Origin of the sequence: Klebsiella sp. 10, assembly GCF_018223925.1 — a bacterium.
Taxonomy (GTDB): Bacteria; Pseudomonadota; Gammaproteobacteria; order Enterobacterales; family Enterobacteriaceae; genus Klebsiella; species Klebsiella pneumoniae.
The window spans coordinates 1-55,677 of sequence record NZ_JAGRRB010000014.1 but is presented as its reverse complement, the minus strand read 5'-3'; the positions used below and the strand labels follow the sequence as shown (position 1 = coordinate 55,677).

The 55,677-nt window shown below is 57.9% G+C and carries 59 protein-coding genes and 1 tRNA gene (1 of these 60 only partly in view); 33 read left to right on the top strand and 27 right to left on the bottom strand.

Annotation, left to right across the window (positions count from 1 at the left end; genetic code table 11):
• From mrkD to mrkA, 4 genes are all read right to left on the bottom strand, one after another.
• Positions 1–134, bottom strand: the 5' end (the start) of a protein-coding gene (mrkD, locus tag KHQ26_RS16080; RefSeq protein WP_002916123.1) for a type 3 fimbria adhesin subunit MrkD. It extends 862 nt beyond the left edge of the window; the window shows 134 of its 996 coding nt (coding positions 1–134); the start codon lies at positions 132–134; the stop codon falls past the left edge of the window.
• Positions 125–2,611, bottom strand: a complete 2,487-nt coding sequence (gene mrkC, locus KHQ26_RS16075) for a type 3 fimbria usher protein MrkC (protein WP_000813718.1) — start codon at positions 2,609–2,611, stop codon at positions 125–127. The genes mrkD and mrkC overlap by 10 nt, the downstream gene beginning before the upstream one ends.
• An 11-nt stretch (positions 2,612–2,622) precedes the next feature.
• Positions 2,623–3,324 carry a type 3 fimbria chaperone MrkB gene (mrkB, locus tag KHQ26_RS16070; RefSeq protein ID WP_004211921.1) on the bottom strand — a complete coding sequence of 234 codons (702 nt, stop codon included), beginning with the start codon at positions 3,322–3,324 and terminating at the stop codon, positions 2,623–2,625.
• 95 nt (positions 3,325–3,419) lie between these two features.
• Positions 3,420–4,028 (bottom strand): type 3 fimbria major subunit MrkA, encoded by a 609-nt coding sequence (gene mrkA / locus KHQ26_RS16065; protein ID WP_002916128.1) that lies wholly within the window; start codon positions 4,026–4,028, stop codon positions 3,420–3,422.
• Positions 4,029–4,733: 705 nt separating this feature from the next.
• Here mrkA and KHQ26_RS16060 point away from each other — a divergent pair.
• Entirely contained in the window at positions 4,734–4,943 is a 210-nt protein-coding gene (locus KHQ26_RS16060) for a DUF1471 domain-containing protein (protein WP_002916131.1), read from the top strand.
• Between the two features lie 95 nt (positions 4,944–5,038).
• Here KHQ26_RS16060 and KHQ26_RS16055 read toward each other — a convergent pair whose 3' ends face one another.
• Positions 5,039–5,935 carry an EamA family transporter gene (locus KHQ26_RS16055; protein ID WP_032410527.1) on the bottom strand — a complete coding sequence of 299 codons (897 nt, stop codon included), beginning with the start codon at positions 5,933–5,935 and terminating at the stop codon, positions 5,039–5,041.
• 81 nt (positions 5,936–6,016) lie between these two features.
• Here KHQ26_RS16055 and KHQ26_RS16050 point away from each other — a divergent pair, with 81 nt between their 5' ends.
• Positions 6,017–6,523 (top strand): MarR family winged helix-turn-helix transcriptional regulator, encoded by a 507-nt coding sequence (locus KHQ26_RS16050; RefSeq protein ID WP_020805182.1) that lies wholly within the window; start codon positions 6,017–6,019, stop codon positions 6,521–6,523.
• Here KHQ26_RS16050 and KHQ26_RS16045 read toward each other — a convergent pair.
• Complete coding sequence (locus KHQ26_RS16045) at positions 6,520–7,476, bottom strand: nickel/cobalt transporter (RefSeq protein WP_023301274.1); 957 nt, start codon at positions 7,474–7,476, stop codon at positions 6,520–6,522. The genes KHQ26_RS16050 and KHQ26_RS16045 overlap by 4 nt on opposite strands.
• A gap of 817 nt (positions 7,477–8,293) precedes the next feature.
• On the opposite strand from KHQ26_RS16045, the gene KHQ26_RS26230 reads away from it, so the two are divergent.
• The 11 genes from KHQ26_RS26230 (at position 8,294) to KHQ26_RS15995 (ending at position 18,838) form a co-directional block, all read left to right on the top strand.
• The gene (locus KHQ26_RS26230; protein WP_002916186.1) at positions 8,294–8,542 is read left to right on the top strand and encodes a hypothetical protein; all 249 of its coding nucleotides are present in this window, start codon (positions 8,294–8,296) and stop codon (positions 8,540–8,542) included.
• 150 nt (positions 8,543–8,692) lie between these two features.
• Complete coding sequence (fimB, locus tag KHQ26_RS16040; protein WP_004151951.1) at positions 8,693–9,298, top strand: type 1 fimbria switch DNA invertase FimB; 606 nt, start codon at positions 8,693–8,695, stop codon at positions 9,296–9,298.
• 465 nt (positions 9,299–9,763) lie between these two features.
• On the top strand, positions 9,764–10,372 hold the full coding sequence (gene fimE, locus KHQ26_RS16035) for a type 1 fimbria switch DNA invertase FimE (RefSeq protein ID WP_002916189.1): 609 nt from the start codon (positions 9,764–9,766) through the stop codon (positions 10,370–10,372).
• 479 nt (positions 10,373–10,851) lie between these two features.
• Positions 10,852–11,400 (top strand): type 1 fimbrial major subunit FimA, encoded by a 549-nt coding sequence (gene fimA / locus KHQ26_RS16030; RefSeq protein WP_002916190.1) that lies wholly within the window; start codon positions 10,852–10,854, stop codon positions 11,398–11,400.
• A gap of 70 nt (positions 11,401–11,470) precedes the next feature.
• Positions 11,471–12,007 carry a fimbrial protein gene (locus KHQ26_RS16025; RefSeq protein WP_004174507.1) on the top strand — a complete coding sequence of 179 codons (537 nt, stop codon included), beginning with the start codon at positions 11,471–11,473 and terminating at the stop codon, positions 12,005–12,007.
• A 67-nt stretch (positions 12,008–12,074) separates the two neighbouring features.
• A complete protein-coding gene (locus tag KHQ26_RS16020) occupies positions 12,075–12,761 on the top strand; it encodes a fimbria/pilus periplasmic chaperone (protein ID WP_004144024.1) in 687 nt (228 codons plus the stop codon).
• A gap of 81 nt (positions 12,762–12,842) precedes the next feature.
• Entirely contained in the window at positions 12,843–15,455 is a 2,613-nt protein-coding gene (locus KHQ26_RS16015; RefSeq protein ID WP_009308599.1) for a fimbrial biogenesis usher protein, read from the top strand.
• Between the two features lie 10 nt (positions 15,456–15,465).
• Positions 15,466–15,993 (top strand): fimbrial protein, encoded by a 528-nt coding sequence (locus KHQ26_RS16010; RefSeq protein WP_004185520.1) that lies wholly within the window; start codon positions 15,466–15,468, stop codon positions 15,991–15,993.
• Between the two features lie 27 nt (positions 15,994–16,020).
• Positions 16,021–16,506 carry a fimbrial protein gene (locus tag KHQ26_RS16005; RefSeq protein ID WP_004229447.1) on the top strand — a complete coding sequence of 162 codons (486 nt, stop codon included), beginning with the start codon at positions 16,021–16,023 and terminating at the stop codon, positions 16,504–16,506.
• Between the two features lie 17 nt (positions 16,507–16,523).
• A complete protein-coding gene (locus KHQ26_RS16000; protein ID WP_004151788.1) occupies positions 16,524–17,429 on the top strand; it encodes a fimbrial protein in 906 nt (301 codons plus the stop codon).
• Positions 17,426–18,838 (top strand): EAL domain-containing protein, encoded by a 1,413-nt coding sequence (locus tag KHQ26_RS15995; protein WP_211777924.1) that lies wholly within the window; start codon positions 17,426–17,428, stop codon positions 18,836–18,838. Before KHQ26_RS16000 ends, KHQ26_RS15995 begins: the two co-directional genes overlap by 4 nt.
• Before the next feature lie 42 nt (positions 18,839–18,880).
• On the opposite strand, the gene KHQ26_RS15990 is transcribed toward KHQ26_RS15995, so the two are convergent.
• Both KHQ26_RS15990 and yjdI read right to left on the bottom strand, forming a co-directional pair.
• The gene (locus tag KHQ26_RS15990) at positions 18,881–19,153 is read right to left on the bottom strand and encodes a GNAT family N-acetyltransferase (RefSeq protein WP_002916201.1); all 273 of its coding nucleotides are present in this window, start codon (positions 19,151–19,153) and stop codon (positions 18,881–18,883) included.
• A gap of 11 nt (positions 19,154–19,164) precedes the next feature.
• Entirely contained in the window at positions 19,165–19,395 is a 231-nt protein-coding gene (yjdI, locus tag KHQ26_RS15985; protein WP_002916202.1) for a 4Fe-4S mono-cluster protein YjdI, read from the bottom strand.
• Between the two features lie 205 nt (positions 19,396–19,600).
• Between yjdI and KHQ26_RS15980 the strand changes: the two genes are divergently transcribed.
• Genes KHQ26_RS15980 through KHQ26_RS15965 form a run of 4 tightly spaced genes read left to right on the top strand, consistent with a single transcriptional unit; the run spans position 19,601 to position 24,324 of the window.
• Positions 19,601–19,873 (top strand): YtcA family lipoprotein, encoded by a 273-nt coding sequence (locus KHQ26_RS15980; RefSeq protein ID WP_002916204.1) that lies wholly within the window; start codon positions 19,601–19,603, stop codon positions 19,871–19,873.
• Between the two features lie 6 nt (positions 19,874–19,879).
• The gene (gene mdtN / locus KHQ26_RS15975; RefSeq protein ID WP_004174502.1) at positions 19,880–20,905 is read left to right on the top strand and encodes a multidrug transporter subunit MdtN; all 1,026 of its coding nucleotides are present in this window, start codon (positions 19,880–19,882) and stop codon (positions 20,903–20,905) included.
• 12 nt (positions 20,906–20,917) lie between these two features.
• On the top strand, positions 20,918–22,879 hold the full coding sequence (gene mdtO, locus KHQ26_RS15970) for a multidrug efflux transporter permease subunit MdtO (RefSeq protein ID WP_211777923.1): 1,962 nt from the start codon (positions 20,918–20,920) through the stop codon (positions 22,877–22,879).
• Positions 22,876–24,324, top strand: coding sequence for an MdtP family multidrug efflux transporter outer membrane subunit (locus tag KHQ26_RS15965; protein WP_049125454.1), 1,449 nt, complete (start codon positions 22,876–22,878; stop codon positions 24,322–24,324). The genes mdtO and KHQ26_RS15965 overlap by 4 nt, the downstream gene beginning before the upstream one ends.
• A 446-nt stretch (positions 24,325–24,770) precedes the next feature.
• Here KHQ26_RS15965 and KHQ26_RS15960 read toward each other — a convergent pair whose 3' ends face one another.
• The 5 genes from KHQ26_RS15960 to KHQ26_RS15940 form a co-directional block, all read right to left on the bottom strand.
• Positions 24,771–25,070 (bottom strand): DUF1889 family protein, encoded by a 300-nt coding sequence (locus tag KHQ26_RS15960; protein ID WP_002916274.1) that lies wholly within the window; start codon positions 25,068–25,070, stop codon positions 24,771–24,773.
• Between the two features lie 184 nt (positions 25,071–25,254).
• Positions 25,255–26,808 carry a peptide MFS transporter gene (locus tag KHQ26_RS15955; RefSeq protein ID WP_002916277.1) on the bottom strand — a complete coding sequence of 518 codons (1,554 nt, stop codon included), beginning with the start codon at positions 26,806–26,808 and terminating at the stop codon, positions 25,255–25,257.
• Between the two features lie 472 nt (positions 26,809–27,280).
• Positions 27,281–27,703 (bottom strand): glutaredoxin-dependent arsenate reductase, encoded by a 423-nt coding sequence (arsC, locus tag KHQ26_RS15950; RefSeq protein WP_004185524.1) that lies wholly within the window; start codon positions 27,701–27,703, stop codon positions 27,281–27,283.
• A 9-nt stretch (positions 27,704–27,712) separates the two neighbouring features.
• Positions 27,713–29,005: an arsenic transporter gene (locus tag KHQ26_RS15945; RefSeq protein WP_016947387.1), complete on the bottom strand. Its 1,293-nt coding sequence runs from the start codon at positions 29,003–29,005 to the stop codon at positions 27,713–27,715.
• Positions 29,006–29,056: 51 nt separating this feature from the next.
• Positions 29,057–29,386 (bottom strand): metalloregulator ArsR/SmtB family transcription factor, encoded by a 330-nt coding sequence (locus KHQ26_RS15940; RefSeq protein WP_009308608.1) that lies wholly within the window; start codon positions 29,384–29,386, stop codon positions 29,057–29,059.
• A gap of 218 nt (positions 29,387–29,604) precedes the next feature.
• Here KHQ26_RS15940 and KHQ26_RS15935 point away from each other — a divergent pair, with 218 nt between their 5' ends.
• Both KHQ26_RS15935 and KHQ26_RS15930 read left to right on the top strand, forming a co-directional pair.
• Entirely contained in the window at positions 29,605–29,898 is a 294-nt protein-coding gene (locus KHQ26_RS15935; protein WP_002916282.1) for a YciI family protein, read from the top strand.
• Positions 29,899–29,928: 30 nt separating this feature from the next.
• Positions 29,929–30,507 carry a DUF1349 domain-containing protein gene (locus KHQ26_RS15930; RefSeq protein ID WP_211777922.1) on the top strand — a complete coding sequence of 193 codons (579 nt, stop codon included), beginning with the start codon at positions 29,929–29,931 and terminating at the stop codon, positions 30,505–30,507.
• Positions 30,508–30,510: 3 nt separating this feature from the next.
• On the opposite strand, the gene KHQ26_RS26225 is transcribed toward KHQ26_RS15930, so the two are convergent.
• Positions 30,511–30,786: a hypothetical protein gene (locus KHQ26_RS26225; protein ID WP_323129468.1), complete on the bottom strand. Its 276-nt coding sequence runs from the start codon at positions 30,784–30,786 to the stop codon at positions 30,511–30,513.
• A 171-nt stretch (positions 30,787–30,957) separates the two neighbouring features.
• The gene (locus KHQ26_RS15920; RefSeq protein WP_004174493.1) at positions 30,958–31,857 is read right to left on the bottom strand and encodes a LysR family transcriptional regulator; all 900 of its coding nucleotides are present in this window, start codon (positions 31,855–31,857) and stop codon (positions 30,958–30,960) included.
• Positions 31,858–31,995: 138 nt separating this feature from the next.
• Here KHQ26_RS15920 and KHQ26_RS15915 point away from each other — a divergent pair, with 138 nt between their 5' ends.
• From KHQ26_RS15915 to KHQ26_RS15900, 4 genes are read left to right on the top strand one after another with little or no spacing between them, the layout of a single operon-like run.
• Positions 31,996–32,304 (top strand): superoxide dismutase, encoded by a 309-nt coding sequence (locus tag KHQ26_RS15915; protein ID WP_004151785.1) that lies wholly within the window; start codon positions 31,996–31,998, stop codon positions 32,302–32,304.
• Positions 32,305–32,312: 8 nt separating this feature from the next.
• Positions 32,313–32,870: an NAD(P)H-dependent oxidoreductase gene (locus tag KHQ26_RS15910; RefSeq protein ID WP_004181226.1), complete on the top strand. Its 558-nt coding sequence runs from the start codon at positions 32,313–32,315 to the stop codon at positions 32,868–32,870.
• Between the two features lie 20 nt (positions 32,871–32,890).
• Entirely contained in the window at positions 32,891–33,910 is a 1,020-nt protein-coding gene (locus tag KHQ26_RS15905; RefSeq protein ID WP_009308611.1) for an aldo/keto reductase, read from the top strand.
• A gap of 33 nt (positions 33,911–33,943) precedes the next feature.
• Complete coding sequence (locus KHQ26_RS15900; RefSeq protein ID WP_009308612.1) at positions 33,944–34,747, top strand: carboxymuconolactone decarboxylase family protein; 804 nt, start codon at positions 33,944–33,946, stop codon at positions 34,745–34,747.
• A 363-nt stretch (positions 34,748–35,110) separates the two neighbouring features.
• Here the strand turns inward: KHQ26_RS15900 and KHQ26_RS15895 are convergent, their stop codons facing one another.
• Positions 35,111–36,040 (bottom strand): LysR family transcriptional regulator, encoded by a 930-nt coding sequence (locus tag KHQ26_RS15895; RefSeq protein ID WP_002916293.1) that lies wholly within the window; start codon positions 36,038–36,040, stop codon positions 35,111–35,113.
• 129 nt (positions 36,041–36,169) lie between these two features.
• On the opposite strand from KHQ26_RS15895, the gene KHQ26_RS15890 reads away from it, so the two are divergent.
• A complete protein-coding gene (locus KHQ26_RS15890) occupies positions 36,170–37,558 on the top strand; it encodes an MFS transporter (RefSeq protein ID WP_020804155.1) in 1,389 nt (462 codons plus the stop codon).
• 167 nt (positions 37,559–37,725) lie between these two features.
• Here KHQ26_RS15890 and KHQ26_RS15885 read toward each other — a convergent pair.
• Together KHQ26_RS15885 and actS are read right to left on the bottom strand one after the other, a co-directional pair.
• Positions 37,726–37,799: transfer RNA gene (locus KHQ26_RS15885), tRNA-Gly, on the bottom strand.
• 80 nt (positions 37,800–37,879) lie between these two features.
• Complete coding sequence (gene actS, locus KHQ26_RS15880; RefSeq protein WP_004157874.1) at positions 37,880–38,593, bottom strand: amidase activator ActS; 714 nt, start codon at positions 38,591–38,593, stop codon at positions 37,880–37,882.
• 316 nt (positions 38,594–38,909) lie between these two features.
• Here actS and idi point away from each other — a divergent pair, with 316 nt between their 5' ends.
• Positions 38,910–39,464, top strand: a complete 555-nt coding sequence (gene idi / locus KHQ26_RS15875) for an isopentenyl-diphosphate Delta-isomerase (RefSeq protein WP_002916298.1) — start codon at positions 38,910–38,912, stop codon at positions 39,462–39,464.
• 234 nt (positions 39,465–39,698) lie between these two features.
• Here idi and lysS read toward each other — a convergent pair whose 3' ends face one another.
• The 5 genes from lysS to xerD form a co-directional block, all read right to left on the bottom strand.
• Positions 39,699–41,216 (bottom strand): lysine--tRNA ligase, encoded by a 1,518-nt coding sequence (gene lysS / locus KHQ26_RS15870; protein ID WP_020804156.1) that lies wholly within the window; start codon positions 41,214–41,216, stop codon positions 39,699–39,701.
• A 9-nt stretch (positions 41,217–41,225) separates the two neighbouring features.
• Positions 41,226–42,324 (bottom strand): peptide chain release factor 2 gene (prfB, locus tag KHQ26_RS15865; RefSeq protein WP_095858446.1). Its coding sequence is split into 2 segments (ribosomal slippage): positions 41,226–42,248 and positions 42,250–42,324, totalling 1,098 coding nucleotides; the frame shifts between segments, so codons are not numbered across the junction.
• Positions 42,325–42,409: 85 nt separating this feature from the next.
• The gene (recJ, locus tag KHQ26_RS15860) at positions 42,410–44,143 is read right to left on the bottom strand and encodes a single-stranded-DNA-specific exonuclease RecJ (protein WP_004149758.1); all 1,734 of its coding nucleotides are present in this window, start codon (positions 44,141–44,143) and stop codon (positions 42,410–42,412) included.
• Positions 44,144–44,148: 5 nt separating this feature from the next.
• Positions 44,149–44,862 carry a bifunctional protein-disulfide isomerase/oxidoreductase DsbC gene (gene dsbC / locus KHQ26_RS15855; protein ID WP_002916301.1) on the bottom strand — a complete coding sequence of 238 codons (714 nt, stop codon included), beginning with the start codon at positions 44,860–44,862 and terminating at the stop codon, positions 44,149–44,151.
• Between the two features lie 22 nt (positions 44,863–44,884).
• Complete coding sequence (xerD, locus tag KHQ26_RS15850; RefSeq protein WP_004144729.1) at positions 44,885–45,781, bottom strand: site-specific tyrosine recombinase XerD; 897 nt, start codon at positions 45,779–45,781, stop codon at positions 44,885–44,887.
• 100 nt (positions 45,782–45,881) lie between these two features.
• On the opposite strand from xerD, the gene fldB reads away from it, so the two are divergent.
• Positions 45,882–46,403, top strand: coding sequence for a flavodoxin FldB (fldB, locus tag KHQ26_RS15845; RefSeq protein ID WP_002916308.1), 522 nt, complete (start codon positions 45,882–45,884; stop codon positions 46,401–46,403).
• 6 nt (positions 46,404–46,409) lie between these two features.
• Here fldB and KHQ26_RS15840 read toward each other — a convergent pair whose 3' ends face one another.
• Together KHQ26_RS15840 and sdhE are read right to left on the bottom strand one after the other, a co-directional pair.
• Positions 46,410–46,820 (bottom strand): protein YgfX, encoded by a 411-nt coding sequence (locus KHQ26_RS15840; RefSeq protein WP_002916310.1) that lies wholly within the window; start codon positions 46,818–46,820, stop codon positions 46,410–46,412.
• Positions 46,801–47,067 carry an FAD assembly factor SdhE gene (gene sdhE, locus KHQ26_RS15835; RefSeq protein ID WP_002916312.1) on the bottom strand — a complete coding sequence of 89 codons (267 nt, stop codon included), beginning with the start codon at positions 47,065–47,067 and terminating at the stop codon, positions 46,801–46,803. Before sdhE ends, KHQ26_RS15840 begins: the two co-directional genes overlap by 20 nt.
• Before the next feature lie 245 nt (positions 47,068–47,312).
• Between sdhE and ygfZ the strand changes: the two genes are divergently transcribed.
• The gene (gene ygfZ / locus KHQ26_RS15830) at positions 47,313–48,296 is read left to right on the top strand and encodes a tRNA-modifying protein YgfZ (protein WP_002916313.1); all 984 of its coding nucleotides are present in this window, start codon (positions 47,313–47,315) and stop codon (positions 48,294–48,296) included.
• A gap of 150 nt (positions 48,297–48,446) precedes the next feature.
• Here ygfZ and trhA read toward each other — a convergent pair whose 3' ends face one another.
• Entirely contained in the window at positions 48,447–49,106 is a 660-nt protein-coding gene (trhA, locus tag KHQ26_RS15825; protein ID WP_002916317.1) for a PAQR family membrane homeostasis protein TrhA, read from the bottom strand.
• A gap of 163 nt (positions 49,107–49,269) precedes the next feature.
• On the bottom strand, positions 49,270–49,581 hold the full coding sequence (gene yqfB, locus KHQ26_RS15820) for a N(4)-acetylcytidine aminohydrolase (RefSeq protein WP_004144734.1): 312 nt from the start codon (positions 49,579–49,581) through the stop codon (positions 49,270–49,272).
• A gap of 49 nt (positions 49,582–49,630) precedes the next feature.
• Here yqfB and KHQ26_RS15815 point away from each other — a divergent pair, with 49 nt between their 5' ends.
• The 6 genes from KHQ26_RS15815 (at position 49,631) to KHQ26_RS15790 (ending at position 55,560) form a co-directional block, all read left to right on the top strand.
• Positions 49,631–50,359, top strand: a complete 729-nt coding sequence (locus KHQ26_RS15815) for a MurR/RpiR family transcriptional regulator (protein ID WP_002916321.1) — start codon at positions 49,631–49,633, stop codon at positions 50,357–50,359.
• Positions 50,360–50,477: 118 nt separating this feature from the next.
• Positions 50,478–51,911: a 6-phospho-beta-glucosidase BglA gene (bglA, locus tag KHQ26_RS15810; protein WP_002916322.1), complete on the top strand. Its 1,434-nt coding sequence runs from the start codon at positions 50,478–50,480 to the stop codon at positions 51,909–51,911.
• A 124-nt stretch (positions 51,912–52,035) separates the two neighbouring features.
• Positions 52,036–52,395 (top strand): hypothetical protein, encoded by a 360-nt coding sequence (locus KHQ26_RS15805; RefSeq protein ID WP_004185561.1) that lies wholly within the window; start codon positions 52,036–52,038, stop codon positions 52,393–52,395.
• 49 nt (positions 52,396–52,444) lie between these two features.
• Entirely contained in the window at positions 52,445–54,454 is a 2,010-nt protein-coding gene (locus KHQ26_RS15800; RefSeq protein ID WP_020804152.1) for a protein-disulfide reductase DsbD family protein, read from the top strand.
• Between the two features lies 1 nt (position 54,455).
• Positions 54,456–55,067 (top strand): DsbA family protein, encoded by a 612-nt coding sequence (locus tag KHQ26_RS15795; protein WP_020804153.1) that lies wholly within the window; start codon positions 54,456–54,458, stop codon positions 55,065–55,067.
• Complete coding sequence (locus KHQ26_RS15790; protein ID WP_020804157.1) at positions 55,057–55,560, top strand: protein disulfide oxidoreductase; 504 nt, start codon at positions 55,057–55,059, stop codon at positions 55,558–55,560. The genes KHQ26_RS15795 and KHQ26_RS15790 overlap by 11 nt, the downstream gene beginning before the upstream one ends.
• Positions 55,561–55,677 lie beyond the last annotated feature (117 nt).

Below are 55,677 nucleotides of genomic sequence, written 5' to 3'. Positions count from 1 at the left end.
GGCACCACCACCCTGCCCACCACCATGTCCAGCATCACCGTTGGCGATGAGAGACGCGTACAGGAGGCCCAGGACGAGGTGGTTCCCAGCGCCATTAAGACGATAAAAAGCGTTAGTAATTTCCTCAGCGACATACGCTATCCTTTGTTGTTTGCTGTCCCAGATCCACCGAACACTGCCCGCCGCTCCACTTCACAATCGCGCGTTTGGCGTTCGCATCGCTGATAAACATCATGCTGCCCTGGCCGACAACGCCGATCTCCTTGCCGTCGGGGGAGAAAATACTTGCCGCAAACGGCAACGGCTCGTGGTTCGCCTGGCGCGCCTGCAGGGTGAGGTTGTTCTGCACCTTAGTGCCGAACGCGACCTTAACCACGCTGCCTTCCCACGGCACAACCTGCGCCACGGTGCGATCGAAGGCCACGTCGTCATGGCTGCCTTTCGGGTCGATTTCCACGGCGTTAATCCGGTACGGGCGCAGATACGGCAGGATGGCGTAACCATTGCTGTCCACACGGGTGCCCGGCGATCCCGGAAGCATCGCCCCGGCCGCGTCTTTGGCTTCAATCAGGGCCATCGTCGAGCCGCTTTCCGGTGAGAGCACCACGCCGCCGCTGTGGGCGATCATCGTCCCGCTGGCGCCAATGCCGCTCTGACGATAGCCTTCGCCCTGGCTGTAGCTGCCGTTGAGGGTGGTCCATGGCGTACGGTAGCTGCCGTTGAGCGCCACATCATGCTGACCGCCGGTGGCGGTGGTGGTCGACACGCCGTAGTTAAGGTTGTTTTCACTGTCCAGCGAACCGTTGATACCAATCTGCGAGCTGGCAAAGCGCGAGTTATTGAACGAGGTGTTCGACGTCAGGTTGGCGGTGCGGTTATCGCCAAACCACAGCGGGTAGCTGAAGTTGAGTGAAATACGATCGTCGCGACGATGACCGGAGCTGTCTGGCGTATAGACGCGCTGCGCGCTCGCCGACCAGGAGAGACGACCAAATGAATTGTTGTAGCTGACCTGATACTGCTTCTCGGTCCCGGAGCGGTTCCAGTAATCGGAGATACGGCCGCTGAGATAAAACCCGCCCCAGCCGTCCGGCAGGTTCTGGTTCACCGTGAAGGTCATGCCGTTTTTTTGCCGCCACAGGGTGTAGTTGCTGCGACTATTTTTTTCCTGATCGACGGCGTACAGCGCGTCGTTGAGGTTGTAATAACCTTTCGTCGAGTAGCGATACGCCGCCAACACGATGCTGGTCTGGGTATCGGTAAACATGCGGTTAAAGGTTGCGCGATAGCTCTGACCCGAGTCATCATGGGCATCGCTCTTCAACCGCGAATGGGTGACGTCAAAAGAGAGCGCGCCGATGCCGGTGTTCATCCCGGTCCCCACCAGGAAGGCTTGATAGTCGTCAAAACCGGTGACCCCGGTGTAGCCGGTCAACAGGTTGTTGATCCCGTGCTGCCAGGTCGCCTGATAGAGCATCGGCTTGTTGCGCAGCGCGCTGTCGTCCACTTTACCGGCGGAGAGCGCGTAGCGGGTCATGCCCGGGCGCAGCAGCTGAGCAACGGAGGCGTAAGGCACGCTAAACACTTCTACCGAGCCATCCGCTTCTTTCACCGAGACCTCAAGATCGCTGCCATAGCCGGAAGGATAGACATCCTGCAGGGTAAACGGTCCGGGCGGAACGGTGGTCTGATAGATAATATTGCTGCCCTGACGCACGGTGACGAGGGCGTTGCTCTGCGCCACGCCGCGAATTTCCGGAGCATACGAGCGCATGCCGTCCGGGAACATATTGTCATCGGTGGAAAGATTAACCCCGCGCAGACCGATGGTGTCGAAAAATTCACCATTGGTGAAAATCTGCCCGCCGCTGACGATGGAGTTGAGCTGTGGGATAGGGCGCTGGAGATAGGTCTGGTTGCTGTTCCAGTGCGCTTTACCCTGCTGCTGCTGCCAGTTCAGGTTGCCGATGTGCTTCAGCAGCCAGCCGTCCCACGACAGTCCGGCGTTGACGCCCAGATAGGCGCTGCTGTTATCCGACCCGCCCACCGAAGAGGTATGGCTGTTCCAGGCGTTCGCCATCCAGCCAAGATTGAGCGCGGTAATACCTTTGTCCCAGAACTCCGGGCTGACATAGTTTTTCAGGCGTTGATCTTCATAGATCTGCGGTACCGAAATGTTCAACCGCAGGGAGGACTGGACCAGGTTGTCTTTGACGTTTTCTTCGTTGCGCCAGGATTTGAGGCTACCGCAGTAGCCCTCCTGCTCGCTCAGCTGCGGATTGAGCTTTTCCGCCGCGATGCCATATTGGGCCAGCATCGCTTTGGTGTAGCAGACGCCCAGCCGACCATCTTTATCGCGCGCGATGCGTAAATCGTAGCGCCCTTTCCACTCGTCGTTGGTGTAGACGTCAAGGGAGTAAGTGCCTTCGGTAATCGCGCTGGTCGAAAAACGCGACAGATCGACCTTTTCGCGACTGCCGACAATAAAGCCGTCGTTAAACTGATATACCGTTCCCGGGTTTTCCTGTCCGCTGGAAAATGGCGGAAAGCAGCACAGCGCGATGGCGATCGCGGTGCTTAATCTTCCCGGGCAGAATGACCTCTGCTTCATTAGCTTTTCCCTTATTTAACGGCCACTTTCACTGCGACATCGGCGCCATAGTCATTAATGTTGTTAACGGTCAGGGTTTCGCCGCGGTTGACGGCGGAGGAGAGCGCCACCGTCTGGCTGGACTGCGGCGCCAGCATCACGGTTTTACTGTTCAGGGCTTTACCGCCGTCGCGGGAAATACGGCTGACGGTAATGTAGAACGGCGTCGGGTTGTTGATGGCGAGACCACTGCCGCTGGCGGTCAGGGTCAGCTTCTCGGCCGCCGCATCGCGGTTGCCCAGTCCGGCAGGACGATAAATAAATTTAAAGCGCGAACGGATCGCCAGCTGCAGCACGTTCTGGCCTTCATTTTTCTGATTGGCCACCACCGGCGGAATTTCCAGCAGATTCAGCCACCACAGCGTCTCTTTATCTTTCGCCAGACCGGCGCTGCTGCCGAGCTTAATACGCAGCGTCTGGCCGCTCTTGGCGTCAACGCGCGAAATCGGCGGGGTGATAATAAACGGGGTGGTAATGGTATCCGGTGTGGCATCGGCATCGCCGTTATCCAGCCAGGCCTGCGCCAGCGCCGGACGGTCGGCGTTATTTGAAAGCTGTACCGTTATTTCTTTTTCATTTCCTGGATAAATAAAGCGGGTACCGTTAACAATAATATTGTTGGCATGGGCCGCAAAACTAAAAATGAAACAGAAAAAAAGGGCAATACGCTTCATGCTGACCTCAGAATAAAAATACAAGCGGCGGACATTGCCGCTTTATTATTGTTATTAACTGCCCCATCGCGGGGCAGTTTTATTTTCTGACGGAATTACTGGTAAGTAATTTCGTAAGTCGCGTAGCTGTTAACCACACCGGTGGTTACCGTGGTCGGCGCGCTGGTGGCGTAGCCTACGTAGTAGGTGAAACGCGCGCCATCAGCTACAGCGGAAGCGTCGCCTTTCGCTTTCGGCTGAGTGCTGTCACCCGGGATGATTTTGTTGGTCAGCGCGGTAGCGTTGTCAGTAGACAGCACCAGCTGGATGTTCTGAGCACCGGAAGCTTCGGTGTTCGCCAGGTAGCCCTGTTGTTTGCTGGTTGCGCCAGCCAGCAGGTTACCGCCGGTCCAGTTCACGCCCAGTTTGCTTACGTCATCCTGTTTAGTGCCATCAGCAGCCTGGCAGTTAGAGACGTCAATGGTGAAAGATTTCGGTTTCAGGTAAGTATCCGCTGCTGCCGCTTTAACTTCAGTCAGGGTTACCGGAGACAGGTAAACGTTCGCATCGCTGCCCTGGCCGTTAACGGAAACAGTACAGGATACATCGGTAACTTTACCGAAGAAATTAACCTGGCCGCCGCCAACAGTGGTATCAGCTGCATGGGCAGCAGTCATGCCAAAAAACGCGGTTGCCATTGCTGCAGAGAGAAGAACCTTTTTCATTGCCATTTCCTTGTCAGAGTGAATTACGAATCAATGAGCACACTGTGAATTCGCATAGAACCAGAAACATCAGGCGATGCTGATTTATGCCACTGCTAATAGAATCTTCGACTGACCGGGAGCCGCAATATTTAAGGCGTCAGGTAACGAACCTAAAAATATAAGTTCGCTGGTGCTATCGGCGTCAAAGAATGCTATTTATTCGCCGACAAATATACATTTGTTCACGTTTCATTAAGTTATATAACAGATAACCATCGACTATTAATAAACAGTCATTGATAGATGAAAACGCGAGGGTGGTTGTTTACAGCGCAGCAAGCCTAACGCCAGAGCGAGAGAAAGTGACCGCAACAGCATGCAGAAAAAGCCCTCGGAAGGCCATCGCGATAAGTCTGAATCTGCCTTTGCGGTGGTGAAAACAGCACCAAACCATTCACACAACGAATGGTGAAAGCATGAATGAGGCGCATTCCTCTCCCTGAACAAGGGCAGCCCATGTGATCCCCCCTTTCAGAAGTAAATCATTAATTCATTGTTTTTAAATTAAAAAATAGATAAACGATCATGTTTACGCCATCAAACCGCCATAAAAATGTGATCTAAATCGCACTTTTTGCCACGCGCGTTATAGTTAGCAGACTTATTATAAGTCCATCGAAAGCAAACATGCTTTCCACCATAAAAGTTAAAAGGACAAACACCATGAAAAACGTAAAATTACTCGCCGCTGCCGGTATGCTCTCCCTGGTCTCTTTCGCTAGCTTCGCTCATCCGGTGAGCGTGACAGCAGACACCCTGGACAGCGCAGAAGCGAAAATCGCAACCATTGCGAAAGAACAAGGCGCTTCCTACCACATCACCGAAGCCTATACCGGCAACCAGGTCCATATGACCGCCGAGCTGTCTAAATAAGCGAATGGTTGCAGAGGGAGCTGCCGGACAGGCCGCCTGCGGGTGGCTGGTCTGGCTCCCGCCGCTCACCCCGCACGCAGCAATGTCGAGCCCCGTTACGGGGCTTTTTTCGTTTTTGCTCCCGCCGCCTGACGCGCCAGCGCGCGCTGGATAGACATCACGCTCGCCAGCACCACGATCAATCCCATCAGCGCCATCCCCTGGATCTTTTGTCCGAGGAATATCCATCCCAGTACCACGGCGGTCACCGGGCTCAGCAGACTCATCGCCGACACGGCCACCGGTGAGAGGCGGCCAATCCCCCGAAACCACAGGCCATAGGCCAGCATGGCGCCCGCCAGGCACAGCCACAGATAGCCGGCCGCCTGCAGCACTGTTACCTGATGCAAAGGAGGGTCAACGATCAGCGCCACCGGGGCCAGCACCACTCCACCGATCGTCAGCTGCCAGCCGGTCAGCGCGACGATCGGCAGGGAGAGCGCCCAGCGCCGGGAGAGCCAGGTGCCCAGCGCCATACTGATCGCCCCGAGAAACGCCGCGCCGATGCCCAGCGGGTCGAGGACGGTGTGCGGCGACAGCAGCAGCATGGCGATACCGAGTATGCCGGCGATGGCGGAGAACACCGCCAGCCAGGGCGAGCGCTGCCGGTCGACGCACCAGGCGAGGAGCATCACCAGCAGCGGCTGGATCGCGCCGATCACCGCCGCCAGCCCGCCGGGTAAGCGATAGGCGGCGATAAACAACAGCGCCTGAAACGCGCCGATATTTAAGATGCCGGTAACGATCAGCTTTGCCCATTCGCCGCGCTGCGGAAAACGACGGCTCCAGATCAGCAGGGCGATACCTGCCGGCAGCACCCTCAGCAGCGCAGCAATAAATGGGCGGTCAGGAGGAAGAAGCTGGGAGGTGACGATGTAGGTCGTCCCCCAGATAGCGGGCGCCAGCGCGGTGAGCAGCAGGTCGAGAATCAGATTACGTGAGAGAAAAGCCATGATTTTATCTTCACTTCAAGGTAAATTAGTGAGTGAAGTATGTACCGCCAAGTATCTTGATATCAAGACAAGTGAGCACTAATGGACAAATCACCGCCGATCGACGCCGTGGATCGCATCCTCGCCCAGTGGCAGCGGGAGCGGCCAGACCTCGACTGCAGCCCCATGGGGCCGATAGGTCGCCTGAAACGATGCGCTATGCTGCTGGAGCCGCAGGTGGAAGTGGCCTTTACGCGCCACGATCTGGTGCGCTGGGAGTTTGACATGCTGGCGACGCTGCGGCGCGCCGGGGCGCCTTTCGTACTTTCGCCCACCCAGCTCTTCTCCACGCTGATGATTACCTCCGGCACCATGACCCATCGTCTGAAGGCGCTGGAGAAACGCGGGTTTATTACCCGCCTGCCCAATCCGGAGGATGCCCGCAGTATGCTGGTCGCCCTGACCCCTGCCGGACGCGAACGGATCGATGCCGCAGTGGAAACCCACGTCGACAACGAACGGCAACTGCTGGCAGGACTCAGTGACGGTGAACGCCAGCAGTTGGATCAGGCGCTGCGGGTGTTGATGCGACTGCTGGAAACGGGCTAACAGCCAGCGGCGATAAAGTCGCCGTTGGCGCTGATCGGCACCACGCTGAAAAACAATCCCACGGCAAAGAGGATCAGCGCCAGACCGCCGAGGATCTTCATCAGCGGAACCAGCCAGGGCCGCGGGCGGTGATTCGTGGCCAATCGTTTGACCGTCCGATGGCGCGCATAGTGAACCAGTAGCGACAGACCGAGGATCGAGAGCGCGGTGCCCAGCGCCATGCTCATCACCGCGGCGATGCCCCAGCTAACAATCCCCAACGCGTTGGCGAATAATAAAATCATGATCGCCCCGCTACAGGGCCGAACGCCGATAGCCAGCACCACGCCAAGGCGCGTCTTCCAGTCAGCGCCCTGCAGATCCTGCCCCACGCCGTGATGGCCGCAGCCGCACGAGGCGTCATGCTGATGCGCTGGCGTCAGACGGCGAATCACCTGTTTTGCCGGCCACAGGCTTTGCAGAGCGCGAAAGATAACATAAGCCCCAAAGACGCCGATGGTCAGGGCGCTGATCTTCTCGACGTACCAGCGGCTGGCGCTAAGATCGCCGGCGGCCAGATTCAGCCCCACCGCAAGAATAAAGACGAAGAGTATCGCAGTGACGCCCTGCAACAGGCTGCCGAGAAAGGGCACCACCCGCGCCGCCGTCAGGCTCTCCTGATTGGTGCTCAGGTAGGTCGTCACGATAAATTTACCGTGTCCCGGTCCGACGGCGTGCAGCACGCCATAGAGAAAGGCCCCCACCAGCAGCCAGATACCGCCGCTGTACTGATGGTTATTCAGCAACAGAAGGTACATCACCAGATAGCGATGCAGGGTAATTTGGGTGGCGAGACACCACTGGAGAAAGTCACCCCAGTGGCTGTGCAAGGTGATAGCGGCGGCCAGCAGTAGAAGGCCGCCGCACCCGGCCGCCAGCAGGCGCCAGTCGCGGAGCGCAATCGGAGTCGTCATCGTTATACCATTGTAGTAAACGTAAACCGCCTGACAGCAACTTTACGACAGGCGAGCGAAGGTGTCAGCGCTGAAGGGTGAGGAATTTGTCGAAGCTGTTCACGGGATTGTACGTAGTCACCAGGCTCCGCATTATCTACCGATCGCTATCTTCCCGACACCGTATTAGCGCAGAATGCCTCAATATCTTGAGCATACCACAGCTATATCTTTTTATGCGTTATTGGTTACCAATACCTTTTAACAGGAATAATTACTCAAAAAATCACAGATAAAAATAAATAAGTTATTTCTTGGCGAGCATTTTTTGTCAGTTATTATGCTGCGCTTCCGGCAAGAATATTCTTTAACTGCTATTTATTGTACTCTTCAGCAGGATCACTTCCATGAAAAGAGGCTTACTTACCCTGGTTACTGCTGCCATCGCTTTCCGTACAGGCCACCTGGCGCAGCGACAAGCGCCAGGAGGCACGTGACGAAAAGTGGTGAACCGGCAGGCTTCGGCGTATCCTGGATGTGAGTCCTTCCCGCGCCGAAGCGAGCATTCCAACCCGCCGCCAGACCGTGTCGCAATACTTACCTGTCCTCTATACCTCCCATTGATATCTTCCTGTATACGTTGACCGTGACGAGTTTTCATCTCATTCAACCGCATGTACCAGATTAAGCTTACCCGTTGAAATACGGCGTAATGTGCTCTATTACAGACAATGCTATTATCACCAGGCTTTTTGCAGTATGGTTTAATCACTGTTGTAGTTTTGCAGTGAATGCTATCCAGACGACTTAAGGTTGTATTTTGTCTGAGAAATTTCTCATGCCATTCCCGAAGGTTGTCGGCGAGGGAGGCTGGTTTACTGGGGTGACATTGCCCAGTAAACAGGCAATCAATCATGACGGCATTGATAGCCGCCTTGCCGTGGCCGGAAGCCCAAGCCTTCATCATCATGCGGGTATCATCAAGAGGATCAGGGATGTACAGGACGTGGAAACCCCCAGGAAAGATTCATCAGTTCAGCCAGCTCACCCTTTCTTTACCCTTCAGATCGCGGCCTCTTATCGTTAGCAATGGAGCTAGCCCATGATACCGCTCGCGCTCGTAGCAAATTAAAACGTTATCACCACGCTGTTTCAAAATAAAAAGGCAGTCAAATTTAACAATGACCTGACGCAGGCTCGGAAAACCAAAAATATGCCTGCAATAAAAGGGAAAACCATGACGAATAACGCCGACATAAAAAAAAGGAACTTCCTGACTCAGAATGAAATTGAGTCTTTACTTAAAGCGGCCGATACCGGTCCTTATGCTGCACGTAATTATTGCCTGACGTTACTGTGCTTCATCCATGGTCTGCGCGCCAGCGAGATCTGTCGTCTACGAATATCGGATATCGACCTTGCTGCCCGATGTGTTTACATCCATCGGCTTAAAAAAGGGTTTTCGACTACCCACCCGTTGCTGGATAAAGAGATCTACGCCCTAAAGCGCTGGCTGGCCATTCGCAGCAGCTGGCCGCAGGCCGCCAGCGAATGGCTGTTTCTCTCCCGCAAAGGTAATCCCCTTTCCCGCCAACAGTTTTATCAGATTATCGCGTCCTCAGGGGGACTGGCGGGGCTGCCACTGGAGATCCACCCGCACATGCTGCGGCACTCCTGTGGCTTTGCGTTGGCGAATATGGGGATCGATACCCGCTTGATTCAGGATTATCTCGGGCATCGCAATATCCGCCACACCGTCTGGTATACCGCCAGCAATGCGGGACGCTTCTATGGCATCTGGGACAATCCCCGTGACAAACAGCGATCGTCGCTGATCCAATAGCCTTGACGCCATGGATGGCGTTGTATCGCGAGCGGTCGACAAATTAAAATATTCATGATTATTAACCCTGCGTTAATTAGGATTACTGTTCCCACAAGTTCTTATTTAATCCTTATGACTGAGAGTTAATATAACCCTGCGTTTACTCAGGAATAAGACTGGGTATTTATTGGTGGGAAAAAATTTCCGCGGCTGTGTTTTTAATAACGGCTGGTAGTGAAAAATATCCTTTCATTTTATATACCTGGCGGCAACCCGCACAGATACTATTGAGCCGATGATTAAAATCTTTAAAATTAAGAATTATCACCCGACGATATTTTTAGTGTCTGGCAATGTAATATGTTATCAATTCATGATTAATCATCTTCACCCTGTACCGTTTTAGCATTACAGAACCTATTTCGTCATGGCGTATGGTTTCGCTGTGACGGTCATTCATACCTATTTTCAGGAGCAACTATTGTGAACCGACGTCGTTTTCTAACCGCCAAAGAAGTTCAGGCCATGATGCAGGCTGCTCGTCAGGGCCCTACCGGCGAACGGGACTACTGCCTCATTCTGCTGGCCTTTCGCCATGGCATGCGCATTAGCGAACTGCTGGATCTGCATTATCACGATCTGGATCTCCATGAAGGGCGGGTTAATGTGCGGCGATTAAAGAATGGTTTTTCGACGATTCATCCACTGCGTTTTGATGAGCGCGAGGCGATTGAGCGCTGGAGCCTGGTCCGTGCCGGCTGGAAAGCGGCGGACAAAACGGACGCACTGTTTATCTCCCGCCGCGGCACCGCGCTCTCCCGCCAGCAGGCGTATCGTATTATTCGCTCCGCCGGGGAAAATGCGGGTACCGTCACGCACACTCACCCCCATATGCTGCGTCACGCCTGCGGCTATGAACTGGCGGAAAGAGGGACAGATACGCGTTTGATACAGGATTATCTAGGACATCGCAATATTCGTCATACAGTACGTTACACCGCCAGTAATGCGGCACGTTTCGCTGGCATCTGGGAAAGAAATAATCTTTTAGAGGAAAAAGACCAGAAGACGAAAAATGAAATAACTGATTGATTTTAAATAATTAAAAAAATAACGAACAGGTCAATTGGGGCCAAACTGTTTATATCATAAAAATGTTTTGACATATTTTGCAACTCACTGCGCCATATTTCCGCAAAAAAAATCATATCTAATTGATTATTATCTATTTTTAAACCTGCAATTACTCAATTTTCTCTAACCATATCTCTGCTGCACCGGCGATCCGTCGCCAACGCCATCGCTTTTCCTTTCGCACCCCCTCCCACCACACCAGATTATATTACCATAAAAACCAAATTTGGCAGAATTTAAAACCACAGAATACCCAATTGACACAAAATACAGATCATTTATCCCAACGAGTCAAAATGGCCCCAATTGTCTCATCGGTTGGGCGAAAACTGTGCAGAGCCGGCAGCCGGACCACTCGGCTGAAATCTGAAATGCCTGGAAGGCACAACGGCTGCCAATCCGGTTCGTTATTTCGACATCGTTCAAAGGAAAACAGTATGAAAATCAAAACACTGGCAATGATTGTTGTGTCAGCCCTGTCACTGAGCTCCACGGCAGCTCTGGCCGATACCACCACGGTCAACGGCGGGACCGTGCATTTTAAAGGAGAAGTCGTTAATGCGGCCTGTGCGGTGGATGCCGGCTCTATCGATCAAACCGTTCAGTTAGGCCAGGTGCGTTCCGCGAAACTGGCCACGGCGGGGAGCACCAGTTCGGCCGTCGGTTTCAACATCCAGCTGGATGATTGCGACACTACGGTAGCCACCAAAGCGTCCGTCGCCTTCGCCGGTACGGCCATCGACAGCAGCAATACCACCGTTCTGGCCCTGCAAAACTCTGCCGCTGGCAGCGCAACCAACGTCGGCGTGCAGATCCTCGACAATACCGGTACGCCACTGGCACTGGACGGCGCCACCTTCAGTGCTGCGACCACGCTGAATGACGGCCCCAACATCATCCCGTTCCAGGCACGTTACTACGCGACCGGCGCAGCGACGGCTGGTATAGCGAACGCGGATGCCACGTTCAAAGTGCAGTACGAGTAAGACCCGAGTCAGGCAGGGAAGCTATTCGGGCCAGGAGGGCCCGCTCTCTATTTTCAACCGGAGTGAAACGATGCAGGGAATGAAATCTGGTCTGCTGCTGCTACTGCCTCCGCTGGCGCTGGCCGGTAATCATTGGAACGTCACGCTGCCGGGGGGCAGCATGCGTTTTCAGGGCCTGATAATGGCGAGCTCCTGCCGCGTCGAAGCCGGCGATCGGCAGATGACGGTCAATCTGGGGCAGATCAGCAGTAATCGATTTCATGCTGTCGGCGAAGACAGCAACCCAATCCCTTTCGCGATTCATTTACAGGATTGCAGTACGGCGGTCAGCCAGCATGTGGGTGTGACCTTTCACGGCGTGGCTGATGGAAAAAACCCCGACGTGCTGTCGGTGGGTGAAGGTCCGGGGATCGCCAGTGGGATCGGTATTGCGCTATTCGACAGCCAGGGCCAGCAGCTCCCGCTCAATCGTCCAGCGGATCGCTGGATATCACTCTACCGCGGACCGACGACGCTAAATTTCGTCGCCAAATATCGGGCGACCGGACGCCAGGTCACCGGCGGTGCAGCCAATGCCCAGGCCTGGTTCTCATTGACCTATCAGTAATTAATCCGCAGACAAACAGGACAACACGGTGAGCAGACAAGGAGATAATGTGAGAAAAACGGCAACGATGGCGCATGGCTTACTGGCAGGATGTGTGCTTTTCGCCGCCAGTATCTTTAGCGCCAGCGCGCAGGCGGGCGTTGCGCTTGGCGCGACCCGGGTTATCTACCCGGCGGGACAGAAGCAGGTCCAGCTCGCGGTGACCAATAATGATGACAACAGTACCTGGCTTATTCAGTCATGGGTGGAAAATGCCGATGGTCAGCGAGACGGCCGGTTTGTCATCACTCCTCCGTTGTTTGCCATGCAGGGTAAAAAAGAGAACACCCTGCGCATTATCGACGCCACCAATAACCAGCTGCCGCAGGATCGGGAAAGTCTGTTCTGGATGAACGTGAAGGCGATCCCTTCGATGGATAAATCAAAGCTCAGCGACAATACCCTGCAGCTGGCGATTATCAGCCGCATCAAGCTCTACTACCGTCCGGGAAAACTGGCCCTGCCTCCGGATCAAGCGGCGGAAAAGCTGACCTTTAGCCGTAGCGGATCGTCGCTGACGCTGACGAACCCCACCCCCTATTACCTGACGGTGACCGAACTGAACGCCGGGACACGCATTCTGGAGAACGCCCTCGTACCGCCGATGGGCAAAACCAGCGTCAAGCTACCCGCGGATGCCGGGAACACCATCACCTATCGCACGATTAATGATTACGGCGCGCTGACGCCGAAAATGAATGGCGTGCTGCGCTAACCCAGAAGCGCCCCGCCGCGCGGGACACGCTGCGCATGACCAGAAGCAATGACAGCCGGGCAACGTCGGACCGGAGGGATAATGTCACATCGGAAATATGGACTGGATCATTTAGGTTGCCGAACTGCCCGGCGCCTGGTATCTCCGGCGCTGGCGCTGTGGCTCTGCTCACAGCCGTTTGCCGCGCGGGCGGACCTCTATTTTAACCCCCGCTTTTTAGCTGACGATCCGGCGGCGGTGGCTGACCTGTCGGGATTTGAAAAAGGCCAGGAGGTTCCGCCAGGCACCTATCGCGTCGATATTTATCTCAACAATGGTTTTATGACCACCCGGGACGTCACTTTCCAGGCCGATGCCCAGGGTCACGGTCTGTCACCCTGCCTGACGCGCGGCCAGCTGGCGAGCATGGGTGTGGATACTGGTCGGGTGCCGGGCATGGCGACGCTGGACAGCACGGCCTGCGTGCCGCTGACCACGCTTATCAGCGAAGCTACCACACGCTTCGACGTCGGACAGCAGCGCCTGTACCTCACCGTCCCCCAGGCATTTATGGGTAACCATGCGCGCGGCTATATTCCGCCGGAGCTGTGGGATAACGGTATCACCGCCGGGCTGATAAACTATAACTTCACGGGCAATAACGCCCATAACACCACAGGTGGCAGCAGCCGTTACGCCTATCTGAATCTACAGAGCGGCCTGAACATTGGCGCCTGGCGTCTGCGCGATAACAGCACCTGGAGCTACAGCAGCGGCGGTAGCACCTCATCCAACGAGAATCGCTGGCAGCACGTTAACAGCTGGCTTGAGCGGGACATCACGCCTCTGCGTTCGCGACTCACCCTAGGGGACAGCTACACCAACGGCGATGTCTTCGACGGGATCAACTTCCGCGGCGCCCAGCTGGCCTCCGACGACAATATGCTACCGGACAGCCAGAAAGGCTTTGCGCCGGTGATCCACGGGATCGCCCGCGGCACGGCGCAGGTGTCAATCAGGCAAAACGGCTACGAAATCTACCAGAGCACAGTGCCGCCGGGACCATTTACCATCGACGATCTCTACGCCGCGGGCAATGGCGGCGATCTGCAGGTCACGATCAAAGAAGCGGATGGCTCCCGCCAGGTCTTCAGCGTGCCCTGGTCAACGGTGCCGGTTCTCCAGCGTGAAGGCCATACCCGCTTCGCCCTCACCGCCGGGGAGTACCGCAGCGGCAACAGTCAGCAGGAAACGCCCGATTTTTTCCAGGGCACGGCCATGCATGGCCTGCCGGCAGGCTGGACGCTCTACGGCGGCACCCAGCTGGCAGACCGCTATCGCGCCTTTAACCTTGGGGTGGGGAAAAACATGGGCTATTTCGGCGCCCTGTCGCTGGATATCACTCAGGCCAACGCCACCCTGGCTGACGACAGCGAACATCAGGGGCAGTCGGTGCGTTTTCTCTATAACAAATCCCTGGATGAGACCGGCACCAACCTGCAGCTGGTGGGCTACCGCTACTCTACCCGCGGCTATTATAACTTTGCCGATACCACTTACCGCCGGATGAGCGGCTACAGTGTGGAAACCCAGGACGGCGTTATCCAGGTAAAACCGAAATTTACCGACTACTACAATCTGGCTTACAGCAAGCGCGGCAAGGTGCAGCTGAGCGTGACTCAGCAGTTGGGGCGCACCGCCACCCTCTATCTCAGCGGTAGCCACCAGACCTACTGGGGCACCGACGATGCCGATGAGCAGCTGCAGGCCGGCCTCAACGCCGCCGTGGACGATATCAACTGGTCGCTAAGCTACAGCCTGACAAAAAACGCCTGGCAGCAGGGGCGCGATCAAATGCTGGCGATCAATATCAATATCCCCTTCAGCCACTGGCTGCGTTCCGACAGCCGCTCGGTCTGGCGGCACGCCAGCGCCAGCTACAGCCTGTCGCACGATCTCAATGGCCGCATGACCAATCTGGCGGGCCTGTACGGCACCCTGCTGGAAGACAACAACCTCAGCTATAGCGTGCAGACCGGCTATGCCGGCGGCGGCAACGGCGACAACGGGAGCACAGGCTACACCGCCCTCAACTACCGCGGCGGCTACGGCAACGCCAACGTCGGCTACAGCCGCAGCGATGGCTTTAAACAGCTCTACTACGGGGTCAGCGGCGGCGTGCTGGCGCACGCTAACGGCATCACCCTGAGCCAACCGTTAAACGATACCGTGGTGCTGGTGAAAGCCCCCGGCGCCGGCGGCGTGAAAGTGGAAAACCAGACCGGGGTACGCACCGACTGGCGCGGGTATGCCGTCCTGCCTTATGCCACTGAGTATCGCGAAAACCGGATCGCGCTGGATACCAACACCCTGGCGGACAATGTCGACCTTGACGATGCGGTGGTCAGCGTGGTGCCCACCCATGGGGCGATTGTCCGCGCCAACTTTAACGCCCAGGTAGGGATGAAGATCCTGATGACGCTGACCCATCGCGGCAAACCGGTGCCGTTTGGCGCCCTCGCCACCGGCGACAGCAACCAGAGCGGCAGCATCGTCGCGGACAACGGCCAGGTCTACCTGAGCGGGATGCCGCTGGCGGGCAAAGTGCGGGTGAAATGGGGCGATGGCCCGGACGCTCAGTGCGTGGCCGATTACCGTCTGCCGCCGGAGAGCCAGCAGCAGGCGCTCAGTCAGCTTTCGGTCGCGTGCCGCTAAGGAGATCATGATGAGAACACTGCAGTATCTGCTGGGCGCCCTGTTTACCCTGGGCGCGCCGGCTGCGCTTGCCGCCGATAGCACGATCGCCATCAGCGGCTATGTCCGCGATAACGCCTGCGCGGTAGCCGGCGAATCGAAGGATTTTACTGTCGATTTACAGGATAACGCCGCGAAGCAGTTTTATGCCGTTGGGGCGACGACGCCGCCGGTGCCGTTCCGCATCGTGCTGTCGCCCTGCGGCACTTCCGTCACCGCGGTGAAAGTCGGTTTCACCGGCGTGGCGGACAGCGTCAACACCAGCCTGTTAAAACTCGATGCCGGGACCTCGGCGGCGGCAGGAATGGGGGTGGAAATTCTCGATCAGCAGCAGTCCCGGCTGCCGGTCAATGCGCCGTCATCCACCATGACCTGGACCACGCTGACCCCGGGCCAGACCAATATTCTCAACTTTTACGCCCGGCTGATGGCCACTCAGGTGCCCGTCACCGCCGGGCATGTCAATGCGACAGCAACATTCACCCTGGAATTTCAGTAAGCGGAGGCTGAAATGAAATGGACTCATGTGGGCTGGCTGCTGGCCGGCCTGTTAACCGCGAGCGCTTCCCTGCGGGCGGCCGACGTCACTCTCACCGTCAACGGCAAGGTGGTGGCCAGACCCTGCACGGTTTCCACCGTCAATGCCACCGTCGAGCTGGGCGATCTCTATACCTTTAGCCTGATCGGTGCGGGCTCGGCATCGGCCTGGCACAGCGTGGCGCTGGATCTGAGCAACTGTCCCGTGGGTACTTCACGGGTGAAAGCCACCTTCAGCGGAACGGCGGACAGCACCGGCTATTACAAAAACCAGGGAACGGCGGGCAATATTCAGCTCGAACTGCAGAACGAGGACGGCACCACGCTGAACAATGGCAGCAGCCAGTCGGTACAGGTGGATGAGGCCAGCCAGTCCGCTCGCTTCCCGCTGCAGGTCAGGGCGCTGTCCGTCAACGGCGGCGCCACGCAAGGCACCATTCAGGCGGTGATTAACGTCACCTATACCTACGCCTGAGCCAGGAGAGCATCATGATGAAAAAAATAATCCCCCTGTTCACCACCCTGCTGCTGCTGGGCTGGTCGATGAACGCCTGGTCCTTTGCCTGCAAAACGGCCACCGGGGCGACGATTCCCATCGGCGGCGGGTCAGCCAACGTCTACGTTAACCTGACCCCGGCGGTGAACGTCGGGCAAAACCTGGTGGTCGACCTCTCCACGCAGATTTTTTGCCATAACGACTATCCGGAAACTATCACCGACTACGTGACCCTGCAGCGCGGATCCGCCTATGGCGGTGTGCTGTCGAGTTTTTCAGGCACCGTGAAATATAACGGCACCTCTTACCCGTTCCCGACCACCACGGAAACCGCGCGGGTGATTTATGATTCACGGACCGATAAACCCTGGCCGGCCGTCCTGTATCTGACGCCGGTGAGCACTGCCGGTGGAGTGGCCATCACCGCAGGATCGTTAATCGCGGTGCTGATCCTGCATCAGACCAACAACTACAATAGCGACTCCTTCCAGTTCATCTGGAACATTTACGCCAACAACGACGTGGTGGTCCCCACCGGCGGCTGCGACGTCTCCGCCCGCGATGTCACCGTCACCCTCCCCGACTACCCGGGATCGATGGCCGTGCCGCTCACCGTCCACTGCGCGCAAAGCCAGCAGCTGGGGTATTACCTCTCCGGCACCACCGCGGACAGCGCCAACGCGATCTTCACCAATACCGCCTCCGCCTCGCCGGCGCAGGGGATAGGCGTTCAGCTGACGCGCAACGGCAGCGCCGTCCCGGCGAACAGCACGGTCTCGCTGGGCACCGTCGGCACCTCGCCGGTCAACCTCGGCCTGACGGCCACCTATGCCCGGACCACAGGCCAGGTTACCGCCGGCAACGTGCAGTCGATCATCGGCATCACCTTTGTCTATCAATGATGACCGATTATATCCTCTCGCCCTGCTCGCTGGCCGCCCGCGGGTTGAGCCAGCTGATGCTGAACGCCGCGAAGCGGCCCGTTGAGCTGCCGGTCGAGGGCGTGTCCCTGCGCGAGCTGGCCGCCGTGAAGCGGATCGTGGTGTATCTCCCTGACGATCCCCTGTGGATGCTCACCACGCTGCGCCAGGCGGCAAGGCTACTCGACGAGGCCTTGCCGCCGTTACCGATGTTGATTCTGAGCCGCAGCCCGGCCATCTGGCTGTGGCAAACGCTGCTCTATCAGGTGAGTCATCCGGATCGTCTGCGCAACGTCCATACTGCCCCCGCCGATCTGTCCTGCGCGGAGCTGGCCCATCGGCTGGAGAATGCGCCGCGGCTTGAGCGGCTTGCCAGCGAAGCCGCCCTGATCCACGGAAAACGGGTCGTCGGGTTGACCCACGCCGAGCTCAAGGTGATCCTCGCCCTGCTGCAAGGGCAGACGATAGGCGAGCAGGCCCAACGTCTCGGATTGAGCCAGAAAACGCTCTACACCCAGCGGCTGGCTGGGGTGAAAAAGCTGGTGGAATGTCATCCGCATCTGGCCCCCCGCTTTCCGCGCACGCTGCTGCCGCGCTCACCCGCAAACGCACTGACGGCGTTTGAACAGGAATGGGTACAAGCGATTCACGATCGCCAGGTCTTCCCGGTTTTTCAACCTATCGTCGATAGTCGCTCACAGCTACAGGGGGTGGAGATCCTGATCCGCTGGCGCCACCGCGGCCAGGTACTTCACCCCCAGACCTTTCTGCCGCACTTCCGCGCCGACTACACCTGGCTGCTGCTTACGGCCTTTGTTCTGCAGGAGGCCGTGCAGAATATTAATGAGTATCCAGGCACCTTCTATTTTTCGGTCAACATACCCTCCTCGCTCGCCGACAGTGACAGCCTGCTGCGGATGGTGGAAGCCGCTCGCCAGCAGCTTCGGCAGCCAGAGGGCGTGACAAGGCTGGTGCTGGAATATGCTGAAACTATCGATTTTAGCCATCAGAGCCGCTCCGCCGCCCACGTGGCGCAGCTGCAACGTGCTGGCGTGCGCGTGATGCTGGACGACTGCTTTTCTCAGGGGAGCGTTATCTTTCCGGCGCGTCGACTGCACTTCAATGCGTATAAACTGGATATGAGCGTCGTCAACGACGCCCAGCACGATCCAAAGGCGCTTGCGCTAATAAAAAGCCTGGCCTACTACTGCCAGTTAAGCGGCAGCCGCTGTGTGGCGGAAGGGGTGGATTCACTGGCGAAATTTACGCAGTTAAAATCGCTGGGGATTGATCGCTTCCAGGGCTATCTGTTTTCACCACCGATGCGGCGCGAACATCTCCCGGATCTGATCCGCCGCTTTTCCCACCAGCGCGATCCGGCGAAACGTTGAGGGTGCGAGAAAAGCGCACCGGTTAGCACCGGTGCCGGTACGTCATGCGCGAATATCGTCGTATTCGCGGGTGTTATCGAATTCATGTTTGGCAAACGGGCAGAGAGGGATAATCTTCCGCTGCTCCTGGCGCATTTTTTCCACTACCTTCGCCACCAGCTGTTTCCCCACGCCCTGGCCTTTCAGGCTGGGATCAACATCGGTATGTTCGATAATGCTGAGGTGTTCGCCGGTGGGAACAAAAACAATCTCCGCCACCTGGTTTCCCTGCGCGTCGTTAACATAAAATTTGTTATGCCCTTCCAGTATTTCCATCTTCTCCTCGCTTATTTATGACGATATTGCAGAGCGCCGCTCGGGCAGGTATCAATCACGTTTACCACCGTCGCGACATCCACTTCATCCGGGATAATCCACGGCTTACGCTTCAGGTTGAAGAGCTTCGCGCTGCCGCGCACGCAGTTCCCGGAATGCTGACAGATCGCCGTATTAAAGTAGACGTCGATTTTCTCCCCGGTGTAGGCCCGGTAGCCGGCTTCCAGTAATTCCTTATCCATGACATTGCCTCGGTCGTTTTTATCTTTCAGGCTAAGCATAGCCCTCGCCGTGGCGGCTGACTATGCGCAAGCGCGGGAATTGACGCCTCACATCATGCTCTCCCATCGCGCAAGGATCCCGCAGTCAACGATCGGTTGACTTTCATTCCCGCAACGAGGCGATTACACTCATGACACACTGGTATGATCACTCAGGGATGTTCCATTGAATCATATTGCCACCATCGCCCGCCCGGCGCGGTTACTGCTCGTCTTGCCGCTTTCCGGCTGCTCACTTTCGCCAGAGATCCCGGTATTGGGCGCTGCTTTTCCCGGCTGGTTTTTCTGCTTACTGGGCGGTGCGTTTTTACTGATCCCCTGCCATATCCTGATTACCCGTAAAGGCTGGCAGCCGCGCTTTTCTCCCCTGGTCTTCAGCTACGTCGCGCTGATGTTCCTGTTCGCCACGTTGCTGTGGTTTCTGTTTTTTGTTCACTGATCGCTTATGACAACTTCCCGCACTTCCCTGTTACGCAAAAAGTGGCCTCTGCTGGCGCTGGTCCTTGCCGCCATCCTGGCGCTGATCCTCGTTATCTGGCAGTTGCAAACCTCGCCGGAGACCAATGACGCCTATGTCTATGCTGATACCATCGATGTAGTGCCCGAGGTCAGCGGACGCATCGTGGAGATGCCCATTCGCGATAACCAGCGGGTGAAAAAAGGCGATCTGTTGTTCCGCATCGACCCCCGCCCCTATCAGGCAATGCTCGATGACGCGAAAGCCCGGCTGACGACCCTCGACGCGCAGATCATGCTGACCCAGCGCACCATCAAAGCGCAAGAGTATAACGCCCAGTCGGTGGCGGCCGCCGTCGAGCGCGCCAGAGCGCTGGTTAAGCAGACCACCTCCACGCGTATCCGCCTTGAGCCGCTGGTGCCGCAGGGGTTCGCTTCCCAGGAAGATCTCGATCAGGCGCGCACCGCTGAGAAAGCGGCGCGGGCGGAGCTGGAGGCCACGCTGCTGCAGGCCAAACAGGCTTCGGCGGCCGTGACCGGCGTGGATGCCATGGTGGCGCAACGCGCCGGGGTCCTGGCGCAAATCGCCCTCGCTGAACTGCATCTGGAATTTACCGAAGTGCGCGCGCCGTTCAACGGCGTGGTGGTGGCGCTGAAAACCACCGTCGGCCAGTACGCCTCGGCGCTGAAGCCGGTCTTCACCCTGCTGGATGACGACCGCTGGTATGTGATCGCGAACTTCCGCGAAACCGACCTGAACAACGTGCGCCCCGGCGTGGCGGCGCGGATCACCGTGATGACCAACCACAACCGGACCTTTAACGGGGTGGTGGATTCGGTCGGCTCCGGGGTCCTGCCCGAAGGTGGGAGCGTCATCGAAGGGCTGCCGCTGATCCAGAAAAGCATTAACTGGGTCCACGTCTCGCAGCGCTTCCCGGTGAAAATCGCCGTCAGCGATCCCGACCCGGAACTGTTCCGCATGGGCGCCTCGGCCAGCGCCGTGCTGCAGCCGTAGCCGGGCGACGCTATGTTTCCTCTCGCCCATTTTTTACGCCAGGAACTGCGCGACGCGCCGGGACGCGCCAGCTACACGCTGCGCCTGACGCTAAGCTGCGCGGTGCTCATCACCCTGTTTATGACCCTGCAGATCCCTTTCCTGGCCGTTGCGCTGATCGTCGTGTTCTACGTCAGCCAGCCTAACGTGTTGATGATTAAGCTGGTCAGCGTGGTCTTTTTTGTCACCGTCACCGTGGCGCTCGGCGGCGTGCTGCTGATCATCAAGTGGACCTATGACTACCCGCTGATCCGCCTGGCGGCCTCCGTGGCGCTCTTTTTCTGCGCCCTCTATCTGATGCGGGTGCTGGGCAAGCTGGGACTGGCCTTTTTCGTGGTGGCGCTGGCGGTGATTTACGCTCAGACCTTCCCGTCGATGACCAGCCAGAGCGAGATCCTGGTGCGGCTGCTGCTTTGGCTGTGGGTGGCGATTAACACCGCGATCCTCGTCACCCTGCTGGTCAACGCCTGCTTTCAGCAGGCCTTTCCCGGTAACCAGTTTAAGGCGCGTCTGGCCGGGATGCTGCACGAGGTCGCCCGGCGGCTGGCGGCCCCGGACGCTGAAGCGCCACCGACCTTCGGCGAGACCGCCGCGCAGTTCAATCAGCTGCAGTCGCTATTCGCCCAGGCCAGCCGGGCGACACCGGAGATCGCCGCCGATCCCCAGGCCTGGCGCTCGCGGCTGGCCGCCACTTTGCGCTGCTACCAGCTGACGGCCCTGCTGCAAGCAGACGAGGCGGATAGTGACGATCGCCAGCAGCTGTCGCAGGCGGTACTTCAGCTGAAGAACGCCCTTAGCGAGGGGCCGTTTGACGGCGCTATTCCTCCCCTGACGCTCAGCGGTCGCGGCGTCAATCGCGCTGTTCTGCAGGAGATGGCTACCACTCTGCAGCGGCTGGCGCAGGGTGAGCCGGTTGCCCTGCCGCAGGGTGAGCCGGTTGCCCTGCCGCAGGGTGAGGTGGAGAAGGCGCCCCTGCTGGCGCCGGACGCCTGGCGCAACCCGGCATATCTCCATTTTGCGCTCAAGACCCTGCTGGCGACCCTAATCTGCTATGTCTTCTATACCGCTGCCGACTGGCAGGGTCTACATACCATTATGCTGAGCTGCGTGATCGTCGCCCAGCCCGGGCTGGGCGCCACGATGCAAAAGACATGGCTGCGCATCGGCGGGGCGCTGCTCGCCTCCCTGCTGGCACTGCTGTTAATCGTCTTTGTCCAGCCCTGGACCGATTCGCTGACGGGCCTGCTGGCGATGTCCCTGCCGGTGCTGGCGCTGGCGGCGTGGATTGCCGCCGGCTCGGAGCGTATCGCCTACGCCGGGATCCAGATTGGTTTCACCTTTGCGCTGGCCTTTCTCAGCTGGTTTGCTCCGCTGACGAACCTCACCGAGCTGCGGGATCGGGTGCTGGGCATCCTGCTCGGGGTGCTGGTCTCCTCCATTGTTCATTTGTATCTCTGGCCGGACAGCGAAGCGCCGCAGCTGAAAACCCGCCTTGCGGCACTTTATCGCCGGCTGGCGGACTGCCTCGCCGCCCCGAAGGAGGCGGTTCCGCTGGCTCCCCTGCTTGTCGCCTTCACCGACAGCGAAGCGCTGCTCCACCGGGTTCGCGCCGAACCGCTGGGCACGTATGCTCACCCCTGGCCCCAGGCGAAAGGCTGGCCGATGCGCGCCACCCTCGCCCAGGCCGAGGAGATCGCCCGCCTCAGCGAAGGCTACCGACTCAACGCCGCGCCGGGAGACCCGACCCTGGCCCGCTGCGCCGAACAGCTGCGGCGCTACGCTGAACGTATCGAACAGGAGGCGACGGCGCCTGGCGAACAGCTGTCCGTCGACCTCCGCAATCCCTTTGGCCCGGCGCTGGCCGCCGCGCTGGCCGCCCTGCCCGACTGGGGCCAGACACCGATCGCGACTGAGCAACAGGCTAAAACGTCATGATGATCCTTCCTTTCTCCGCGCGGCTGCGCGGCACTCTTTTTACCCTGACGCTGACGCTGCTCAGCGGCTGCGCGTTGATCCAGGATGAGCCTGCCCAGGTCGCCATCGTCAATCCGCAGCAGGCCCAGCTGGCGCAGGTGATCCACCTGGCGAACAGCGACTGGCCGGCAGCCCGCTGGTGGGAGGCCTATGATGATCCTCAGCTCAATATGCTGATCAACCGGGCGCTGCAGAACTCGCCGACCATGCAGGCCGCTCGGCTGCGCATCTCCCAGTCGCAGTCCACGGTGGAGCTCGCCCGGTCGGCGATGGGCCTGCAGGCCACCGCCGTCGCGGCGCAAAACCGCCTGCGGATCACCGACAAATCCTTTAGCTGGCCCTACTCCTACTCCCTGCCGGTGGATAAAAACGGCCCCTGGTATACGCTGAATACCGTTGGCGTCGGGGCGCAGCTGAATATCGATCTCTGGGGGGCCGATGGCGCCCGGGTCGCCGCGGCAATTGGCGAGAAAAACGCCCGGCTGGCGGAGACCGCCGGCATTGAGCTCGACATCGCCAGCAGCGTGGCACAGCTCTATTTCGCCATGCAGGCGACGTTCCAGAAAATCGCGCTGCTGCAGGAGCTGGAGGGCATTGCCCGCTTCTCGGTGGAAGCCCACGAGCACCGGACCCGGCGCGGCCTGGAAGACAGTGTGGATGTGGCCAACGCCCAGGCCGAACAGCTCGCCGCTCGCCAGCAGATCATTAGCGCCGAGGGGATGCTGACCCAGTATCGTGAAACCCTGCGGGCGCTGATCGGCGCCGATGCGCAGAGCATGCCGGCCATCCATCCGGTGGCGCTACCGGCACTCCAGGAGACGCTGCCGCCGTCGCTCTCTTTCGAGCTGCTGGCCCGTCGTCCGGATTTGCAGGCGCTGCGGGGCTACGTCACCGCCTCCCTGAGCCAGGTCGATGCGGCGAAAGCGGCCTTCTATCCCCATTTTGATATCAAAGCGTTCTGGGGCTATAACGCCCTGAGCGTCGGGGATCTGTTTAAGTCCTCTTTCCAGCAGATCAACCTGCTGCCCGGGCTGTATCTGCCGATCTTCGACGGCGGTCGTCTGAACGCTAATCTGCAGTCGGTACGCACCGCCAGCAACATCCTGATCAAACAGTACAACCAGGCGGTGCTGGACGCGGTTCGCGATGTCGCCATCAGCTCCAGCCAGCTTAACGACCTGAATCAGCAGCGCGCGCTGCAGCAGCTGAAAGTCACCGCGGCGCAAACCACCACCGATAGCGCTCGCGCCCATTATCAGCGCGGCCTGCTCAGCCGCTACGCCGCCGAAGAAGCCCGCCGGGTGGTCCTCGCCCAGCAGCTGTTGCTGCTGGACATTGAGGCCCAGCGGCTGAGCACCGACATTACCCTGATCAAAGCCCTGGGCGGCGGCTACCGCGGCCAGTAACAAAAATGCCTTCCCCGAGGGGAAGGCATTCAGACTGCAGACAAAGTGCAATCTTCAGCGCTTGCCCGGCGGCGCTGCGCTTGCGCGGGCCTACAGCTAACTGCATAACTGTCTGATATTGGAGTTTTTTGTAGGCCGGGTAAGGCGAAAGCCGCCACCCGGCAGAAAGGCGGGCACAATAACGAAACGGGCTTGTTATCCGCCAGAATGCCTTCCCAATAGGGGAAGGCAATCAGACTGCAGACAAAGTGCAATCTTCAGCGCTTGCGCGGGCCTACAGCTAACTGCATAACTGTTTGATATTGGAGTTTTGTAGGCCGGGTAAGGCGAAAGCCGCCACCCGGCAGAAAGGCGAACACAATAACGAAACGGGTTTGTCATCCGCCAGAATGCCTTCCCAATAGGGGAAGGCATTAAGCTGAAGAGGCGGGGTGGATGCGCGGCGATTACACCAGGGCGCGCAGCTCTTCCCGCATATAGGTGGAAAAGAATTCCGGATGCTTAATCACCAGCCGTTCGCCGGCGGCGACCCGTTCAGCCCACTCCGCCACTTTGTCGGTAAACCCAGCGCTCCAGCCCTGCTGTTGGCCGCGCGCAGCGACGTCGGCCGGGGTGGCTGGTACGCCCAGTTCTTTTAAATATTTGAGAATTCCCTTCGCGGTACTTTCATCCATAGACTGTGGTACTGGCTCAGACGTATTCATACCACCGATGAAATCCAATGCTTTATCAATGACTGCTGGCATAGGTGTGTCCTTATATTAACCACATAGTAAACCTGACTACACTATGGACCGGAAAGCGACGTGATTTCAAAGAACACGCTCACGTTATGGGACATCGCGCATTGTGAAAAGGGGATTTTGTTCTGCTGGGTCGGGGATTGGACAAAAAACAAGCCGGCCCCACCGGGCCGGCCTGAGGCTTGCGTCAGGCGTTGCTGAGGGATTTTTGCGCGGCGCTGGACCGACTGTTCTCCAGCATCCGGCGGACCGGGACAATCAGCACGGCCAGCACGGCGGCGCAGATCAGCAATGCGATGGAGCAGCGGGCGAAGAGGTCCGGCAGCAGCGACAGCTGATCGGCCTTCACATGACCGCCGATCAGGCCCGCCGCCAGGTTACCCAGCGCGCTGGCGCAGAACCACAGCCCCATCATCTGGCCGCGCATTCTCTCCGGCGCCAGCAGAGTCATGGTCGCCAGCCCAATCGGGCTGAGGCACAGTTCACCGAGCGTCAGCATCAGGATGCTGCCCACCAGCCACAGCGGCGACACACCGGCCCCGCCGTTGCTCAGAACGTTCTGCGCCGCCAGCATCATCAGGCCAAAGCCCGCCGCTGCGCACAGGATGCCAATGACGAATTTGGTCATACTGCCCGGACGAACGTTTTTACGCGCCAGCGCAGGCCACGCCCAGCTGAATACCGGCGCGAGGAGAATGATAAACAAGGCGTTAATCGACTGGAACCAGACCGCGGGGATCTCAAAATCGCCGATCATCCGGTTGGTGTAGTCGTTAGCAAACAGGTTGAAGGAGGTCGGTTTCTGTTCAAACGCGGACCAGAAAAAGGCCGCCGAGACCAGCAAAATAAAGCATACCAGCAGGCGCGCCCGCTCTTTACGGTTGAGTCCGGCGAAAACGAACAGCCAGATGAAATAGAGCGCCACGGAGGCGGCAATCACATAGACCAGCACGCTGGCCACCGCCACCGGGTTAATCACGATCGTGCCCAGGCTGATAAGCGTGACCAGCACCGCCACTCCCAGAGCCAGCGCCAGCAGCCACGCTCCAACGCCATTCTTTTTCGCCACCGGGCTGTTCCAGGTGGAATCGAGGCCAACCTCCGCGTCATAGCGCTTCATCGACGGTACGGCAAAGACACGGAAAATGATCAGCGCCACCAGCATCCCGATCCCCCCGATGCCGAAGCCCCAGTGCCAGCCATGCGATTTGATAAGCCAGCCAGAGATCAATGGCGCGATAAACGAGCCGATGTTGATCCCCATGTAAAACAGCGAAAAACCACCGTCGCGGCGCGCGTCGCCCTTTTTATACAGGGTGCCGACCATCACCGAGATACAGGTTTTAAACAACCCGGAACCCAGGACGATAAACATCAGACCGATAAAGAACAGATCGTTGCCCAGCCATGCTGACAGAGCGATCGACAGGTGCCCCAGGGCGATCAGGATAGAGCCGTACCAGACGGCGCGTTGTTGGCCAAGCCAGTTATCCGCCAGCCAGCCGCCAGGCAGCGCGGCCAGATACATACTGCCGGCAAAAATCCCAACGATCGCCGAGGCGTTCTCTCGCGCCAGGCCCATGCCGCCGTCGTACACTGTCGCCGCCATAAACAGGATCAGTAAAGGACGGATGCCGTAAAACGAGAAGCGCTCCCACATTTCAGTGAAGAACAGGGAGCCCAGCGGATAAGGATGGCCGAAAAAGGTACGGCTTTCGTTTTTATTAACAGAGGAATGCATAAATTCTCCAGGTAAGGTGCGCCGCAGCGCAAGTTAACCGTATAAAGCAGGCTGACGATTTATAATTTGTTTGTATTAACATCAAACACGAGCATTTTTAACCATTTGATAACCACGCAATGGTTTTGTCCAGCCCCTTACCTTCCCTTTTTAGATGAAAAGTCGACAAACATCTAGTTTTACAGATTTAATGTTCGCAATAATGCAAACGACGTTGACTTTATATCATTACGCACAAAACGAAATTTTACCCATTAAAAACAAACAGTTAATAATTTATCGAGAGACATAAACCACCGGCGCAGAGGCGGTGTATAACGGCAGGAAAAGTAAGGGAAACAGACTGGATAGTGGAGAAATAGCGCTAAGCGAGAATATTGTCAGCAATCCAGGCGCTACATACCTGGAGAGCCTACCATACAGCAGGATTAACACGGCATGCCGGCTGCTACAGCCGGCGCCATTCTGCGCGCTATTTCACACGCTGCCCTGCGGCATCAATGACTGGCTCACCGTCCTCCTTCACGAATGCGCCTTGTTGCGGCGCCGTCAGGATCTCCAGCACCACCTCTGACGGGCGGCAGAGTCGGGTGCCCTGCGGCGTCGTTACGATCGGACGGTTAATCAGGATCGGATGCTGAAGCATAAAGTCGATTATCTGGTCGTCAGTAAACCGGTCTTCCGCCAGGCCCAGCGCGTCGTAGGGTTCGACGTTTTTCCGCAGCAGGGCGCGCACCGGGATCCCCATCGCGGCGAGCAGCTGGCGCAGCTCATCACCCGACGGCGGCGTCTCCAGATAATAGATAACGGTGGGCTCGGCGCCGCTGTTACGGATCAGCGCCAGCGTATTACGCGAGGTGCCGCAGTCAGGGTTATGGTAAATGGTGATGCTCATAGTACGTTCTCATGGCTGGTTGAAGGAGAGACGCAGCGCCAGCGCGGCCAGCGTCACAAGCAGCACCGGCAGGGTCATGGTGATGCCGCAGCGGAAATAATACCCCCAACCGATGGTGATGTGCTTCTGCGCCAGCACATGCAGCCACAGCAGCGTGGCCAGGCTACCAATTGGCGTGATCTTGGGCCCCAGATCGCAGCCGATGACGTTGGCATAAATCATGGCCTCTTTGATCGTCCCTGTTGCCGCGCTGCCATCAATCGACAGGGCGCCGACCAGTACGCTGGGCATATTATTCATTATTGAAGAGAGGAAGGCCGACAGGATACCGGTGCCCAGCGTCGCGGCCCAGAGCCCGCGCTCCGCCAGCATGTTCAGCACCGTGGTCAGATAATCCGTTAACCCGGCGTTTCGCAGACCATACACCACCAGATACATTCCCAGCGAGAAGATCACTATCTGCCACGGGGCGCCGCGCAGCACCTTGCCGGTGTTAATTACCCGCCCGCGCTTCGCGACAGCAAACAGGATCCCGGCGCCGAGCGCCGCGATGGCGCTGACCGGGATCCCCAGCGGTTCAAGGGCGAAAAAGCCAGCCAGCAACAGCAGCAGCACGCCCCAGCCGGTGCGGAACGTCGCTGGATCTTTTATCGCCGTGGCCGGCGCTTTTAGTAACGCCATATCCCAGGCCGGCGGGATATCCTTGCGAAAGAACAGGTGCAGCATCGCCAGGGTGGTGAGGATCGCCGCGAGATCGACCGGCACCATCACCGAAGCGTACTCCCTGAAGCCGATGGCAAAGAAATCTGCCGAAACGATATTCACCAGATTCGACACCACCAGCGGCAGGCTGGCGGTATCGGCAATAAATCCGGCGGCCATGACAAAGGCCAGCATCGTTCCCTTGCTGAACCCCAGCGCTCGCAGCATGGCAATCACGATTGGCGTGAGGATCAGCGCCGCCCCATCGTTGGCAAACAGCGCCGCCACAGCCGCGCCGAGCAGGATAATCCAGGTAAACAGCAGACGACCCCGGCCTCTTCCCCAGCGGGAAACGTGCAGCGCGGCCCATTCGAAAAAGCCAGACTCATCAAGCAGCAGGCTGATAATGATAACGGCGATAAAGGTGGCGGTCGCATTCCAGACGATATGCCATACCACCGGGATATCGGCTACCTGTACGCCACCGGTGGCCAGCGCCAGCGCCGCGCCAAATGCCGCGCTCCAGCCGATCCCTAACCCCCGCGGCTGCCAGATCACCAGCACCAGGGTCAGGATAAAAATCGTACCTGCCAGCAACATCGTTCCTCCGCCAATCACATTCGAAAAATCATATATGTTAAGATAAATTTTTTACCGGCAACCCGCCCCGCCAGCCAGTCTGCTGATCATCAGCCGCACATCCTCCTGCTGACTGAGCCAGGCCTGCTCAATCACCTGCGCCGCCCAGGCCGGCATCTGCGGAGAGAGGCGGTAATGGACCCACTTACCCTGTTTACGATCCAGCAGCAATCCGCTCTCACGGAGCATCGCCAGATGGCGGGAGATCTTGGGCTGGGACTGGGCGAGCGCCGTACAGAGATCGCACACGCACAGCTCTCCACGCGCCTTGAGCAGCAATACGATCCCCAGCCGAGTTTCATCGGCGAGGTTTTTGAACAGTTGCAGGGGCAATAAAGACATGATTTCTCCTCAAGCGTGACGGACAGCATACGGGGCCACAAAGAAAGATCAATATACATGCGAAAAAACATATATATTAATTCACGTCTGCGATGAGCATCCGGGATGTTGCGCCCCGCCATCCCTGCTAAATAGCACGGAAAAATGCCGCGTTTTCTTTTATCCATCATCGAAATATGTCAGGCTGGAGATCCCATTGGATTGCCAGGGCTTTCAGGATGAGTACGATTTATGTGGTTGTTTTAACGTATATAAAACCGCTCGAAGAGGTTGACCGTGCGATCCCCGCCCACATCGAATGGCTCAAAAAAGGCTATGCCGACGGCCTCTTTCTCGCCTCCGGCCGCCGTATTCCCCGCACCGGCGGCGTCATTCTGGCAAAATGCGATAGCCGGGAAACTCTGCAAGCGCGTCTGAGCCAGGATCCCTTCCAGCAGCTGGGTCTCGCCCGTACAGAGATTATTCCCTTTGAGGCCAGCATGGCGTCACCCGCGCTGCAGTCGCTGTTATAACCCTGTCTGAAAGCATATCCCGGAGGAAAAATGCAGCCGTACTTTCACTGGATCAATGAACCTGCCGAGTGGCGCCGCGATGCCGACGGCCTGACGGTGGTCACTAATAAGCATACCGACTTCTGGCGCCATACCTGGTATGGCTTCGAGCGCTTCTCTGGCCATCTCTATGCCGCAGAAGTGGCGGGCGATTTTACCCTGCAGGCAAAAATCTGTGCGGATTTCACCACGCTTTACGACCAGGCCGGGCTGATGATGATGGCCGACGAGCAGACCTGGCTGAAGGCGGGAATTGAATTCAATGACGATGCCCCGGCCATCGGCAGCGTACTGACGCTAACCCACTCCGACTGGGCCACCGGGCTTTTCCCCGGCGACCCGCGCACCTTCTGGCTGCGGCTGACCCGCAAGGGCGACGCGTTAAGGCTGCAGTATTCAACCGACGGCGAGCACTGGCCGCTGCTGCGGCTCGGCTACTTTCCGCCAGGCCCGGTGAAAGCGGGCGTCATGTGCTGCTCACCGGAGCGTGGCGGACTGGCGGTTGCGTTTCAGGATATTCAGCTTTCCCCNNCCCCGCCGCTGGACAAAGCGCTGCACGATCTGAGCTGAACGCTAGCGGGAAGACCCGACTTTCTCTGCATCCTGGGGCCCAGGATTGCAGGGTTCGCTGGTGCCAGGGAGATAAAAATGAGCGTGCTTATCGGGATCGGTGCCGCCAGGGCACCCTGCCCGACCCGAGGAATTATCGATATCGCCGCCGTTCGAACCGTTGCCGCCGTCGGCGCCAGCGCTCACCGACTGCCCGTTATGGCCACCGTGAACACCATGCGCAGCACTGGCCGAAAACGCCACCAGCGCGAATATACAGACTATGAAGCGTCTGCCCATTGATACCTCTCCCTTATTGATATTCCCAGCCTATGACGTTGGTGATGGGTTAAGCCGTTGAGCGGCAAAAATCATCGCGATAAAAACCGCTTTATCCGCAAGGAGTATAGGGTTAAGGCTGAGGGAAAGACAGGATCTATGCCTTCAGATATTTCGCACGCAAAATAGCCTTTATTCCGCGGCATGCATTATCAGGAAATCAATCAGGGCTTTCACCCTTTTCGTTCTGCCTGCGTTTTTTGGGTAATAGAGATAAACCGGCGGATAGGTTTTCCAGTAGTCCTCCATCACGGGAATAAACTGCTCACGATCGGGCTGTAATTGCAGGATTGGTTCAAATAAACGGCCAATCCCCAGTCCGTGGCGAATACCGTCGGCCATGACGTCAATATCATTGCTGATTAACTGTCCGGGCATCTCGACGGTGAGCTGCTCGCCGTGGTCATTGAGGATCAGCGGCAGGATGCGGTTGTTGGTAATAAAGCGATAGCCAATCAGCCGGTGATGATGGAGATCGGCAGGCATCGCGGGCACGCCATATTCGGCAAGATAGGCAGAGGAGGCGTATAGCCCTTCACGAAACGGCTTCATTAACGGGCGGGCGACCACGCCGCCTTCGAGAATATCGCCAAAGCGGATCCCAAGGTCGAAACGTTCTTCAATAATATTGACGGTACCGTCATAGACCGATATTTCCAGCTGGATCCCCGGATATTGCTGACAAAATGCCGCCATCGCCGGTTTGAGAATAAGCAGGTAGGCAAAGCGCGAGAGGGTTATTCTCACTGCCCCGGAGGGCTCCTGATTCTGGTCGCGGATGATTTCCAGCGACTTTTCCAGTGTCTCCACCGCCGCGGCGGTCTGCTCCAGCAGCTGTTGCCCGGTTTCCGTCAGCTCGATACGCCGGGTAGTGCGCACAAAAAGGGGGTGGCCAATATGCTCCTCCAGCAGCCTGAGCGCATTGCTGACCGACGGCGGCGTGATTTCGAGCTTGCGCGCGGCGGCCGAGATATTGCCCTCGCGCGCAATGCTCTGAAAGATGCGTATCTGATTATAAAGCGCGTTATTCATAGCATCTCCTTAAGACACCCTCGCCTGATTATTAAGTACAGGCTAAATATTCTTAAGTCAATGACCGCCTAATCTTCCCCCCCTGCGGCTCGTATACTTTTGTCTCTTCCCGCTGATAACGACTTTCCGGAGACAACTATGCGAATTTTATGTCTGGATATCCCTGCCCCCGGCGCGACGCTGGAACACTATGCGCCGCACCTTACCGCAGAAGCCCTGCACGCCTGGGGACTGTACAAGTCAGGCTTTATTCGCGACATCTATTTCCGTCAGGATCGACCCGGCGTCGCTATTTTCCTCGAGTGCGACACCGTGGAAGAGGCGAATAATGTCATGGCCGAATTTCCGCTGGCAAAAGCGGGTCTATTAACCTTCGAGTGTATTCCACTCGGCTCGTTTATTAGCTGGGAAAATCTCTTCTCTGCTGAATTTAAACATCAGGAGTAACGTTGGGAATGGCTCATATTCTTGTCGTTTCCGGGCATCCGGATCTTAACCATTCCATCGCCAACGCCACCATCCTCGATGAGCTGGCGACCGCCCTGCCTGATGCGGAAATCCGTCGTCTGGACTGGCTCTATCCGGACGGCAAATTCAACATCGCCGCTGAGCAGGAAAGCCTGCTGCAGGCGGATGTGATTGTCTGGCAGTTTCCCTTTAGCTGGTATGGGCTGCCCGGGTTAATGAAACAGTGGCTGGACGAGGTATTTGTCCACGGCTTCGCCCATGGCTCAACGGCGAAACTGGGTGGTAAAAAGCTGATCCTCTCCTTCACCACGGGAGCGCCACAGGCGCTCTATACCGCTGACGGTTTCTTTGGCCATGCCATTGAGGAGTATCTCCTTCCCTTCGAGACCACGGCCAGGCTGTGCAATCTTGAGCTGCTGGCGCCGGTTTATACCTGCGGTATTAGCTACGCCGACCGGGATGCCGACAAAATCGCTCAGCAAAAAACGCTTGCCCGGGAACACGCGGCCAGACTGATCGCGCGGCTTAATACTCTGGTGGAATAACCCAAAGGGAGAAAATAACGATGCAGTATACCCGGCTCGGGAAGAGTGACTTACTGGTCTCCCGTATCTGCATGGGATGTATGGGGTTTGGCGATCCGTCAACGGGTCAGCATCGCTGGACGCTGGACGAAACAGCCAGCCGGGACATCATCCGCCACGCTCTGGAACAGGGCATCAATTTTTACGATACCGCCATCGCCTATCAGAACGGCTCCAGCGAACGGTACGTTGGCCGGGCGCTGCGGGAGATGGCAAAACGCGAGGAGGTGGTGCTGGCCACCAAGTTTCTGCCACGAACCGCCGCGCAGATTGCCGAGGGGATCAGCGGAAAACAGGCGATAGCCCGCTCGCTTGACCAGAGTCTGCGAAACCTCGGGATGGACTACATCGACCTCTACATCTACCACATCTGGGATTACAACACCCCGGTTATCGACGTGCTGGAGGCGCTGCACACCGCAGTGACCGCCGGCAAGGTGCGCGCGATTGGCATTTCCAATTGCTATGCCTGGCAGTTGGCGAAGGTGAACGCCCTTGCCGAACGCGAAGGGCTGACATCCTTTGTTTCTGTGCAGAGCCACTACAACCTGATTATGCGTGAAGATGAACGAGAGCTGTTCGGGCTGTGCGCGGAAGAGGGTATCGCCATGACTCCCTATAGCGCGCTGGCCAGCGGCCGTCTCTCCCGCTTAGAAGGCCACACGCGGCGAGCGGTGGAAGATGATTATGCCCGGGGCAAATACGACGGCACGGCAGAACAGGACCGGATCATTATTGCCCGCGTCGCCGAACTTGCCGAACGGCATCAGGTCTCCATGACCGAAATTTCGCTGGCCTGGCTGCTGACAAAAGTGACGTCGCCTGTCGTAGGGGCCACAAAAAAAGATCACGTCGATGGCGCGGTAAACGCAGTCAATCTTCACCTGAGCCCGGAGGAAATCCAGTTTCTTGAAGAAACCTACCAGCCGCACGTTCTGACGGGGATCATGGCGCAAAACACGCCGCAAACGAAGGACGTTAAGCAGGTCTGGACGCGGTAACGCTCCGCCCTGCTGATCGGGAAAGGAGCAAATATGAAAAACGTGATTGCCGCGGCAGCCTTGTCGCTTGTGCTGTCTGATTTTGCCTATGCCAACGAACAAAGAGATGAAGCTATGATGAAAATTACCCCTTCCACCCTTGCTGACGCTGATATTCAAGCGGTCTCCCCGGCGCTGGCGCGCTTCGGCCGCGAGGCCATCAGCAACGACCTCTGGCAACGTGACGCCCTGTCCGCCCGCGACCGTAGCATCGTGACCGTAGCGATGCTGATTGCCCGCAACCAGCCAGGCGAGCTGAAGCACTATATTGCCGTTGCGCTCGATAGCGGCGTGACGCCAGCGGAAGTGTCAGAGATTATTACTCACCTCGCCTTCTACGCTGGCTGGCCCAATGCGATGTCAGCCGTCAGCGTCGCTAAAACCATCTTTGAAGCCAGGGGCGTGACGGCAGAGGCCCTGCCCGCCGCCTCGCCAACGCTGCTGCCACTCAATGAACAGGTAGAGAAACAGCGTGCAGACACCGTGGAAAAAAATGTCGGCCCCATTTCGCCTGGCCTGGTTAAATTTACCGCCGACCCGCTGTTTCTCGACCTCTGGCAACGGCCCGCGCTTACGCCCCGCGACAGAAGTCTGGTGACGGTCAGCGCGTTAATCGCCGCCGGACAGAGCGCGCAGATTGGCTACCACCTAAACAGAGCTATGGATAATGGGCTTTCGGCTGAAGAGGCCGGAGAAGTGGTCGCCCAGGCGGCGTTCTACGCGGGATGGCCAAATGCGTTTACCGCCGCCCCGGTGGTCGGTGAGGTATTGCGAGCGCGCGAGAGCAAAGCTGAATAAAAAAGAATAAAGGACAGGGAAGCTGTCCTTTATTTATCGTTAATTGTTAATTTAAAGGTACCACGAGGGCTTTCGATTAGGTCTCGCGGAAAGAACATAAACGGTCTATCGAAGTATGGAGACTTCGATCGTGAGTCTGTTCACATCGCTCATTGAGAAAATTGCCGTTCCGTATGCCGTCATGAGTCTCATCCTTTGAAAGCAGCGATCGCTGTGGCGAGACGGTAGCGCGGACATGTCTATTTGGTCCAGAGATGGACATCTCAATTTAGCTACTACACCGCTACTTCGATTGATGTATTTTATATTAAATATCAATGAATTGAATTATACATTTAATATAAATTGATGTTATAGCAATCGCTATACAGGCTCCTTAGTCATGACTGACCGGGCCACACCGCATATCGCAAGAATTTGCTCTCTCAGCCAGCGGTGACCGGGGTCGCGTTCCATTCTTGGGTGCCACATCTGCGATACCGTAATACGACGGCTTTTGAACGGCAGCTCGAAAAGGTGTACCTGGTCCGTTACCTGCTGATTGAGTAAATAGAGTGCGGGTATCATGGCGATAAGATCCGATTCCAGCGCCACGGAAAGTGCTGTCGGAAATCCCGGTACGACGCTTGCAATTTTACGTTTTGTCCCCAGTTCGGCCAGCGCATCGTCAACGGATCCGTGCAACGCGCCCTCGGGTGACGCTACCACATGGCCCCAGGCGACATAATCACTCACGCCTATTTCAGCCTGCTTAGCCAGCGGGTGCCCTTTACGGACGACGCCAACAAACCGATCCTCAAACAGTCGTTGCAGCCGTATTTCTGGCCCCATATTACTCTGAACGCCAATCTCCAGATCAACCAGCCCTTCCCGAAGATAGCGCGACGTTTTTTCCGGCTTAGGCGCGAAGCGTATACAGACGTCCGGCGCTGCGTCGGCAACCGCTGCTATAAGCGCAGGCCCAAACGCCACCACAAAACCATCGTTTGCCCTGATGGTAAAAAGACGCGCCAGATTTTGCGCGCTGAACGTTTCAGTTGAGGGCTGTAATACCGCCCTGGCATCGTGCACTGCACGCCTGGCGCGATCCCGGGTCGCTTCGGCCCACGGGGTCAGTACCATGTTACGCCCGGCGCGTACCAGGATCGGGTCTCCTGTGACATCGCGTAACCTGCTTAATGTCCGGCTCATGGCCGAAGTGCTGAGGTTCAGACGACGAGCCGCACCTGCGACACTCGCTTCACTCAGCAATACGTCGAGAGCTACCAGCAAATTAAAATCGGGATCAGACATTACCCTTCCTCCCAGCACATTAAGATAAGGCGTTTGATGCAACAATAAAGTGAAAATAGTGCGCCTTCCGCCTGGTAAAAGCCATCTTTATAGTTTTGTCATCCATACACTCTTCTCAGAGGACAAATGATGACGCTCTTTTCCAGTCAACCCGGCGACGAAGGACTGCCTGGCCCGGCGCGCGCACGGGTGATGGCCGCAATAATGACCACCACCTTAATGGGCGTGTTTGATGGCACCATGATCAACATTGCCCTGCCCTCCATGGCTCAGGAGATGCAGGTACCTGCCAGTATTGCCGTCTGGTTCGCCAACGGGTATCTGCTGGCGGCTGCGATGACGCTGGCGATATTCGCGGCGCTTGCGGCCCGTCTGGGTTATCGCCCCGTATTTCTGGCGGGCCTGACGACCTTTACCCTGACATCACTGGGTTGTGCGCTGGCGAATAAGCCCGAAGTGCTTATCGGTATGCGCGTGCTTCAGGGGATCGGCGGCGCGGCGACGCTGAGTATTGCCCCCGCAATACTCAGGTCCGTATTTCCCGGACGCTTACTTGGCCGCATTCTGGGGTTCCATGCCCTGCTCATTGCCTCGAGCTCCGCTATCGGCCCGGTATTGGGCGGTACGATCCTTCACACCCTTAGCTGGCAATGGCTGTTTGCGATAAACGTTCTTCCCGGCACCCTCGCCTTACTGCTGGCGGTCAGAGCGCTGCCGCGGGATGCGATCCGTATGCAGGCGCCCTTCGACACCGTGGGCGCCATATTGTCGGCGCTGCTGTTGGGTTCGACGATCATGGCGGCGAACAGCCTACAGAACGCTACTTTTCAATTCGGCAGCCTTTGCTGGATGGCTCTCGCTGCGCTGAGCGGCATGGCTTTTATCTGGCAAATCCGCCGCACGGGTTCTCCCTTACTGCCGCCGAGCATGTTTAAAAATGAACGTTTTACCCTCGCGGCCTTCACGTCGATGGTTGCTTTCGTCAGCCAGGGGATCACCTTTATTGCGCTACCCTTCCTGTTTCAGAGCGGATACGGCTACAGTCCGGTAGTGTCTGCCCTGCTGTTTACGCCGTGGCCATTAGGGATCGTGCTGATTGCGCCGCATGCAGGCCGTTGGGCGGACACGATATCAGCCCCGGCGATATCCACCCTGGGGCTGGTGATATTTGTCGTCGGTTTGATCCTGCTGGCGACGTTACCCGCCAGACCTTCAATGTGGGATATCTGCCTGCGAAGTCTGGTATGCGGAATAGGGTTTGGCTGCTTTCAGAGTCCCAATAACCGGGAAATGCTCTCAAACGTTATTCGTGAGCACGCGAGTTATGCGTCCGGTGTTTTATCCATTATGCGCACTTTCGGGCAGTGCCTGGGAGCCGCCGCCGTAGCCGTTCTGCTGGCAGCAGATGAAAGGTCAATTCATGTTGCGCTGTGGAGCGCCGCCGCGGCCTCTGCGGTATCGGTCGTCGTCAGCGCGAGCCGGTTGCGTAAAATCACTCATCCTGCGGAAACAGGATAAGCGCGAAAATATCACTAAACGCTACGACTCCAGCGCCAGCAGCGCAAAACGCCGATCCCGCAACCAAAGCGGAGTCTTCCGTCGGGGTTCAATAGACTAACAGAATGCTATAACCGCTGATTTATCAAGGGAAAATTGAGTTAGGTAGACTTCAGGAGACTTGAATTTGGAGCGGGCGAAGGGAATCGAACCCTCGTATAGAGCTTGGGAAGCTCTCGTTCTACCATTGAACTACGCCCGCGAAGAGGTGCGAGAAGCATTATAGCCCTTACGCACCCTGTGACAAGCCTGCCGGATGCTGACTGGCGATAAAATAACCTTTTAGCACTTAGGTTTACTTCCCTGCGGCGGCAGGTAACGCAGCGGATCGATGGCTGTCGCCCGGTAGCGGATCTGGAAATGCAGCCGCACTGAGTCGGCATCCGTACTGCCCATGGTGGCAATTTGCTGGCCGGCCTTCACGCTCTGGCCATTATTCACCATTAGCTTATCGTTGTGGGCATAGGCGGTGATGTAATCCTCGCTGTGCTTAATCATGATCAGGTTGCCATAGCCGCGCAGCTGATTGCCGACGTAGACCACCTTGCCCGCCCCGGCGGCATACACCGGCTGGCCGCGGGTTCCGGCGATATCAATACCTTTATTGCCGCCATCGGCGGTGGAATAAGGCAGGACCACTTTGCCGCTGGTCGGCCAGCGCCAGCAGCGCTGTCCCACCGGCGGCCAGGAGGACTGAGGTACCGCGGACGAAGGCGTGACCGCCGCGGTGCGCGTAGAGGAAGATTTTTTCTTCGTTGTCTTCGTTGAACTGCTGCCGTTAAGCTTCAGCTTCTGCCCCACCTCAATGGTGTAAGGCGGGGAGATGTTATTCAGGCGGGCCAGATCGCGAACGCTGGTGCCGGTGGTGCGGGAGATGCCGTACAGGGTATCGCCGCGTTTAACGGTGTAGGTGCCACCGGAATCGGAGGTGCTGGAGCAGCCGGCCAGCACCAGGCTTGCCGCCAGCATCAGTGTCATATAAAAGCGTTTCATCATCAGGCATCCTGCACTTAACACAACCACTTACCTCGCAATCAGGGCGAATATCATACCAGTCCGCGGCGCAGGGCGTCATCCCTGATGGCGAAACCATTATCCCCCGTCCCTAGCGCGCGGTCTGCGGCAGGCAGAAATTCATATTTGCGCCACGCGGCGCGGCGGCCTCTCCTCACTATTGCGCGTTGCCGTTCACAGAGCTGCCTCCAGGGCTTGTTTTGGTAATGCCTTTCTCCCATTTATGGGCTACCCTAGTGGCCTGAGTACATGACCCGGCGGGTTTGTGCCGGGTCATTTTTTATTTTCAGGAGTCGTCATGGCCGGGGAACACGTCATTTTGCTGGATGAGCAGGATCAGCCTGCCGGTATGCTGGAGAAGTATGCCGCCCATACGTTTGATACCCCTTTACATCTCGCGTTTTCCTGCTGGCTGTTTAACCAGCAGGGTCAGTTACTGGTCACTCGCCGTTCGTTGGGCAAAAAAGCCTGGCCCGGGGTATGGACCAACTCGGTCTGCGGACACCCCCAGCAGGGCGAGACCTTCGAGCAGGCCGTCACGCGCCGCTGTCGCTTCGAACTCGGTGTGGAGATCTCTGATATCGCGCCGGTTCACCCGGCCTTCCGCTACCGGGCGGTCGCCCCAAACGGTATCGTTGAGAACGAAGTGTGCCCGGTATATGCCGCGCGCGTGGTAAGCGAAGTGCAGCCTAACGACGATGAAGTCATGGACTATCAGTGGGTTGACCTGGCAACCATGTTAAGCGCGCTGGCCGCCACGCCGTGGGCGTTCAGCCCGTGGATGGTGCTGGAAGCGGAAAATCGGGACGCCCGCCAGGCGCTGACCGACTTTGTTGCGCGTCTGCGCGGGTAAGCTGACTATTCTCCAGGCCAGGCGCAGCCCTGTGCCTGTCATTAATGCCTGGCGGCGCTACGCTTGCACAGGCCTACGGTTCTGCGCCATTGCGTAGCCCGGATAAGGCGTTTACGCCGTCATCCGGGATCCCCGGCTTGCGCTGCGCTGAGCCAGGCTACGCCAGCCTTAGGACCTCACATCAGACATAAAAAAACCCGGCAAGCCGGGTTTTTTGCTTTTCGCGAAGGGCGATTATTTCTGCGGACGCATCGCCGGGAACAGAATAACGTCGCGGATGGTGTGGCTGTTGGTGAACAGCATTACCATACGGTCGATACCGATACCCAGACCAGCGGTCGGCGGCAGGCCGTGTTCCAGCGCGGTGACATAGTCTTCGTCATAGAACATTGCTTCGTCGTCGCCTGCGGCTTTCGCATCAACCTGATCCTGGAAGCGCTGCGCCTGGTCTTCGGCGTCGTTCAGCTCGCTAAAGCCGTTACCGATCTCACGGCCGCCAATGAAGAATTCAAAGCGGTCGGTGATTTCCGGGTTGACGTCGTTACGGCGCGCCAGCGGAGAAACTTCCGCCGGGTATTCGGTGATGAAGGTCGGCTGGATCAGGTGCGCTTCCGCCACTTCTTCGAAGATCTCGGTCACGATACGGCCCAGACCCCAGCTCTTCTCCACTTTGATGCCGATAGATTCAGCGATCGCTTTCGCGGAATCAAAGTTATCCAGATCCGCCATCTCGGTTTCCGGACGGTATTTCTTGATCGCTTCGCGCATGGTCAGTTTTTCAAACGGCTTGCCGAAGTCGAACACCTGGTCGCCGTAAGGCACTTCGGTATTGCCGAGGGTGTCCTGCGCCAGGGTGCGGAACAGAGATTCGGTCAGCTCGATCAGATCTTTGTAATCCGCATAAGCCATGTAGAGTTCCATCATGGTGAACTCTGGGTTATGACGAACGGAGATCCCTTCGTTACGGAAGTTACGGTTGATCTCGAAGACGCGTTCGAAGCCGCCAACCACCAGACGCTTGAGGTACAGTTCCGGCGCGATACGCAGGTACATGTCCAGATCCAGCGCGTTATGATGGGTGATGAACGGACGCGCGGAAGCGCCGCCCGGGATCACCTGCATCATCGGGGTTTCTACTTCCATAAAGCCGCGGCCAACCATGAACTGACGGATGCCTGCCAGGATCTGCGAACGCACTTTGAAGGTCTTACGAGATTCATCGTTGGAGATCAGGTCCAGGTAACGCTGACGGTAACGCGCTTCCTGATCCTGCAGGCCGTGGAATTTGTCCGGCAGCGGGCGCAGAGCTTTAGTCAACAGACGCAGCTCGGTGCAGTGGATAGAGAGCTCACCGGTTTTGGTCTTGAACAACTTACCGCGGGCGGCGATGATGTCGCCGAGGTCCCACTTTTTGAACTGGTCGTTATAAACGCCTTCCGCCAGGTCATCACGCGCCACGTACAGCTGGATGCGGCCGCCTACGTCCTGCAGGGTCACGAAGGACGCTTTACCCATGATACGACGGGTCATCATGCGGCCAGCAACGGCCACTTCAACGTTCAGCGCTTCCAGCTCTTCGTTTTCTTTGCCATCGAAGTCAGCGTGCAGTTGGTCAGAGGTATGGTCACGACGGAAATCGTTCGGGAATGCGACGCCCTGCTCACGCAGCGCAGCCAGCTTCTCGCGACGGGTTTTCAGTTCATTATTAAGGTCAATTGCCGCGTCAGCGCCCTGTGCTTGTTGTTCAGACATGTTGGTTCCTCATAACCCTGCTTTCAAACTTGCTTCGATAAATTGGTCCAGGCTGCCGTCGAGCACCGCCTGAGTGTTGCGGGTTTCCACCCCGGTACGCAGATCTTTAATACGCGAGTCATCCAACACGTAAGAGCGGATCTGGCTGCCCCAGCCGATATCGGACTTGTTGTCTTCCATCGCCTGCTTCTCGGCATTTTTCTTCTGCATCTCCAGTTCATAAAGCTTTGCTTTCATCTGCTTCATGGCCTGGTCTTTGTTTTTGTGCTGCGAACGGTCGTTCTGGCACTGCGTCACCAACCCGGTCGGGATATGGGTAATACGCACCGCGGATTCCGTACGGTTAACGTGCTGACCACCGGCGCCGGAGGCGCGGTATACGTCAATGCGCAGGTCGGCCGGGTTAATTTCGATATCGATATCGTCTTCCACTTCCGGGTAAACGAACGCGGAGCTGAAGGAGGTATGACGGCGGCCGCCGGAATCGAACGGGCTCTTACGCACCAGACGATGAACGCCGGTTTCCGTACGCAGCCAGCCGTAGGCGTAATCGCCAATGATCTTAATGGTCACGGATTTAATCCCCGCGACTTCACCTTCGGATTCTTCGATGATTTCGGTCTTAAAGCCGCGCGCTTCCGCCCAGCGCAGGTACATGCGCATCAGCATGCTGGCCCAGTCCTGGGCTTCGGTGCCGCCGGAACCGGCCTGAATGTCAAGGTAGCAATCGGCGCTGTCGTATTCGCCGGAGAACATGCGGCGGAACTCAAGCTGCGCCAGCTTCTCTTCCAGGGTATCCAGCTCGGCGACGGCTTCGTTAAAGGTCTCTTCGTCGTCCGCTTCCACGGCCAGATCCAGCAGGCCGGCAACGTCTTCCAGCCCCTGGGACATCTGATCCAGGGTATCTACGATGGCTTCCAGGGAAGAACGCTCTTTACCCAGCGCCTGGGCGCGTTCGGGTTCGTTCCACACGTCCGGCTGTTCCAGCTCGGCGTTTACTTCTTCGAGACGCTCTTTCTTGGCATCGTAGTCAAAGATACCCCCTAAGAACGTCGGAGCGCTCCGTGAGGTCCTGAATGCGGTTTTTTACCGGATTTATTTCAAACATGGTCGGTTTCTTTTAATGGATTTGTCAAAATGCGGTGATAAGAGCGGAATTCTACCGGATTCGCGCCCTTATTCCTACACTGTTGTCAATTTGGCCAGAGGTGATCGATGATCAGCTGCAGGCTACGGTTGCCGCGGAACTCGTTGATGTCGAGCTTGTAGGCTAACTGGACTTCACGCACGCCGTTATCCGGCCAGATGGAAGTATCAACGTTGAAGGCGATACCGTCCAGCAGCGGCCCGCCGTCAACCGGTTCGACCATCACCTTCAGGTGACGCTCGCCCACCAGCCGCTGCTGCAGCAGGCGAAAACGACCGTCAAACAGCGGTTCCGGGAACATCTGCCCCCACGGCCCGGCGTCGCGCAGCATCTGCGCCACTTCCATGCTCATCTCCGCCGCCGCCAGCGGGCCATCGGAAACCACCTCGCCCTGCAACAGCGCAGGATCCAGCCATTCGGTCACCAGCTCGCCGAAGCGCTGTTGAAACTCTTCAAAACGCGCCTCCTCCAGCGATAAGCCCGCCGCCATCGCGTGGCCGCCGAACTTCAGGATTAGCCCGGGATAAAGCGTATCAAGGCGCTCCAGCGCATCGCGCATATGCAACCCCTGAATGGAACGACCGGAGCCTTTCAGCGTGCCGTCGCCGGTAGGCGCAAAAGCGATAACCGGGCGATGGAAGCGCTCCTTAATCCGCGAGGCGAGAATGCCGACTACCCCTTGATGCCATTGCGGATGGTACATCGCCAGCCCGCCGGGCAGGGTATCGGCGCTGCGCTCCAGCTGCTGACAGAGCGTTAGCGCTTCCGCCTGCATCCCCTGCTCAATCTCTTTGCGCGTCTGATTAAGCGCATCGAGCTCGTTGGCCAGCACCCGCGCTTCGCCGATGTTGTCGCACAGCAGCAGCGCGACGCCGACCGACATGTCGTCCAGCCGTCCCGCCGCGTTCAGGCGCGGCCCGAGGGCGAAACCGAGGTCGCTGGCCGCCAGCTTTTGCGGATCGCGGTTGGCAATTTCCAACAGCGCCTTAATACCGGGCCGACATTTGCCGGCGCGAATGCGGCTTAACCCCTGCCAGGTGAGGATACGGTTGTTAGCATCCAGCGGCACGACGTCCGCGACGGTGCCTAGCGCCACCAGATCCAGCAGCTCGGCAAGGTTCGGCGCGGGGATGCCGCGAGCGTCGAACCAGCCTTTATCACGCAGAAAAGTGCGCAGCGCCAGCATCAGATAAAACGCCACCCCCACCCCGGCCAGTGATTTTGACGGGAAGTCGCAATCGCGCAGGTTGGGATTAACGATAGCTTCCGCCGCCGGCAGCGTCTCGCCCGGCAGATGGTGATCGGTCACCAGCACCGGGATCCCCAGCGCATGGGCATGATCGACGCCGGCATGGGACGAGATCCCGTTGTCGACGGTCATGATCATCTGCGCGCCGCGAGCATGGGCCTGATCGACCACTTCCGGGCTTAAACCGTAGCCGTCTTCAAAGCGGTTCGGCACCAGATAGGAGACGTTGCCGTAACCCAGCGCGCGCAGGGCCAACACGCTGAGCGCGGTGCTGGTGGCGCCGTCGGCGTCAAAATCGCCGACCACCACGATGTGCAACCCTTTCTGGAACGCGTCATGCAGCATCTCGACCGCTTTTTCAACGCCGGTGAGCTGCGTCCAGGGGAGCATGCCTTTGACGCTGCGCTCCAGCTCCTGCGCGCTGCGCACCCCGCGGCTGGCATATAGTCGCTGCAGCAGCGGCGGCAGGTCGGCGGGGAGTTCGACGCCGTCAACCGCCTCGCGGCGGCGTAGTTGTATCTGTTGTTTCACGCGAATCAGTTACCGCTTGTCTGTTTTTTGTGCTCATCGAGGAACGCCTTCAGCTCTTTCGGCCCCTGATAGCCCGGCAGCACCATGCCGTTACTGAGGACCATCGCCGGCGTACCGTTGACGCCCATCTGCACGCCGAGGGTGTAATGTTTGGCGATATCTACGCTGCAGCTCGCCGGCTGCACGCCTTTACCATTCATGGCGTCATCCAGCGCTTTGTTGCGATCTTTCGCACACCAGATCGCTTTCATATCCTGCTCGGCCTGGCTTTGCAGCCCCTGGCGCGGGAAGGCCAGATAACGCACGGTGATCCCCAGCGCGTTGTAGTCGCTCATCTGCTCGTGCAGTTTATGACAGTAGCCGCAGGTAATATCGGTGAAGACGGTGATGACGTGCTGCTCCTTCGGCGCTTTGTAGACAATCATCTCATTGCTCAGCGCGTTCAGCTTACCCAGCAGCAGCTGGTTGGTGACGTTGACCGGCTGCGCGCCGCTCACGTCGTACATCGGCCCCTGGATGATATGTTTGCCGTCGTCGGTCACGTACAGCACGCCGCTGTCGGTCAGCACCGTGCTCATCCCGGAAACCGGCGATGGTTGAATATCGGTGCTCTGCACACCCAGCTTCGCCAGCGACTGTTTAATTGCCGCGCTATCGGCGTGCGCCGCTCCTGAAAGGGAGGCCGCCAGCAGGGTGAACATCAATAAACCTTTTTTCATACTCAGTCCTTTTGTTCAGCACTCACGCCCGCGGGTGGTGCTGTTGATGAAGTTGTCGCAGACGCTCGGTCGCCACGTGGGTGTATATCTGCGTGGTGGAGAGATCGCTGTGTCCTAACAGCATCTGCACCACGCGCAGATCGGCGCCATGATTGAGCAAATGCGTGGCGAACGCATGGCGTAACACGTGCGGGGAAAGCTTTTCGCTGTCGATCCCCGCCAGTACGGCATAGTGTTTAATCCGATGCCAGAAGGTCTGGCGCGTCATCTGCTGGGCGCGCTGGCTGGGAAATAAGACATCCGACGCCACGCCGTTCAGCAGCCAGGGGCGACCATACTCGAGGTAATTTTCCACCCACAGTACCGCCTCTTCCCCCAGCGGCACCAGCCGCTCTTTGTTGCCTTTTCCCACCACCCGCAGCACGCCCTGCCGCAGGCTGATGTCGCTCATCGTCAGCCCCACCAGCTCCGAGACGCGCAGGCCGGTGGCATACAGCACCTCCAGCATCGCTTTATCGCGCAATTCCAGCGGCTGCTCCACCAGCGGCGCCTGCAGCAGGCGCTCAACCTGCGCCTCACTGAGATCTTTTGGCAGCCGCTGCGGTAGCTTCGGCGAGGCCAGCAGCGCGCTGGGATCGTCCGGGCGAATTTTTTCCCGGTACAGATGCTGGAAAAAACGGCGCACGGCGCTCAGCAGGCGCGCGGTGCTGGTGGCTTTGTAGCCGCCGGACTGCCGCTCAGCCAGCAGCGCCTGCAGATCGTCGCTGCCAACGCTTGCCAGCGACAGGCCGCGATGGTGCAACCACTCAACTAACATCGTCAAATCGCGACGGTAGGCGCTGAGCGTATTCTCCGCCAGGTTGCGCTCCAGCCAAAGGGCATCGAGAAACTGTTCGATTAGTGCCAGATCCTGTTTCACATCGGCCTCTTTGTTCGTTAAACGCTCTCATTATGCCTTAAGAGGACGCCTTTCTGGTACACTGCCCGCCATTCACGGCAAGAATCGAGATGTTTACGCGATGAATATAGGTCTGTTTTACGGCTCCAGTACCTGCTACACCGAAATGGCCGCGGAGAAAATCCGCGATATCATCGGCCCCGAGCTGGTGACGCTGCACAATCTGAAAGATGACTCCCCCGCGCTGATGAGCCAGTACGACGTACTGATCCTTGGCATCCCGACCTGGGATTTCGGCGAAATTCAGGAAGACTGGGAAGCGGTCTGGGATCAGCTGGACACCCTGAACCTCGAGGGAAAGATCGTCGCGCTGTACGGCATGGGCGATCAGCTGGGCTACGGCGAATGGTTCCTTGACGCGCTCGGCATGCTGCATGACAAGCTGGCGACCAGGGGCGTGAAGTTTGTCGGCTACTGGCCAACCGAAGGCTATGAGTTCACCAGCCCGAAACCGGTGATCGCCGATGGCCAACTGTTCGTTGGCCTGGCGCTGGATGAAACCAACCAGTACGACCTGAGCGACGAGCGCATCCAGAGCTGGTGCGAGCAGATCCTCGGCGAAATGGCCGAACACTTTTCCTGACGCGGCTTACTCCTGCGCCGGTTTTTGCAGCACCAGCCGGCGCAGATCGCGCCACTCTCCGGCGTCCATGCTGTCCGCCGCCAGCCAAAGATGCTGTCCGCGCCGGGTATCGACATGGCGCAAACGCAGCAGCATACCGCTATTGATAACCCACGGCGTCCCGAGGATCTCCCATTCGGCGTTTTGCCAGCGAAGACGGGAATCGGTGAGCAGTTTTATCTCCCCGCGACGGGCATGGATCCGCCGCTGGCTGCGCACGCAGTCGAAGACCACCAGCGACAGCAGCAGCAGCCAGATCGGGGTATAGCTCAGCGGCCAGGGAACCAACAGCACCAGGGCCGCCACCACGCCGTGAAGCAGCAGGGAAAACCACTGCGCGCGCCAGGAGATACGGAGATCAGATTGCCACAGGACCACGTTCCCGATTCCGTGTCTGAATTAAGGTTACCATCCGCTGCAGCTCCGCATCGGCCGGTTTGCCGTGGTTCATCAGCCAGTTGAACAGATCCGGATCGTCATTTTCCAGCAGGCGAATGAACAGCTGTTTGTCAGCGTCGCTGAGGGTATCGTACTCATACTCAAAGAACGGCATGATGGAGATGTCGAGTTCGCGCATCCCGCGGCGGCATGCCCAGTGGATACGTGCTTTATTGTTAATGTCCATGTTGACCTTCCAGCAGCAAAATATAGGTTAGTTTAACCCGTTTTCTGCCGTAACTTTACAGGAATATCGCTGAATGCGAGCATCCTTCCATAAAAACCTTAAAATAATGATGGGTTTATTGATTCCCTGCGTCAGGCGGCAGTCTCACGCCAGCGCACAAATGGCCTGTTGAAAGCACTTGCAATGCACTATAGCTCTTTTACCATTGGTCACACACACTGCGTTAAGCGATTCAGGATATGACTATGGCTTTTACACCTTTTCCTCCGCGTCAGCCTTCCTCTTCCGCTCGTCTGCCGTTAACGCTGATGACCCTGGATGACTGGGCGCTGGCGACAATTAGCGGGCCGGACAGCGAAAAATATCTGCAGGGGCAGATTACCGCCGATGTGAGTCATCTCACCGATGCCCAGCATCTGCTTGCTGCCCACTGTGATGCCAAAGGCAAGATGTGGAGCAACCTGCGCGTATTCCGTCGCGAGGGCGGCTTCGCGTGGATTGAGCGCCGCAGCCTGCGCGACGCGCAGCTGACCGAGCTGAAAAAATATGCCGTCTTCTCCAAAGTCACCATCGCCGCCAACGACGATCTGGTTCTGCTGGGAGTAGCCGGCTTCCAGGCGCGCGCCGCGCTGGCGCCGCTGTTCGCCGCCTTGCCCGACGCTGCCACCCCGGTGGTCAGCGAAGGCGCCACCAGCCTGCTGTGGTTTGAACACCCGGGCGAGCGCTTCCTGCTGGTGACCGATGTCGACACCGCCAACCGCGTCACCGACGCGTTGCGCGGCGAAGCGCAGTTTAACAACAGCCAACAGTGGCTGGCGCTGAATATTGAAGCCGGCCTGCCGGTTATCGACAGCGCTAACAGCGGGCAGTTCATTCCGCAGGCCACCAACCTGCAGGCGCTGGGCGGCATCAGCTTCAAAAAAGGCTGCTACACCGGCCAGGAAATGGTCGCGAGGGCGAAATTCCGCGGCGCCAATAAGCGCGCGCTGTGGACGCTGTCAGGGACCGCCAGCCGGGTGCCGGAAGCCGGGGAAGACCTGGAGCTGAAGATGGGCGACAACTGGCGCCGCACCGGTACGGTGCTGGCAGCCGTACAGCTGGATGACGGAAGCCTGATGGTCCAGGTAGTGATGAATAACGACATGGAACCGGACAGCGTGTTCCGTGTACGCGACGATGCCGGCAGCCTGAGCATCAAACCATTGCCGTATTCGCTGGAAGAAAATTAAGGAAAAGTTCCCGGCTTGCGGCGCTTGCGCCTTAGCCGGGCTACCCGGCCGCAGAATATCGTAGCCACGGTAAGCGTAGCGCCACCGTGGAATTTCCAGGCCGTAGAGTATTGTAGCCACGGTAAGCGCAGCGCCACCGTGGGATGTTTATCAGGACTGGCCGATGTAAAGATAAATCGCCAGGAAGTGACACACGCTGCCGCCGAGCACGAAGCCGTGCCAGATAGCGTGGTTATAAGGAATACGTTTGCAGACGTAGAAGATGACCCCCAGCGAGTACACCACCCCGCCAACCGCCAGCAGCGTTACCCCGCCCACCGCCAGCTTCACTGCCAGCTGATAGACCACGATAAGCGACAGCCACCCCATGGTCAGATAGGTCACCAGCGACAAAATTTTAAAGCGGTGCGCGATGGTCAGCTTAAACAGGATCCCCAGCAGCGCCAGGCTCCAGATGACGATCATCAGCCCCTTCGCCAGCGGTGAATTCAACCCCACCAGCAAAAACGGCGTGTAGGTCCCGGCAATCAGCAAATAGATGGCGCAGTGGTCGAATTTCTTCAGCCACTGTTTCGCCCGCTGATGCGGGATCGCGTGATAGAGCGTGGAAGCGAGGAACAGCATAATCATGCTGCCGCCGTACAGGCTGTAGCTGGCGATCGCCGTCGCGCTGGCGTTTGTATCCGCCGCCTGCACCAGCAGCAACACAAGGCCGACGATACCGAACACCAGCCCGATCCCGTGGCTGATGCTGTTGGCAACTTCCTCTGCCAGAGAATATCCCTGAGTGATTAATGGTTTGCGAACCATACTGGACTCCGTGAAAACAAGAACGCTTTCATTGCCCACTTAGGGTAACTGAGAATGATTCCAGTGAACACCTGTTAGCTAAAATAAAACGATGTATATTTGTAAATACTTTAAAATCATAAAGTTACATTTTTATTTCAACTCACAGCTGTTCCTGATTATCTTAAAGCGTTTTGAATTCAATGACATAAAACTGGCTCTCGCCAGGATAGATGTCGCTGATGACCTGCCGCAGCTGCCCGAGAGTCATATTCTCCTGTTGCGCATGCTGTTCGGTCAGCGTATCGAGCGTCACCGTCGAGGTCGCGGTCACGGCGATGGTGCAAAAATAGCCGTCATCTTCATAGCGCCCAACGCGCAGCACATCGCCGGGCTTAAAGTGCGACTCCGCTGCATCGCGAATGGTGATGGTTTTGCGCCCGGCGAGGATGTCGTCCTGAAAACGCTGAAAAAAGGTAATGTCATTGGCCTGCATGATATAATTCCGTCCTGGTCATTATGAATTGTGAGTTCGCCCTGTGAGTATGTTCTCCCACGCCGCTGTCGCCAGTCTCAATAATCTTGAGATGATGGTCTACCACTACGTCATTAAAAATCGTGACAAAGTGATGTACATGACCATCCGCGAACTGGCCGAGGCCGCCGGGGTCTCCACGACCACCGTGTTACGCTTCTGCCGCAAACTGCAGTGCGAGGGCTACTCTGAATTTCGCGTGCGCTTTAAATTATATCTCGAGCAGAATGAGCCTCAACAGGCAAATATCGGCGCCAGCGAAATAATGAGCTTTTTTAAAAGCGTCAATAATGACGAGTTCGATGAATTACTCGAGCAGGCCGTCGATATTATTCTCGCCTCCGAACGTATTATTTTTGTCGGCGCCGGCACCTCCGGCGCGCTGGCGAAATATGGCGCACGCTTCTTCTCCAACGTCGGTAAATTCAGCAACCATATTGACGACCCCTATTTTCCTGTAACCAACGATATGGCCCGCAACGCGCTGGCGATCGTGCTTTCCGTCTCTGGCGAGACGGAAGAGATCCTGCGCTTTGCCAGCCAGTTCAGCCTGCATCATTGCAAGGTGATGTCGATTACCAGCCATGAGCATTCGCGGCTGGCCAAACTGGCTGATTTCAATCTCTCCTGGCACGTGCCGCAGACGCGCATTGGCGGCGTCTACGATATTACAACGCAAATTCCAGTGATCTATATTCTCGAATCCCTCGGACGTAAATTAGCGCGCAAAATCAGCTAAAAATAACAGCCTGTTTTTTTGATGTAACATATTACCTTTGGCGGAATTTGTTATATCGTGACATTCACTTTCACTTTGCTAGACTCGAGAACAATAGTTATTAGAGAGATTAGCCAGGATGAAAAAATTAACCCTTCCGAAAGATTTTTTATGGGGCGGCGCGGTCGCCGCGCATCAGGTTGAAGGCGGCTGGGATCAGGGCGGCAAAGGCCCCAGCATCTGCGATGTGTTGACCGGCGGGGCGCACGGCGTGCCGCGCGAAATCACCCACCAGGTCGAAGCGGGAAAATACTACCCGAACCACGAAGCCGTCGACTTCTACGGTCGCTACAAAGAAGACATCAAACTGTTCGCCGAGATGGGCTTCAAGTGCTTCCGCACCTCTATCGCCTGGACCCGCATCTTCCCGCAGGGTGACGAAACCCAGCCGAATGAAGAGGGACTGAAGTTCTACGACGACATGTTCGACGAGCTGCTGAAATACAACATCGAGCCGGTGATCACTCTCTCCCACTTCGAGATGCCCCTGCACCTGGTGCAGCAGTATGGCGGCTGGACCAACCGCAAAGTGGTCGATTTCTTTGTACGCTTCGCCGAAGTGGTCTTCGAGCGCTATAAGCACAAAGTGAAATACTGGATGACCTTTAACGAGATCAACAACCAGCGCAACTGGCGCGCGCCGCTGTTCGGCTACTGCTGCTCCGGGGTGGTCTATACCGAGCATGACAATCCGGAAGAGACCATGTACCAGGTGCTGCACCACCAGTTCGTGGCCAGCGCGCTGGCGGTGAAAGCGGCGCGGCGCATCAACCCGGACATGCAGGTCGGCTGCATGCTGGCGATGGTCGCCCTCTACCCTTACTCCTGCAAACCGGAAGATGTCATGTTCGCCCAGGAGTCGATGCGCGAGCGCTACGTCTTTACCGACGTCCAGCTGCGCGGTTACTACCCGAGCTATGTGTTGAATGAATGGGAACGCCGCGGCTTCAACATCAGGATGGAAGACGGCGACGCGCAGATCCTGCGCGAAGGTACCTGCGCCTATCTCGGCTTCAGCTACTACATGACCAACGCGGTGAAAGCCGAGGGCGGCACTGGCGACGCCATTTCCGGTTTCGAAGGCAGCGTGCCGAACCCGCACGTCAAAGCTTCCGACTGGGGCTGGCAGATTGACCCGGTCGGCCTGCGCTATTCTCTGTGTGAACTGTATGAGCGTTATCAGAAGCCGCTGTTTATCGTGGAAAACGGCTTTGGCGCCTACGACAAAGTAGAAGCCGACGGCAGCATCAACGATGACTACCGCATCGACTACCTGCGCGCCCACATCGAAGAGATGATCAAAGCGGTCACTTATGACGGCGTCGATCTGCTGGGCTATACCCCATGGGGCTGCATCGACTGCGTCTCCTTCACCACCGGGCAGTACAGCAAACGCTACGGCTTCATCTACGTCAACAAACACGACGATGGCACCGGCGACATGTCCCGCTCGCGCAAGAAGAGCTTTAACTGGTACAAAGAGGTCATCGCCAGCAACGGTGAGAACCTGTAACTAACCGCCCTCTCCCGGCCGGGGGAGGGCTAATTGCTTATCCGCCAGACACTTCTTTACAGCTTTACCATTGCCAAAACCCGTTCGCCCGTTAAGATAAGCCTCGTGAATATTTGAGGCAATCATGATTAAGCGACAACGCAAAGCCATTCTTTTTGTCCTCCTGGCCTGTCTGGTGGTGCTAACCTGCACCGCTCAACGGATGGCCGGGATGCACGCGCTGGTCATGAACCTCACCGCCGACAGCCCGTCGCTACAGCAAAACCAGGATCAGGCCGAGGCGCCGGTCACGCCGTGCGAGCTCAGCGCCAAGTCGCTGATGGCCGTTCCGCCGATGCTGTTTGAAGGGGCGCTGTTGGCTATCACCCTGCTGCTGGCGGTGCTGGCGGCGATCCCGCCGCGTATCGAACGCCAGTGGCCTCCCCGCGTTATCTCCTCACCCCGATTGCGGGTGCATCTGCGATTATGCGTCTTCCGTGAGTGATTGATTCTCCTGACAGTTCAGGTTAATTCATCACTTACGGAGCAAACTTATGTATATGGTATTCAGGCGACTACTGGTCTGCCTGCTTTGGCTATGGCTGCCCGTCAGCCAGGCCGCCGACAGCGGCTGGCTGCGCGCCGCCGACAATCAACACGCCAGCGTCCGCCTGCGGGCGCAAACCGAGAGCAATGGCGACACTCGCCTGCTTTTAGACGTAGCGCTGGAAAAGGGCTGGAAAACCTACTGGCGCTCGCCAGGGGAAGGCGGCATCGCGCCGGCTATCGCCTGGCACACGCCGCTGGAGGTGAACTGGCGCTGGCCGACGCCGCAGCGCTTCGACGTCGCGGGCATTTCCACTCAGGGCTATCACGGCGACGTCAGCTTCCCGATGGCGCTGCGCGGGAAGATACCGCCGACGCTTAGCGGCGTCCTGACGCTCTCTACCTGCAGCAATGTCTGCATTCTCACTGACTACCCCTTTTCGCTGGATATGACGACTCCGGCGGGGGAGCGATTTAATTATGATTTTACCCGCGCGATGGGCACACTGCCGCTGCGCGATGGTCTGACTTCGCAACTGACCGCCAGCTACGTCAGCGGCAAACTGACGGTGACCGCCCGCCGCGATGCCGGCTGGCAGCAGCCAGCGCTGTTTATCGACAGCATGGAGGATGTCGATTTCGGTAAGCCGAGCTTTACCAGCCGCGGCGATACGTTGACCGCCACCGTACCAGTCACCGACAGCTGGGGCGAAGCGGCGCCGGACCTGAGCGGCAAAACGCTGTCGCTGGTGCTGGCCGATAGCGGTCAGGCGCAGGAAAGCCAAATCGCCGTCGCCGCCGGCAGCGCCGCGCCGGGGCTGGCGTTAGGCTGGGTGCTGCTGATGGCGCTGGCCGGCGGGCTTATTCTCAACGTCATGCCCTGCGTGCTGCCGGTGCTGGCCATGAAGCTCGGCTCGCTGGTGCAAACCGAAGGTCGCGAACGCGGCGCGGTGCGGCGGCAGTTCCTCGCCTCGGTGTGCGGGATCGTCGTCTCGTTCCTGGCGCTGGCGCTGATGATGACCGCGCTACGCCTGGGGAATCAGGCGCTCGGCTGGGGCATCCAGTTCCAGAACCCGTGGTTTATCGGCGCGATGGCGCTGGTGATGGTGCTGTTCAGCGCCAGTTTATTGGGGCTGTTCGAAATCCGCCTCTCCTCCAGCGCCAGCACTTTCCTCGCCACCAGGGGCGGCAACGGCTTAATGGGCCATTTCTGGCAGGGCGCCTTCGCCACCCTGCTGGCGACGCCCTGTACCGCGCCGTTCCTCGGTACCGCCGTGTCGGTGGCGCTGGTGGCGCCCCTGCCGCTGCTGTGGGGCATTTTCTTCGCCATGGGGATCGGCATGAGCCTGCCGTGGCTGCTTATCGTCGCGTGGCCGGGTCTGGCGCAACGACTGCCACGCCCGGGCCGCTGGATGAATCATCTGCGGGTGGTGCTGGGGCTAATGATGCTTAGTTCAGCGCTATGGCTGGTCAGCCTGCTGACGATCCACATCGGCCGTACGCCGGTGCTTACCCTGCTGGTGATTCTGGCCATCGCCCTGCTAGTGGCCACCGCCTGGCGCTACCGCTGGCGGACGGCGCTGCGCGCGGGCGCCCTGGCCATAGTGGTAGCGGGCGCCGTCGCCTTTGTCGCCCAACAGGACGGCCAGGGCCCGCGCCGCGACCGGGTTAACTGGCAGCCGCTCAGCGAGCAGGCTATCGCCAGCGCCCTGGCGGAGCATAAACGGGTATTTATTGATGTCACCGCCGACTGGTGCGTGACCTGTAAAGCCAATAAATACAACGTGCTGCTGCGCGACGACGTCCAGCAGGCGCTGTTAGCGCCAGATGTGATCGCCTTACGCGGCGACTGGAGCCGCCCCTCCGCTGACATTAGTCAGTTTTTAACCGCACGCGGCAGCGCCGCGGTGCCGTTTAACCAGATTTACGGACCGGAATTGCCGCAGGGACAGATTCTGCCTGCGCTGTTAGACCGCGAACAACTTATCGCCACCCTGTCCGCCGCTAAAGGAAAATAACATGAGAGCTATCACCGCCTTATTACTGCTGTACGTATCGGCCTTCAGCTTCGCCGCCCCGGCGGAAGAACCACAATCGAACGGTAATGACCAGTTAGCCCAGCTGCTGTTTAACGATCCGAATAGCCCGCGCACCGGCGCGAAAGAGCCAAAACTCACAATCGTCTCGTTTACCGATTACAACTGCCCTTACTGCAAACAGTTTGATCCGCTGCTGGAAAAAATCGTCCACGATAATCCGGACATCCAGCTCATCGTTAAGCTGCTGCCGTTTAAAGGGCAGAGTTCGGTGAATGCCGCTAAAATCGCGCTCTCCACCTGGCGTCAGCAGCCCGATAAATTCTGGGCGCTGCATCAGCGGCTGATGGCGAAAAAAGGCTATCACGATGACGCCAGTATCGCCGCCGCGCAGAAGAAAACCGCCACCGATAGTGTAAATATCGATGACAAGACCATGGATTCGCTGAAGATGAACCTGATTTTGTCGCAGGTGCTGAATATTCAGGGCACCCCGGCAACGATCATCGGCGATCAGATGGTGGCCGGCGCGATCCCTGCTGATGAGCTGGAGGGGCTGGTGAAAGAACAGCTGGCGAAAGCCCGTGGCCAGTAAAATCAGGCGCTGGCTGCGCGAGCTGGCGGTGTGGCTGCTGATTGGCGCGGCGGTGAGCCTGGCGGTGGATTATTTTCGCCAGCCCGCGCTGCCGCAAAACGTCAGCGCCACATCGCTGCAGACACTCGACGGCAGGACGCTGGATCTGCATGCCATAAGCCAGCAAAAGCCGCTGCTGCTGTACGTCTGGGCGACCTGGTGCGGAGTTTGTCGCTATACCACGCCGTCGGTGGCATCGCTTGCCGCCGACGGCGGCAATGTGCTGACGGTAGCCCTGCGTTCCGGCGATAACGCCGCGCTGGAGAAGTGGCTGACCAGGAAGAAACTGGCGCTGCCGACGGTGAATGATCCAAGCGGCCAGCTGGCGCGGCAGTGGGATATCCAGGTAACGCCAACGCTGGTGGTCATTTCTCAAGGCGAGGTGAAGTCGGTCACCACCGGCTGGACCAGCAGTTGGGGAATGCGCCTGCGGCTGTGGCTGGCCTCCTGGTAGACCGTCGGGCTTTAGCGGTTTTTATGCCGGGTAAGGCGTATCCGCCACCCGGCCTACCATTCGGCTTTGACCCCGTAGGCCCGGCAAGCGCAGTGGACTGCACCCCAAAAGTTGGAC

Excerpts from the sequence above, each read along its gene's own strand:
- KHQ26_RS15965 (WP_049125454.1), top strand. The coding sequence starts at position 22,876 with ATGATGATCCTTCCTTTCTCCGCGCGGCTGCGCGGCACTCTTTTTACC.
- KHQ26_RS15815 (WP_002916321.1), top strand. The coding sequence starts at position 49,631 with ATGTTCTCCCACGCCGCTGTCGCCAGTCTCAATAATCTTGAGATGATG.
- KHQ26_RS16060 (WP_002916131.1), top strand. The coding sequence starts at position 4,734 with ATGAAAAACGTAAAATTACTCGCCGCTGCCGGTATGCTCTCCCTGGTC.
- idi (WP_002916298.1), top strand. The coding sequence starts at position 38,910 with ATGGCCGGGGAACACGTCATTTTGCTGGATGAGCAGGATCAGCCTGCC.
- KHQ26_RS16055 (WP_032410527.1), bottom strand. The coding sequence starts at position 5,935 with ATGGCTTTTCTCTCACGTAATCTGATTCTCGACCTGCTGCTCACCGCG.
- fimA (WP_002916190.1), top strand. The coding sequence starts at position 10,852 with ATGAAAATCAAAACACTGGCAATGATTGTTGTGTCAGCCCTGTCACTG.
- KHQ26_RS16000 (WP_004151788.1), top strand. The coding sequence starts at position 16,524 with ATGAAAAAAATAATCCCCCTGTTCACCACCCTGCTGCTGCTGGGCTGG.
- mrkC (WP_000813718.1), bottom strand. The coding sequence starts at position 2,611 with ATGAAGCAGAGGTCATTCTGCCCGGGAAGATTAAGCACCGCGATCGCC.
- sdhE (WP_002916312.1), bottom strand. The coding sequence starts at position 47,067 with ATGGACATTAACAATAAAGCACGTATCCACTGGGCATGCCGCCGCGGG.
- KHQ26_RS15895 (WP_002916293.1), bottom strand. The coding sequence starts at position 36,040 with ATGTCTGATCCCGATTTTAATTTGCTGGTAGCTCTCGACGTATTGCTG.
- fldB (WP_002916308.1), top strand. The coding sequence starts at position 45,882 with ATGAATATAGGTCTGTTTTACGGCTCCAGTACCTGCTACACCGAAATG.
- actS (WP_004157874.1), bottom strand. The coding sequence starts at position 38,593 with ATGATGAAACGCTTTTATATGACACTGATGCTGGCGGCAAGCCTGGTG.
- fimB (WP_004151951.1), top strand. The coding sequence starts at position 8,693 with ATGACGAATAACGCCGACATAAAAAAAAGGAACTTCCTGACTCAGAAT.
- KHQ26_RS15915 (WP_004151785.1), top strand. The coding sequence starts at position 31,996 with ATGCGAATTTTATGTCTGGATATCCCTGCCCCCGGCGCGACGCTGGAA.
- KHQ26_RS16025 (WP_004174507.1), top strand. The coding sequence starts at position 11,471 with ATGCAGGGAATGAAATCTGGTCTGCTGCTGCTACTGCCTCCGCTGGCG.
- mdtO (WP_211777923.1), top strand. The coding sequence starts at position 20,918 with ATGTTTCCTCTCGCCCATTTTTTACGCCAGGAACTGCGCGACGCGCCG.
- ygfZ (WP_002916313.1), top strand. The coding sequence starts at position 47,313 with ATGGCTTTTACACCTTTTCCTCCGCGTCAGCCTTCCTCTTCCGCTCGT.
- KHQ26_RS15945 (WP_016947387.1), bottom strand. The coding sequence starts at position 29,005 with ATGTTGCTGGCAGGTACGATTTTTATCCTGACCCTGGTGCTGGTGATC.
- KHQ26_RS16050 (WP_020805182.1), top strand. The coding sequence starts at position 6,017 with ATGGACAAATCACCGCCGATCGACGCCGTGGATCGCATCCTCGCCCAG.
- KHQ26_RS15910 (WP_004181226.1), top strand. The coding sequence starts at position 32,313 with ATGGCTCATATTCTTGTCGTTTCCGGGCATCCGGATCTTAACCATTCC.
- KHQ26_RS15905 (WP_009308611.1), top strand. The coding sequence starts at position 32,891 with ATGCAGTATACCCGGCTCGGGAAGAGTGACTTACTGGTCTCCCGTATC.
- yjdI (WP_002916202.1), bottom strand. The coding sequence starts at position 19,395 with ATGGATAAGGAATTACTGGAAGCCGGCTACCGGGCCTACACCGGGGAG.
- KHQ26_RS15800 (WP_020804152.1), top strand. The coding sequence starts at position 52,445 with ATGTATATGGTATTCAGGCGACTACTGGTCTGCCTGCTTTGGCTATGG.
- mrkA (WP_002916128.1), bottom strand. The coding sequence starts at position 4,028 with ATGAAAAAGGTTCTTCTCTCTGCAGCAATGGCAACCGCGTTTTTTGGC.
- KHQ26_RS16015 (WP_009308599.1), top strand. The coding sequence starts at position 12,843 with ATGTCACATCGGAAATATGGACTGGATCATTTAGGTTGCCGAACTGCC.
- KHQ26_RS16045 (WP_023301274.1), bottom strand. The coding sequence starts at position 7,476 with ATGACGACTCCGATTGCGCTCCGCGACTGGCGCCTGCTGGCGGCCGGG.
- arsC (WP_004185524.1), bottom strand. The coding sequence starts at position 27,703 with ATGAGCATCACCATTTACCATAACCCTGACTGCGGCACCTCGCGTAAT.
- yqfB (WP_004144734.1), bottom strand. The coding sequence starts at position 49,581 with ATGCAGGCCAATGACATTACCTTTTTTCAGCGTTTTCAGGACGACATC.
- KHQ26_RS15805 (WP_004185561.1), top strand. The coding sequence starts at position 52,036 with ATGATTAAGCGACAACGCAAAGCCATTCTTTTTGTCCTCCTGGCCTGT.
- KHQ26_RS15990 (WP_002916201.1), bottom strand. The coding sequence starts at position 19,153 with ATGGAAATACTGGAAGGGCATAACAAATTTTATGTTAACGACGCGCAG.
- KHQ26_RS15955 (WP_002916277.1), bottom strand. The coding sequence starts at position 26,808 with ATGCATTCCTCTGTTAATAAAAACGAAAGCCGTACCTTTTTCGGCCAT.
- KHQ26_RS16020 (WP_004144024.1), top strand. The coding sequence starts at position 12,075 with ATGGCGCATGGCTTACTGGCAGGATGTGTGCTTTTCGCCGCCAGTATC.
- KHQ26_RS15935 (WP_002916282.1), top strand. The coding sequence starts at position 29,605 with ATGAGTACGATTTATGTGGTTGTTTTAACGTATATAAAACCGCTCGAA.
- KHQ26_RS16010 (WP_004185520.1), top strand. The coding sequence starts at position 15,466 with ATGAGAACACTGCAGTATCTGCTGGGCGCCCTGTTTACCCTGGGCGCG.
- lysS (WP_020804156.1), bottom strand. The coding sequence starts at position 41,216 with ATGTCTGAACAACAAGCACAGGGCGCTGACGCGGCAATTGACCTTAAT.
- mrkB (WP_004211921.1), bottom strand. The coding sequence starts at position 3,324 with ATGAAGCGTATTGCCCTTTTTTTCTGTTTCATTTTTAGTTTTGCGGCC.
- KHQ26_RS26225 (WP_323129468.1), bottom strand. The coding sequence starts at position 30,786 with ATGGGCAGACGCTTCATAGTCTGTATATTCGCGCTGGTGGCGTTTTCG.
- KHQ26_RS15890 (WP_020804155.1), top strand. The coding sequence starts at position 36,170 with ATGACGCTCTTTTCCAGTCAACCCGGCGACGAAGGACTGCCTGGCCCG.
- KHQ26_RS15920 (WP_004174493.1), bottom strand. The coding sequence starts at position 31,857 with ATGAATAACGCGCTTTATAATCAGATACGCATCTTTCAGAGCATTGCG.
- KHQ26_RS26230 (WP_002916186.1), top strand. The coding sequence starts at position 8,294 with ATGCCATTCCCGAAGGTTGTCGGCGAGGGAGGCTGGTTTACTGGGGTG.
- KHQ26_RS15900 (WP_009308612.1), top strand. The coding sequence starts at position 33,944 with ATGAAAAACGTGATTGCCGCGGCAGCCTTGTCGCTTGTGCTGTCTGAT.
- KHQ26_RS15960 (WP_002916274.1), bottom strand. The coding sequence starts at position 25,070 with ATGCCAGCAGTCATTGATAAAGCATTGGATTTCATCGGTGGTATGAAT.
- KHQ26_RS15795 (WP_020804153.1), top strand. The coding sequence starts at position 54,456 with ATGAGAGCTATCACCGCCTTATTACTGCTGTACGTATCGGCCTTCAGC.
- trhA (WP_002916317.1), bottom strand. The coding sequence starts at position 49,106 with ATGGTTCGCAAACCATTAATCACTCAGGGATATTCTCTGGCAGAGGAA.
- mdtN (WP_004174502.1), top strand. The coding sequence starts at position 19,880 with ATGACAACTTCCCGCACTTCCCTGTTACGCAAAAAGTGGCCTCTGCTG.
- KHQ26_RS15995 (WP_211777924.1), top strand. The coding sequence starts at position 17,426 with ATGATGACCGATTATATCCTCTCGCCCTGCTCGCTGGCCGCCCGCGGG.
- KHQ26_RS15940 (WP_009308608.1), bottom strand. The coding sequence starts at position 29,386 with ATGTCTTTATTGCCCCTGCAACTGTTCAAAAACCTCGCCGATGAAACT.
- dsbC (WP_002916301.1), bottom strand. The coding sequence starts at position 44,862 with ATGAAAAAAGGTTTATTGATGTTCACCCTGCTGGCGGCCTCCCTTTCA.
- bglA (WP_002916322.1), top strand. The coding sequence starts at position 50,478 with ATGAAAAAATTAACCCTTCCGAAAGATTTTTTATGGGGCGGCGCGGTC.